We start from the raw sequence: 56,990 nt of genomic DNA, 5'->3' as shown, positions 1-56,990 counted from the left end.
CTGCAGCCCCCTCCAGTCGGGGAGGTTTACTTGAGGAAGCCGGCTTCCTTGGCCGAGGTCCGGTAAGCGGTCTCGACATCGGCCAGCGCCTGCTCGGCGCTTTCGCCGCCTTTCAGGAAGTCGGTCAGTTCCGAGCCGAGCGCTGCGTGCAGCAGGCCGATCTGCGGGATCATCGGGTAGGGACGGGCCCCGCCTTGCACGGTTCCGGCCACGCCCGCCGCTGCCGGGCCAGGCTCGAAACCGGGCAGAAGCCAGACCGCGTCGTCGTTGTTCTCCGCCACCATTTCGGGGGTCAGGCCGCTGATCAGCGCGGCGAAGGTTGCCTCGGCTTCTTCATCGGAGACATTGGAGGCAATGGAGATGCCATCCCACCACAGGGTGGCTGCCGGGATCGAGCCGCCGCCGACGGTGGGGGCCGCGGACAGGACGGTGTTAGAGGTCACTTCCTCGGTGGAGCCTTCGTCATCCAGGATCGGCGCGCCGCGCGAGCCCCACATGATGGCCAGCGCCGCCTGGCCGGATTCCCACAGGCCCTGGGTCTCGTTGGAGGCATGGGTCAGGTGGTCCGGGTGGGCGTATTCGGCCAGAGCCTTCATGGTTTCCAGCGCGGCGATGCCTTGCTCATTGTTGATCGAGGGTTCGGCAGAGCCGGGTGCGAAGAACTCGCCGCCGTGGCCGAGGTAGATCATGTTGAAGACTTCGCCCACGTTCCAGCCGGTCTGCAGGTTCATCGCGATGGGATGTTCCATGATGCCCGCGGCGCGGATCTTCTCTGCCGCTTCCAGCACCTCCTCATAGGATGCGGGTATGCTGTCGACACCGGCCTGCTCCAGGATGTCCTTGCGCGAGAACAGGTGCTGCGAGTTGGCCATGAAGGCAACCGCCATCACGTTGCCGTCGATGGTGATCAGAACATTCGGCGGGATGCTGTCCTTGTATTTTTCCACCAGGTCGTTCAGCGGCCGCACCAGCCCGTCGTTCATCAGCTGGGTCAGCGTGGCATTGGCGAGGATCACCGAGGTGTATTCCGCGGGGTTCGGCGTCAGCGCCGCGTTCATGATCTGGCGCGCCTCGGTGGTGTGGTTGGCGGTGAATTCCGCCGCGGCATCCCCGCAGTTGGCCCGGGCCGCATCGACCACCGCGTGGATTGCCGGGAAGTCGCTCGCCAGAATGCGGATCGACTGGCCCTCGGGGCCGCAGTTGGCCGCAAAAGCCGCCGAGCCCATCAGCCCGGCAAACAGCGATGCGGCAGCAAGTCTTTTCAGTAACATGTCATTCTCCCTGTTTTTTCTGGATTTGAGGCAGGCGGTTTGCGCCCGTCCTGTGGACCGCAGTGGCGGTAGCGCCGGCAGGGGGCGTTCAGCCCCCGATCCGCGCGCCGGTTTGACCGTCAAACAGGTGGCAAATGCCCTGCGGTACGGCGATCGACACCGTCTGGCCGATTTCGGCCCGGAAGGTCTTGTCGGCCTTTACCGAGACGAGAGCCCCGCCGACGCGCACCGAGATCATCGTTGCGTCACCCAGCAGTTCCATCGTGTAGATCGGCGCGTTGATCTGGCCCTCACCGGGTGCCGCGATGCTGGCGTCCTCGGCCCGGAAACCCAGCGTGAGCGGGCCGTCCGGCGCGTTCAGCCCTGAGATTTCCACATTCTTGGCGCGGAAGGTGCCGCCCTGAACCTGTCCGTCCATCAGGTTCATCGCCGGGTTTCCGATGAAGCTGGCGACAAAGGTGTTGGCGGGGCTGTCATAGATTTCGGTCGGGGAGCCGACCTGCTGCACCACGCCCTTTTTCATCACCACGACGCGGTCGGCCAGAGTCATTGCCTCGATCTGGTCATGGGTCACGTAGATTGTGGTCACCGCCAGCTCGTGGCTGAGGTTCTTGATCTGCGCGCGGGTGGAAACGCGCAGCTTGGCGTCCAGGTTCGACAGCGGCTCGTCCATCAGGAAGACATTGGGTTCGCGCACGATGGCGCGGGCCAGGGCGACGCGCTGGCGCTGGCCGCCGGACAGTTCCGCGGGCTTGCGGTGCAGGAAGTCGTCCAGTTCCACCATCGCCGAGGCGCGGCGGACTTTCTCGTCATGAGTCTTGGGGTCGATGCCGCGCACCTTCAGCGGAAAGCGGATGTTCTCGTAGACGTTCATGTTGGGGTAGAGCGCGTAGGACTGGAACACCATCGCCACGTCGCGGTCCTTGGGCTCCATGTCGTTGACGCGCTGGCCGTCGATCAGGATGTCGCCCTCGGTGGCCTCTTCCAGCCCGGCGATCATCCGCATGGTGGTTGTCTTGCCGCAGCCCGACGGCCCCAGCAGCACCAGAAACTCCTTGTCGGCGATGGTCAGGTCAAAGTTGTCGACGCCGACGAATGACCCCCAGCGCTTGCCAACATTCTGTAGTCGTATCTCGGCCATGTATTCCCCCTGACAGCTTTGGCTGGGCATTTTGCATACGATTGCAAGGAGGGTAGACTTATAGGTGACTTTTTGGCAAGACTTTTTTGCAGACGTATGCAAGGAGCAACTTCCCATGCCTGACTTTTCAGTGGAAAAGCAAATGGTCCGAAACCTTTACGCCGATCTCGACAGGTCGGATTCAGGGCAAGCAGGCGAGGTGCTTGCACGGTACTGCACCTCGAATCATATCTGGCGCGGCTACCATCCATTCAATGAGCAGCAGGGTGCGGAAGCGGTTGCCGATGTGTTCTGGAAACCCTTGCGCGCGGCGCTGAAGCACATGCAGCGGAGGCAGGACATTTTCATGGCCGGGGCCAATGAGATGGACGGCTTTAACTCTGTCTGGGTGGTGTCGATGGGGCATCTTATGGGGCTGTTCGATGCGCCGTGGCTGGGAATTGCACCGACCGGGAAGATGGCGTTCCTGCGGTATTGCGAGTTCAACAAGGTCGAAGACGGCAAGATCACCGAAACGGCGATGTACTTCGACATCCCCCATCTGATGATGCAGGCAGGCTTGCAGCCGTTCCCGCCCCAGACCGCCGCGCATCTGGTGCAGCCGGGTCCGATGACGCATGACGGGCTGATGTTCGATGCGCAGCCTGCGGACGAGGGCGAAAAGACCCTGGCTGCGATCAACGCGATGATCTCCGACCTCGGGCAGTGGAAAAGCGGGCTGAGCCTGGAGGACGAGCTGCGCCGCACCTGGGCCGAGGACATGATCTGGTGGGGTCCGGCAGGGATCGGCGCCACCTATACGATCGGACGCTATGCCAAGCAGCACTCGGGGCCGTTCCGCGCGGGCTTCACAGATCGTTCCAAGACCAAGCACATCTGCCGCCTGGCCGAGGGACATTACGGCGGCTTCTTCGGCTGGCCGAATTTCACCGCCCGCCCGACAGGCGGGTTCATGGGCATGCCCGCATCGGAAAAGGCAGGCGAGTTCCGGGTGATCGACATCTACCGCCGGGATGGCGGCAAGCTGGCCGAGAACTGGATCTTTATCGACCTTCTGCATTTCTGGAAGCAGCAGGGCGTCGATATTCTGGCCCGCATGGCAGAGGTGCCGCGCTCATGAGCGGATGGATCGATGCGCATCATCACCTGTGGGATCTGGGGGCGGTGCGGTATCCGTGGTTGATGGCGAAAGGCGAGAAGCGGTTCTTTGGTGATCCGGCCCCGATCCAGCGGGACTATTTGCTGGAGGAATTCCGCGCCGAGGCCGCAGCCGAAGGCTTTGCGGCCTCGGTGCATATACAGGTAGGGGCGGAGGACGGTCTGGCGGAGGCGCGCTGGCTGCAGTCGGTGGCGGAGCGCAATCCGGACTGGCCGATGGCGCAGGTGGTGTTCTGCGATCTGACCGCACCCGATCTGGCGCAGCAGCTCGACCAGTTCCAAAGCCTGCCGACGGTGCGCGGCGTGCGCCAGATCGTGGGCCGCGCGCCGGGCGAAGACGCGCAAACCGGCACCAATGCGCTGCTGGATGACCCGCGGTTTCTGGCCGGGCTGCAGGACGCCGGGCGGCGGGGGTTGAGCTTTGACCTGCAGCTGGTTCCGGAACTGATGGAAAAGACCGCGAGGGTTCTGGCCCTGGCACCGGACACCAGGGTTGCTCTGTGCCACGCAGGGTCGCCGCATGACCGCTCTTCCGCCGGGCTGACTGTATGGGCGGAGGAGCTGAAGCACCTCTCGGGCCTGCCCCATGTCACCTGCAAGCTGTCCGGTTTGGGCATGTTCGAGCATGACTGGACAGCGGACAGCATCCGCCCCATCGTCGAGACCTGCCTGGAGCAGTTCGGCACCGGCAGGGTGATGTTCGGGTCGAACTTTCCGGTCGACAAGCTGTATTCGGGCTACCGTACGCTGGCGGGGGCTTATCGCGGGCTGGTTCCCGCAGAGATGCAAGCTGCGGTGTTCCGCGGCAATGCTGCCAGCTTCTATGGTCTGACAGCGGCTGCGGCCTGATCGCAGGCCTAGAATTGCGAAGGCCTGCCGCGGTTGACACGGCAGGCCTTTGTTCAGGCGGAAGCTGGCGCGGGATCAGGCGCCCGCAGCGAACTCCTGGCCGGTGCCGCGCGCCCGTCCGGCCAGCACCAGCAGCACACCCGCAGCTGCCATCAGACCCGCCGCGACCGGCACCGCGCCATAACCATAGCCTGCGTGGATCACCCAGCCGCCGGCAGCGGCGCCCACGGCGTTGCCGAAGTTGAAGGCGCCGACGTTGATCGAAGAAGCCAGGCCCGGAGCCTCGGCGGCGGCGATCATCACCCGGGTCTGCACCGGGGGAACCATCGCAAAGGCGGCCGCGCCCCAGACCAGCAGCACGATGGCCGCGCCCGCATGGGTGCCGATCGCCAGCGGCATCGCAAAGCTGACCGCGGCGGCTGCGGCCAGGAACAGGATGGTTGCCCCGTCCAGCGACCAGTCCGCCAGGCGGCCGCCCAGCCAGTTGCCGATGGTAAATCCGACGCCGATCAGAACAAGCATCATCGTGACATAGGTCTCGGACGCCTGGGTCAGCTCCTGCAGGACCGGGGCGACATAGGTATAGACGCCGAACAGCGCGGCAGAGCCCATCACCGTGGTGGCCATGGCGATCAGAACCGGCGCACGGGTCAGAACGCGCAGCTCCTTCATCACCTCGGGGCGCTGGCCCGGATCCCCCTTGGGCAGGGCGCTCCAAAGCGCTGCGATGGCGATGACGCCCAGCATCGCTGTCCCGGCAAAGGCCATCCGCCAGCCGATCTGCTGGCCCAGCCAGGTGGCCGCCGGAACGCCGCCGACATTGGCGATGGTCAGGCCCATGAACATGGTGGCAACGGCGCTGGCCTTCTTGTCCCTGGGCACCACGCTGGCGGCAACAACCGCGCCCAGGCCAAAGAAGGCGCCGTGGTTCAGCGACGTGACCAGCCGGGACGCCAGCAGCGTCCAGTAATCCGGTGACAGCGCCGACAGGATGTTGCCGAAGGTAAAGATGCCCATCAGCGCCATCAGCGCCGCGCGCTTGCCGAGGCGGCTGAAGACCAGGGTCATGATGGGGGCGCCCGCCATGACGCCGATGGCATAGGCGCTGACCAGCAGGCCAGCGCTGGGGATGGAGACATCGACCCCTTCTGCGATCACGGGCAGCAGGCCCATGGGCGAGAATTCGGTGGTGCCGATGCCGAAGGCGCCGATGGCCAGCGCCAGCAGGATCCAGCCGGAGCGGGCCTCCGGTTGCGTGTTTGTCGCCGACATGACGGATATTCCTTATGCGTCCCAGACGGGAGAGAGGTTTTCGGGGCTGACGATGCGGCCGTCCGGGCGGGCAAGCCCGTGGATGGCGTCCATGTCTTCGTCAGAGAGAGTGAAGTCGAAAATCGCCGCGTTTTCAGCGGCGCGGGCGGGGTTGGCCGTCTTGGACAGTGCGATGAACCCCTGCTGGATGACCCATCGCAGCGCTGCCTGGGCAGCGGTCTTGCCGTATTGCGCGCCGATTTTCTGCAGCAGCGGGTCCTTTGGAACGGCGCCGTCGGCCATGCCGTAATAGCCGGTGATGGCCACATCCAGCTCTGCCGCGGCGGGGGCCACGGCGGACTGGTTCAGATAAGGGTGCACCTCGATCTGGTTGGTGACGATGGGGGCGGCGGAGTATTCCACCGACTCGCGCATCTGCGATGCGTTCTGGTTGCTGACGCCGATCAGCCGGGTCTTGCCTGCGGCCCGCACCTCGTTCAGCATCGCCACCTGCTCGGCCACCGGCACCTCGTCGCCCGGCCAGTGCAAAAGGAGCAGGTCGGCATTGTTCACCCGCAGTTTTTCCAGGCTTTCGCCGACCGAGGCTGCAAATTTCTCCGGCGCGTACTGGTCGGCCCAGACCTTGGTGGTCAGGAAGATTTCGTCCCGGCTGACGCCGGTTTGTTCCAGCGCCTTCCCCAGCGCGGCCTCGTTCTTGTAGATCTGGGCGCTGTCGAAATGGCGGAAGCCCGCCTCCAGCGCCGCGGGGATCACCTTGGCGATTTCCTCGTCCGACATGCGGAAGACGCCGAAGCCGAGGGCGGGGATTTCGAAACCGTTGGATTTGACAGTCTGCATCGTTTCCTCTTTGGGGATTGTCAGGCGGCCTGTGCCGCCTTGCTGTTGTCCAGCGCCGGAAGGACTTCCGACGCGAGTTCGTCCAGAACTTCCGGCAGCGGCCGGGCCGACTGCCGCAGGTTCACCGCGATATGGTCCACGCCGGCCGCAGCGTAGCGCCGGAACAGGCTGATCAGCGCCTTGCGCCCCATGCGGCCGCCGAACCGGACCGGCTCATTGGGGGCCCCGGCATCGGCCAGCAGGTCCAGATGGAAGGCCGAGATGAAGGCGCCGCGCCCCTGCGTCGCGTCGTGCCAGGCCGCGGTCTGCGCAGTCATCCGCCCGACGCCGCCGGGATAGACGAACCGGCCGTCCATGTTGGCGGCCAGCCAGCCGTCGGATTGGCGTGCCTGACCAGCTGCCACTACGGGGATCGTCCTTTGCTCAGGGCGGGGCAGCAGGTCGTATTCGCGGATCCGGCCGCCGTCAAAGGGCAGGCCGCCGGGCTGCCAGGCTGCACGCAGGTAATCCGCTGCCTTGCGGAAGTCCTCACCGCGGGCCTCGAAGTCGAGGCCCAGCAGCGGGTATTCCACAGGCCGGTCGCCCGAGGCAACGCCCAGGATCAGCCGTCCGCCTGACAAGGCGTCGATCGAGGCTGCGGCTTTGGCCGTCATCATCGGATGCCGGATCGGCAGCACCACTGCGGCGGTGCCAAGCGCCACGTTGCGGGTGATCCCGGCCAAGAACCCCAGCAGAGCGAACACGTCGTAAACCGAGCCCGCATCGCCCATGCCGACACTGTCGAACACCGGCACATCGCGCGCCCAGATGGCGGCAAAACCCAGTTCGTCCACCCGGCGCAGCAGCTCTGCCTGGGCGCTCAGATCGGGCACGCCGGACGGGCGGCCGCTGGCCTCGCGCCGGCGGATGCCCTGGGGCGACCAATCGTTGTCGAGGGGCAGTTCAATGCCCAATGTTAAGCGGTCCGGTTTGCGGATCAGATCAAGGGATGTCTTGGGTTTCATGCTCTCGCCATTGCGTTGCCCGCGTTTACGAAAGGCCAGATAATCGGCGCCCGGCACCTTGATAACGCCACGCATCTCCACATTATCTGTGAAACAGGTTCACAAGAGGCAACGCTATGGACAACCGGGCGGGGGAAATGCAGGTGTTTCTGCAGGTGGTCGACAGCGGCAGTTTTTCGGAGGCGGCACGGATGATGCGGATGACGCCGTCCACCGTCAGCAAGCTGATCGGCCGGGTCGAGGAACGGCTGGGGGTTCGGCTGCTGGAGCGCTCAACCCGGCGGTTGTCGCTGACCGACGAAGGGCGCGTCTATTACGAGCGCAGCCGGGTGCTGATTGCCGGGATGGACGAGATCGAACGTTAGGTTGCCCAAGGATCCGCCGGCCTGGCAGGACGGGTCAGGGTCAGCAGTTCGGTAGGCTTCGGGCAGCTGGGGATTGAGCCGCTTCTGGCCGGCTTCTGGGCGAAGTTTCCGCGCATCACCATCGACCTGTCGCTGTCGGACGAAATTGTCGACCTGTACCTCGACCGGACGGATGTTGCCTTCCGGGTCGGGCCGCTTCAGGATTCCGGGATGACGGCCATCCGGCTGGGCAGCGCCAAGCGGATGATCGTCGCCGCGCCGTCATATCTGGCGGAGAGGGGCACGCCTGCCGGGATTGACGATCTGGCGGATCATGCTTGCCTGGGGTTCAATTTCCGCCGGGCGAACGCGGTCTGGCCGCTGCGCGACAGCGGGCGCATCGTTGACCGGATCGTTGAGGGGCCGCTGATTGCCAACAACGGCGAAACGGTCCGGCGAATGGCCGTGGCGGGACTGGGACTGGCGCGGATTGGGGAGTTCCATGCGCGCGACGATTTGCGGGCCGGGCGGCTGATTGAGGTTCTGCCCGCCGCCACCGAAGGCGATACGGAGGACGTCCATGCCCTGTTTCTGGGCGGCGAGCGGGTTCCCAACCGGGTGCGCGCCTTTCTCGATTTTGTGACGCCTCAGCTGCGGGCCTTCCTGGCGGGCTAGCTCCCGTGTGGCTTGCCCCGCATGCGCGCGCAGAGAGCGTGACGCTCTTGTCGGCGGCTGAGCAGGCGGATTACCGTGGCTGCGGTGATTTGCAATAGCCTGACGGCCGCATTGCAGCCGGGTTAAAGGCTGTGATTGTGAATGCGAGGCGCACCGGCCGATAGAGGGTGGATGAGAAGAAGATGCCTTTTCTTTATCAGACAAAGGTCCAGCCGGACTGGATTGACTACAACGGGCATATGCAGGACGCCTATTACGGGTTTGTGTTCAGTCATGCCGTGGATGCGCTGCAGGATGCAGTCGGGTTTGACGCAGCCTACCGCAAGAGAACGGGGTGTACGATCTACCTGATCGAAGACCACAAGTTTTACTTGCGGGAGGTGCGGGAGGCAGAGCCTCTGCTGGTCACCACTCATGTTTTGGCCTCCGACAGCAAGCGTTTTCACCTCCAGATGATTATGACCTCACGCGGTGCGGAGGTTTGCATCGGGGAGTTCATGGAACTGCATGTGCAGCAACAGCCGCAGCCGCATGCCGTACCGATGCCTGATGAAATTCAAAAGCGGCTGGAAGCGGCCAGGGACGATGCCTCTCCCGCTTCCTGGCACCGGCTGCGGTCCCGTCCTTTCAAGCAATTGTAATCCGGGCGGCAGGCTGGGGTGCTGCTTGTCCGGGGGTGCAGTGACACTGACCGGGGCTTCGGCTACGGTCCGGGGGATTTCAAGCAGGGGTTTGCAAGGTGGATGACCTCAACGAATTGCGGATTTGCGTCCGGGTTGCCGAGGCAGGCAGTTTTGCTGAAGCCGCTCGGACGATGGGGCTGACCACCTCTTCCGTGTCCAAGGCGGTCCGGCGGCTGGAAGGCAAAATCGGTGCCAAGCTGTTCACCCGCACTACCCGCGCGGTGTCTCGGACCAGCGAAGGCGAGCGGTTCCTGGAAGGCGCCAAGCGCGTGCTGGAGGAAGCCGAGACGCTGAAAAGCGAGATCATGGACAGCGTCGAGGACCCGCGCGGGCGTCTGGTGATCTCCGCCTCGGATTCGGTCGGGCGCTTGTGGATGACCCAGCGGGTGCTGGCCTTCATGTGCCGCTACCGCAATGTCGACGTGGAACTGGTCTTTGATGACCGGGTGGTGGATCTGGCCGCCGAAGGCGTCGATGTCGCGGTGCGCGCGGGGAACCTGGGCAGCAGCCCGGATCTGATCGCCCGAAAGCTGTATTCCGACAATATCGTCACCTGCGCGGCACCGCGGTACCTGGAGCGCACGGGCAAACCGGAAACAGTGGCGGATCTTGCCGGCCACAGGGCGATTTATTACCGCGGCCGCAATTCAGGCCGGCTGACACCGTTCCAGTTCAGGTCCGGCGGCGAAATCATCCAGCTGCAATTCGATCCTGTCCTGGTGGTCAACAGTGTGGATGCCCTGAGCTACGCAGGGTCGGTGGGAATCGGCATCGTCCAGCTGCCGGGACAGATCGCCCGCGCTGCCATCGCCGAAGGGAAACTGGTGGAAATCCTGCCGGATTGCCAAGTCGAAGACTTCGCTTTCCGGGTGGTTTACCGCGAACGGCGCTTGATTGCGCCGCGAATCAGGGCGTTCGTCGACTTCCTCGTTGCCAACCCTCCGTCCCCGGAGGAACTGCATCTGTGAACTGGGTTACGCTCATTATGTCCTGACGGGAAATAGTGAGCGTCTTGCCAGTCCGGTACAGCCGCCGCCGCGCGGCCCTTATTTCCTTCCTCAATCGTCATGTTGCGGCCCTTGGCCTGAGGAATGGAAAATGAAAAAGACGAAATCGCTCTCTGCCGGTGCAGCTCTTGCCTTGTTGGCCGCCGGCGGGGCCTGGTACGGCGCCGGTCAGCCCGGACTGCTGCAATTTGCAACCGCGGCAGAGGCCTCTGCTCCACCGGCGGCCATGCCCGCACCCGAGGTCGGGGTTGTCCGTGCCGCAATCCGCGAGGTTTCGGAATTCGACGAATTCACCGGCCGTTTCGAGGCGGTGGACGAGGTGGCGGTACGCGCCCGGGTGTCCGGCCAGCTGACCGCCGTGCATTTCGAGCCGGGCCAGATCGTGGAAAAGGGCGATCTGCTGTTCACCATTGATCCGCGACCGTTTGAAACCGTGCTGGCCGAGGCGGAAGCGCGGCTGGCCGAGGCCCGCGCGGCCCTGAAGCTGGCCAACGTCGAACTGGAGCGGCAAAGCAAGCTGAGCGACCGTGGCCACGCCAGCCGCTCGTCGCTGGACAGCGCTCAGCAGGCCGCGGCGGCCGCCAAGGCGGCCATCACCGGAGCTGAGGCTGCGGTGGAGCGGGCGCGGCTGGATCTGGAGTTCTCTCGTATCCACGCCCCTGTCAGCGGCCGTATCTCCGATGATGCGGTGAATGCGGGCAACCTGATTTCGGCCGGCGCCGCCGGTCCCGCGCTGACCACAATTGTCTCGATCGATCCAATCCATTTCGTGTTTGATGCCACCGAGCAGCAGCTGCTGAACTATCAGCGCAGCGCTGCCGACGGGGACATCCGCGCCTTTCTGAATGCCGCGCCGGTTGCGGTCAGCCTGAACGGCGAAACGGATTTCGGCCATACGGGCAAAGTCGATTTCATCGACAACCGTATTGACAGCGCTACCGGCACCATCCGCGGCCGCGCGGTGCTGGAGAATGAGACGGGTGCGCTGGTGCCGGGCATGTTCGGGCGGCTGCGCCTGACAACCGCAAGCGGCGTGCCGCGGGTGTTCATTCCCGAACGCGCCATCGGTTCCGACCAGGCGGAGAAGTTCGTCTGGGTGGTGGACGCCGGCGGCACGGTTTCGCGCCGCGCAATTACACTGGGTGAGCGCCGCAGCGGGCTGCGCAGCGTGACCGGCATCGAGGCGGATGAACTGGTGGTGGTCGACGGGCTGCACATGGTGGGGCCCGGCGCGACGGTGACCGCCCGGGTTGCCGAGCTGGAAGAGCTGCAGGTGGCCTCGCGCTAGGCGCGGGGGCACTGCCGCCGAGGACAAGACGATGAAATTTTCGCAGTTTTTCATTGACCGGCCGATCTTTGCGATCGTGATGTCGGTCTTCATTACCATCGTGGGCGGGCTGGCCTATTTCACCCTGCCGGTTGCGCAATACCCGGAGGTGGCGCCGCCGACCGTGCAGGTGACCGCCCGCTACCCCGGGGCTTCGGCGGAAACCATCGCCGAAACAGTCGCCACCCCGCTGGAGCAGCAGATCAATGGCGTCGAGGGGATGCTTTATCTCTCCAGCCAGGCGACCGGCGACGGCAATCTGACCATTACCGCCACATTCGAAGTCGGCTCGGACCTGGATGAGGCGCAGGTGCGGGTGCAGAACCGTGTCGCCATTGCCGAACCGCGCCTGCCGGAACCGGTGCGGCGGCTGGGCGTGGTGACGCAGAAGGCTTCGCCCGACCTGCTGCTGGTGGCGCATATGTATTCGCCCGACGGCTCGCGCGATGACCTGTATATCACCGGTGCCGCGCAGCGGGTGCGCGATGAGCTGATCCGGCTGGACGGCGTGGGCACGGTGACCGTCTTTGGCGCCCGCGACTATTCCATGCGGGTCTGGCTGGATCCTGACCGCATCGCCGCAATGGGCATGACTCCGGGTGAGGTGCTGGCGGCCATGCGGTCGCAGAACGTGCAGGTCTCCTCCGGCCTGCTGAATCAGCAGCCGACAGTGGCCGAGTCCGCCTTTGAGGTTTCGGTTCAGACCACCGGCCGGCTGGACAAGCCCGAGGAATTCGCCCGTATCATCGTAAAGCGCGGCGAGGAAGGGCGCATCGTGCGTCTCGGGGATGTGGCCCGGGTGGAACTGGGCGCTGCCAACTACGGCACGCGGGCGTATCTGGACACCAGCAGTGCGGTGGCGCTCGGCATCACCCAGCGGCCGGGCAGCAATGCGCTCAACACGGCCGGCGAGGTGCTGGAGGCATTGGACCGTCTGGCCGCGGACTTCCCGGACGGGCTGGAATACGATGTGATCTACAACCCCACCGGTTTCATCCGGGAATCGATCGACGCGGTGGTCCACACCATGATTGAAGCCGTCGCGCTGGTGATTGCGGTGGTGCTGCTGTTCCTGGGCACCTGGCGGGCGGCGGTGACGCCGATCCTGGCGATCCCGGTATCGCTGGTCGGCACTTTCGCGCTGCTGTCGGCGCTTGGCTATTCGATCAACAACCTGTCCCTGTTTGGCCTGGTCCTGGCTGTGGGCATCGTGGTCGATGACGCGATCATCGTGGTCGAAGGCATTGAAAAACACATCCGCGAAGGGCTGTCCCCCAGGGATGCCGCCCGCAAAACCATGAGCGAGGTTTCAGGCGCGCTGGTAGCGGTGTCGCTGGTGCTGGCGGCGGTGTTTATCCCGACTGCGGCAGTGCCTGGCATCTCCGGCCTGTTCTACCGCCAGTTCGCGATGACCATCACCGCGGCCACGGCGATCTCTCTGCTGGTGTCGCTGACGCTGTCGCCGGCGATGGCGGCGATGCTGCTGAAGCCGCATGGGGAGTCCAAACCGGGCCTGCTGGCGCGGCCCTTTGTCTGGGCGCTTGGCAAGTTCGACCGAGGCTTTGACCGCGCGTCGGATGGCTATGGATGGATGACCAGGCGGCTGGTGCGGATGCCGCTGATGATGCTGGCGGTGTTCGGCGGGCTGCTGGTGCTGACCGATCATCAGTTCGGCAAGGTGCCGGGCGGTTTCATTCCTCAGCAGGACCAGGGCTATTACATTGCCGTGGTGCAGCTGCCGCCGGGCTCTTCGCTGGAGCGCACTGACCGGGTGGTGCGCCATGCCACGCGCCAGCTGCTGGATATTGACGGTGTCGAGCATACGGCTGTGTTCACCGGTCTGAACGGAGCCACGCTGACCACCGAAAGCAATACAGGCGTGATCTTTTTGACCACCACCGCATTCGAGAAACGCGAAGCCGAGGGGTATGACGCCCAAGCGGTTCTAGGCGAGGCGCGGCGGCGCATGGCGGCAATCAAGGAAGCCGCGATTTTTGTCATCGCGCCCCCGCCCGTGCCGGGCATCGGCACCGGCGGCGGATTCAAGATGGTGCTTCAGGACACCGGCGGCGCCGGCGCCGTGGCGCTGGCGCAGGCGGCGCAGTCGCTGGCGGCGGCGGCCAATGCCGATCCCGGCCTGGTGGCGGTCTTCTCGCAATACAATACCGGCACCCCCCGGGTCTGGGCGGAGATCGACCGCGAGCGCGCCGAGATGCTGAATGTTCCTGTCGCGCGCATCAACGAGGCGCTGGAGGTCTATCTGGGCTCGGCCTATGTCAACGACTTCAACCTGTTCGGGCGCACCTACAATGTGACCGTGCAGGCCGACGCGCCGTTCCGCGAAACAGCGGATGATGTCGCGCGCCTGAGGGTCCGCTCCGACAACGGCGAGATGGTGCCGCTGGGGGCTGTTGCCAGCTTCTCCGACACCACTGGCCCGCTGCGCCAGCCGCGTTACAACCTGTATCCTTCTGCGGCGGTTCAGGGGCAGACCATGCCCGGCGTATCCTCGGCCGAGGCGCTGGAGAGGATGGAGCAGATCGCCGCTCAGGTGCTGCCGCAGGGCATAGGTTATGAATGGACCGAGCTGAGCTATCAGGAGAAAAACACCGACGACACCGCCGCGCTGGTGTTCGCCTTTGCGGTGCTGTTCGTCATTCTGGTGCTGGCCGCTCAGTATGAGAGCTGGGCCTTGCCGGCAGCAGTGATCCTGATCGTGCCGATGGTTTTGCTGTCCGCGATCACCGGGGTGGGCCTTGCGGGGCTGGACAACAATATCCTGGTGCAGATCGGCTTTGTCGTGCTGGTTGCGCTGGCTTCCAAGAACGCGATCCTGATCGTCGAATTCGCAAAACAGGCCGAGGAAGAGGGCAAGGACCGCTGGGCGGCGGCGGTGCAGGCCGCGCGGACACGGCTGCGGCCGATAGTGATGACCTCTCTGGCCTTCATCCTGGGGGTTGTGCCCCTGATGCTGGCCACCGGCGCCGGAGCGGAGATGCGGCAGTCGCTGGGCGTGTCGGTGTTTTCAGGCATGCTCGGGGTCACAGTGTTCGGCCTGGTGTTTAGCCCGGTGTTTTATGTGATTGTCCGAGGGATCGAAACACGGCTGACCCGGAACCGCGGCCGTCCTGACGGGCAGGAGACCTGACACTTCCCTCCCATGTGCTCTGAAAGGGTCCGGCTGCCGCAGCCGGGCCCTTTGCTTTCGCGGCAGGGCCGAAACACGGGTGCCGCAGGCCGCGCTGCGGCTGCAGGCGAGTGTGACCGGCCCAGCCAGCCTGCGCGGTGTGCCCGGGGAGCGAGGTCAATCTGAGCAGCCTCAGCTTTCCCGGATCCGCCGGCGGCGCAGGCCTGTTGGCGCAGGCCCGTCAGAAACTCCCGGATGCGGACGTCTGCAGGCGCCTGGGATTTCAAGCCGGCGCATGCCGGGCTTCATTCCTTTCCTGCGCTTCAACCCGTCTGAAGAAGATCAGGTAGAAGACCGGTGCTGCGACCAGCGTCAGCACGGTGGCAAAGGCGAGGCCGCCCATGATGGTGATCGCCATCGAAACAAAAAAGGCGTCGGTCAGCAGCGGCGCCATGCCGAGGATGGTGGTCACTGCCGCCAGCATCACCGGCCTCAGACGCGACACCGACGCCTCGACGATGGCCTCGCGCAGCGGCTTGCCGGTTTCGCGCACCAGGTCGATTTCCTCGACCAGCACGATGCCGTTCTTGATCAGCATTCCCGACAGGCTGAGCAGGCCCAGAAGCGCGGTGAAGGTGAAGGGGAAGCCGGTGCCCAGAAGCCCGATCACCACGCCGTTCACCGACATCGGCACCAAGAGCCAGATGATCACCGGCTGGCGCAGAGCGTTGAACAGCAGCACCGAAATCAGCACCATGATCAGCAGCGTCACCGGCAGCTGTTTGCCTAGGGACTCGTTGGCGTCGCCTGAACTTTCGTGCTCGCCGCCCCATTCCATCATGTATCCGGCCGGGATCTTCATTGTCTCGATGGCTTCCTGTACCTCGGCAAAGACGGTGGCGGCGGTCATGTCCGGCGGAATGTCGGCGCCGACGGTCAGGGTCGGCACCCGGTCGCGGCGGTGAACGAGCGTGTTCTCCACCACCACTTCGATGCCGTCGATCATCTGCTCCAGCGGCACGAAACGGCCGGCGGAGGAGGAGAACACCACCTGGTCGTAGATGTTGTAAGCCTCTTCAGGCGCACGGCGCACCACGATGGGGATCAGGCGGTCGCGCTCGCGGAAGACGCCGACCTGCAGCCCGTCGGTGGAAAACTGCAGCGCGTCGGCAATGTTTTCGCGGGTGACACCGGCGGTCTGGGCGCGGTCGGTGGCATAGACCGGTTTCAGCGCAACCTCCTGCTCGCGCCAGTCGTGGCGCGGCATCAGGATGTTGGGCGATGCGGCTTCCAGCCGTTGGATGGCTTCCTCGCCCAGCTGGCGCAGGACGCGCGGGTCGGGGCCGGAGAAGCGCGCCTGGATCGGGTCGCCGCCGCCCGGGCCGAAGACCAGCCGCTTGGTGCGGAACTCGCCCTCGGGGAACTGCACCTGGCCGAAAGCTTCGAGGTCAGCCTGCAAGAGCGGGATCGCAGCGAGGCTTTCGGTGCGGATGATCAGGTGGCCGTAGCTGGGGTTCGGCTTTTCCGCAGAATAGGTCAGCATGAAGCGGGTGGCGCCCTGGCCGGTGAAAGAGGCCACCGAGACCACGTCGTCACGTTCGGCCAGCCAGTCCTCGAACACCTTGAGATGGTCCGATGTCGTTTGGATCGAGGTGCCCTGCGGCAGCTTGTAGTGGACGAAGAACAGAGGCGTGTTGGAGTCCGGGAAAAACTGCTGCCGGACCTGTCCGAAGCCGATGAAACACACCGCAGTGATGCCCACGAGGCCTGCAACCACCAGCCAGCGCAGCTTCAGCGACATCCGCAGGATGGTGCCGTAGGTGCGGAACAGGATGCCGTCATAGGCGTCCTTGCCGCCTTCCTTGCCCTGTTTGAAGAAATAATGGCCCAGCAGCGGCGTGGCGGTCAGCGCCAAGAGCCAGCTGAGCAGCAGCGAGATGGCGATGACGGCAAACAATGAGAACAGGAACTCGCCCGAGGCATCGGGGCTGAGACCGATGCCGGCAAAGGCCATAATGCCGATGACGGTGGCGCCCAGCAGCGGGATCTGCGTCTTCGAGGCCGCGTCATGGGCCGCTTCCCGGGAGCTGCGGCCGCGCAGCATGGCGATCTGCATCCCCTCGGCCACCACAATGGCGTTATCCACCAGCATGCCCATCGCGATGATCAGGGCGCCGAGTGAAATCCGTTCCATCTCGATCGAAAACAGGTTCATGAAGAACAGCGTGCCCACCACCGTCAGCAGGAGGGTGCTGCCCACCACCACCGCGGCGCGCCAGCCCATGAACAGCGCCAGCACCACCACCACGATGGTCACCGACATTGCCAAGTTGACCAGAAAGTCGTTGGAGGCCTGCTCTACCACCACATGCTGCTGGTAGACCGGTTCCAGGCTGACGCCATAGGGGATCCGGCTGTCCAGCGCTGCCAGTTTGGCGTCGACGCTCTTGCCCACCTCGACGATGTTTTCGGAGGCCAGCCCGGCGATGCCGAGGGTGAAGGCCTCGACCCCGTCGAAACGGATGATCAGATCCGGGTCGTCGATGCGGCCGCGGTGAACGTCCGCCATGTCGATCACGTTGACGACCTCACCCTGCGAGCCGATGGCAAGGCCCTGGATCTCGCTCACCGAGTCTGAGCCTTCCGGCGCGTTCAGCCGGGTTTCGGACGGCCCGGCATCCAGGCTGCCTGCGGACCGGACCGAGTTGGCGTTGGCAAGCGCGTTGTTGATCGCGTCGATCGGGATGTTCTGATTGACCGCAACCGCCAACTTGGGTTCGACAAAGACCGCCTCTTGCGGCAAGCCCGCGATTTCCACATCGGCAACCCCGTCCACCGTCAGCAGCTCGCGCCGCAGAAAGGTGGCAAGCTCATGTTTTTCGGCGTCGGTATAGCCTTCCGCGGTGACCGCATAGAACAGGCCGAACACATCGCCGAATCCGTCATTGACGAAGGGTTCGCTGACCCCGTCGGGCAGCATGCGGGCAGCATCGCGGATTTCAGCGCGCAGCTTGGTCCAGATTGCCGGCAGTTCGGTGCCGTCATAGGTGTCCTGCATCTCCACTTCGATCAGCGAATGGCCGGGACGGTTCACCGAGGTGATCAATTTCACCTCACCCATCTTCTGGATCGCCGATTCCAGCGGTTCAGAGACTTCCAGCGCGACCTGTGCGCTGCTGGCGCCGGGGTACTGGGTCGAAATGACAGCGGATTTGATAGTGAAGGCCGGATCTTCGAGGCGGCCCAGGTTCAAAAAGCCCCAGATCCCGCCGAGCAGCGCAGCCAGCATGATGATCCAAGTGTAGAGCGGCCGGTTGATCGACCCGCGTGAAATGTCCATCAGGGTGCCCTCAATTGCCGAAGCCGGAGAAGCGGCTGACGTGCTGGCCATCCTTCAGCGCGCCGCCGCCGGTCAGCACGATCTCCTCGCCGCCGCTGAGGCCCTGGGCGATGCGGAAATCGCCGTACTGGGTCGCTTCGGCCTGAACCGGCGTCCAGGTGACGGTGCCTGTTTCGGCGCCCGCAGGCGCAAAGACCATCACCCCGGTGCGGCCGTCAGAGGCTGCCACCAGAGCGGTGGCCGGCACCCGGATCGCGGCATCGCCGGTGTCCACCCTCACATTCACAGTGGCAGAAGCGCCGGGCAGGATCTGGCGGTCGTCGGGCGGAGTCAGGCGGAGGGTCACCCGGTAGGTCTGTCCAACGCTGCTGGCTTCGGCGTCATATTCGATGATCTCCAGCGGATAGTCGGTCTCCTGGCCGGGGAAGTTCGCGGCTATCGTCACCACATCGCTTTCATCAGCCTGCTGGAACAGGATCTCGGGCACATCCACCTTGATGTGCAGCTCGGACATGTCGTGCAGCCGCACTACCGGGGTGCCGGCGCTGATGGTTGTGAACTGCTCGACCTCGCGGCTGGAGACCAGCGCATCGAAAGGAGCATTCAGCGTTGCGTGCTCCAGTTCATATTCGGCATCGCGCAGGGCGACACGGGCAAGGCCAGCCTCGGTCTCGGCGTCATCGATTGATACCTGGCTGACAGTTCCGGTCAGTTTCTCCAGCCGTGCCACTGTGCGGTCAGCCTGTTCCTTGCGCAGCCGGGCTTGTTCCAGCTGCAGTTCGAAGGGTTCCAGATCCAGCTCGGCAATCAGCCCCCCCTGGGGAACTTCGGCACCTTCGGAAACGGGAAATTTAAGGATCTGCCCGCCGACCTGAAACGCCAAATCCACGGTCTGCTTCGCCGCCACCTGGCCAAAGAACTGGCGCTCCAGAAGCAAGGCTTCGGAGGAGGTCTGTAACAGCTTGACGGGTTTCAGCGGCTCTTGTGCCATGGCCGCAGATGACAGAAGAAACACCCCCGCGGTCAGGGCAGGAAATTCGTTCCAGCGCATATTTGTCCCTCTTTCCGGGCACCGGCAGCGGACCCGCAGAATAACTTGTTTCAGTGCAGCCGCGCCCGCGCTTGTACACAGGTCCTGGCTTCGGAAGCTGGCTGCAAGATAACTCTTTCTGCCAGGATGAAAGAAGCCTCGATGCGATCCGAGGCGCAGTGCCGGGCCTGGTCATCCAGGCCGCCGGTAATAAGAATAGCGAGAATCACTGAGCCGCGGATTTGCGGTGCATAGCCTGTGGACAGAAATTTTTTCTGTGAACAAGATCACAATTCTGAGCAGTCTCATGCGGCGTGTTCCCGGTTGGGCGCTGCTGCATCCATTTATCGTGTCAGGCAGTGGAGGCCAGGATCTCTCTGTTTCGCGGGTATAGTTTCGAGGGCCAATGAGCCGCTTGCGCCCAAGTCTGATTGCAGGCCGGTCGGGTTGCGGAGCGGCCGGGTTTTCATTTTATCCGGCAAACCTGAATCCACAGGACCGGCGCGCGCCCCTAGGTGAACGTGACATCCACGGCATGCGCGCGGGCGCCGGGCTTCATGTGAGACCGGCATTTGATGGCTGAGTTCGAGCAGAACCGGAAACACCTAGCGCTTGCTGCCGTATCCAATCGCAGAATAGTTGTGCGTTTTCCTGATCTCTGGTGGTGTCGATCAGGTAGAAATAGTCGCGCTCTATTTCCAGAAATCCATCCAGCCTGCGCAGCGAACCGTCCTCCAGATAAGGGTCAACCAGCGGATTGCCCGCCAGCGCAACGCCATGCCCGGCAATGGCAGCCTGCAGCATGTTGATGTAGGTATTCATCACCACGCCGCTGGATTCAGGCGGCGGCGCCACATTGTTGTGCCGGAACCAGTTCGGTCAGCGGGCGCCGGGGCGGTAGATTCCCGAAAGATGCAGCAGATTCTCTTTCAGCAGGTCCTCGGGGCGGGCAAGCGCTGTCCGCGCCTGGTATTTCGGGCTGGCAACGGGAAAAACACGCTCCTGCAGCAGGGGGGTGACTTTTTCCCACGGCGGCGGCGTTTTTGAGTAGCGGGTGGCGACATCCACGTCTTCGGCCTCGAGGTCAAGCTTGCGGTCGGTGACAACCAGGTTCAGCTCGATTTGCGGATGAAGGTTGCTGAAACCGACCAGCCTCGGCATCAGCCAGTAGGTGGCGAAGGCAGATGTCGTGGTGACCGTCAGCCGGGATTCGCTTGTCCGAGCAGAGACATTCTGCAGAGCGGAAGCGATCTGATGCAGTGCCGGGGACATTTCGGCTTCCAGTGCCCGCCCGGCCTGGGTCTGCGTCACCTTGCAGTGAACAGCGTGACCCCAAGCCTTTCTTCCAACTCGGCAATCTGGCGGCAGACCAGCCCGGCAAGGGCGTGTCTGTATCGCCGATAAAGGGATCGCCGGCAAATGCCTGGTTTCAGCATATGGTCGTGCAGCTTGGGCTGGAGGCTTTGGGTTACGAAGTGGAGGAAACGCTGGAAGCGGACTTTCCCGCCGTTCACCTGGCGGTTGCTTCGGGCGATGCGGACTACACGTTCAACCACTGGAAACCGCTGCATAACGATTTCTTTGACAAATCCGGCGGCGAGGCTGTGATGACCCGGGTCAATGCGGCCATCACCGGGGCCGGGCAGGGCTATTTCATCGACAGGAAGACCGCCGAGGCGCATGGCATTACCAGTATCGGTCAGCTCACCGACCCGGAATTGGCGTCGCTGTTCGACAGCGACGGTGACGGTCGGGCGAACCTGTCCGGCTGCAATCCGGGCTGGGGCTGCGAACTGACGATCGAAGACCATCTGAAGGCGTTCAAGCTCCGCGATACAGTGCAGCACGACCAGGGCAGCTATTTCGCGATCATGGCCGACACCATCACCCGCTACAATGAAGGCGGTGCAATCCTATACTACACGTGGACACCCAACTGGATCAGCGATGTGCTTGTGCCGGGTGAGGACGTGGTGCAGATCGGCGTGCCGTCTGAGGGGGAATTCGATGCGGGGTTTGCGGTGAATGACGTCTACATCGTCGCCAATAACGCGTTCCTCGAAGAAAACCGGGCAGCCGCCAGGTTTTTCGAACTGGTCGAAATCCCGATCGCGGCGGTCAATGCCGCCCAGGTGAAGCTGCGCGACGGGGAAAACGCTCTGGAAGATTTCCGGCGCCATGCCCGGGACTGGGTGTCTGCCAATCAGGCCGAGTTCGATGGATGGATCGCCGAGGCCGTCAAAGCCAACTGACCTCCTCCCTGAAGTTGGCGGGCGCAGCCCCGGCTGCGCCCATTTTTCCTGAAAGGACCGCGCCATGAGTGAAGCGCAAATCGAATGCCGCGACCTGTGGAAGATCTACGGGAGCAGATCGGACGAAGCCATGAAGGCCGTTCTGTCCGAAGGATTGAGCAAGGAGGAGGTTCGAGGAGGTTCGCGACAGGTTCAACTGTGTCCTGGGCGTGCGCAACGCCAGTTTTCCGTCCGGAAAGGCGAGATCTTCTGCATCATGGGCCTTTCGGGCTCAGGCAAATCCACACTGGTGCGCCACGTGAACCGGCTGATCGAGCCGACCGCAGGTGAAATTCGCGTGGCCGGCCAGCGCGTCGACACGATGGGCGAGACCGAGTTGCGCCAGTTGCGTGCCGAAACCATCGGCATGGTGTTTCAGCATATGGCGTTGTGGCCGCACCGCACTCTGGGCGAGAATGTGGGCTTTGGCCTGGAGGTGCGCGATATCAGGCCCTCCGAACGGCGGGCGGCAGCGGAGAAGGCGCTGGCGGCGATGGACCTGACCGGCTGGATCGACCACTACCCCGATCAGCTGCCGGGCGATATGCAGAAGCGTGTTGGCTTGGCTCGCGCCCTGGTGGCGGATCCGGAAATTCTGCTGATGGATGAGCCTTTTTTGGCGTTGGACCCGCTGATCCGGCGCCAGCTGCAAGACCAGTTCCTGAACCTGTCCGCGCATATGAAAAAGACTACCCTGTTCATCACCCATGACCTCGACGAGGCGATCCGGATGGGGGACCACATCGCCATCATGAACGACGGTGAGATCGTGCAGATCGGCACCCCGGAGGAAATCGTGACCAATCCGAAGGACGGTTATGTCGCGGAATTCGTCAAGGGTATCAGCCGCATCAGACTGGTGCGGGCGGAGACCATCATGGAGCCGCTCAACGGCAGCCAGGGGACGCCGAAACAGGTGCGCCCGGATGCCGAACTGGGGGAGATCCTGGACCATTTCATGGACGACCAGTCGCCGGTCACCGTGGTCAGCCCGGACCATGCGGCGATCGGCCGGATCACCATCAAGGCTGCTTTGACAGCGATACGCGGCTGAGGGGAGGCGGAAATGGATTTCTGGAACATCTTCGACACTGAATGGGTGCCCATCGGCGGCTGGGTGGAAGCGGCTCTGCTATGGGTCGTGGACAACTTCCGCTTTGTTTTCTAGGCGGTAAAGGTGCCGTTCGACATCGTGCTGACCGGTCTTGAGGACGCGCTGACCGGGACGCCGGACCTGCTGATGCTGGCCATCATCGCGCTGGTTGCCTAGCAGGCCGGCGGGCGCAGGCTGGGCCTGATTGCCCTGGTCTGTATGGCGGCCATCGGCCTGATGGGCGCCTGGGAGGAAAGCATGACGACGCTGTCGATCGTGCTGACCTGCGTGGTGTTCTGTTCGCTGATCGGCATTCCGCTGGGCGTGGCCGCAGCCAAGAACAACCGCTTCTGGATGGTGCTGCAGCCGGTTCTGGACCTGATGCGGACGATCCCCTCCTTCGTCTATCTGGTGCCCATCGCGATGCTGTTTTCGATCGGCAACGTCTCGGGCGTGATCGTGACCTTCATCTATGCGCTGCCGCCGGTGGTGCGCCTGACCAACCTGGGCATCCGGCAGGTCCGGCCCGATATGGTCGAAGCGGCGCGGGCCTTCGGCGCCTCCAACCGCCAGACGCTCTACAAGATCGAGCTGCCGCTGGTGATGCCGACCATCATGGCCGGCGTCAACCAGACCATTATGATGGCGCTGTCGATGGTGGTTGTCTCCTCGATGATCTCGGTTACCGGGCTGGGCCAGATGGTGCTGCGCGGCATCGGCCGCCTGGACATGGGTCTCGCCACCGTCGGCGGGCTGGGCATCGTGTTTCTGGCCATTGTCATTGACCGGGTTTCGCAAAGCTTCGGCATCTCGGCCCGCGACCGCATTCATAAGAAATGGTATGAAACCGGCCCCGTCGGGGCGGTGCGTACGCTGCTTTTGAAGGGCTAAGTCATGAGCAAGAAACCCAATATCCTGTTCATTCAGGTCGACCAGCTGACCGCTTCGGCACTGCGGGCCTATGGCGACACTCTCTGCCATTCCCCCACGCTGGACGCATTGGCCGAGGGCGGCGTGGTGTTCGAAAACGCCTACTGCAATTTCCCGCTCTGCGCGCCGTCACGGTTTTCCATGGCGACCGGGCAGCTGTGCTCGGCGGTCGGGGCTTACGACAACGCGGCGGAGTTTTCGGCCGAGATCCCGACCTATGCCCACTACCTGCGTGCCGCGGGCTATCAGACAGCGCTGTCGGGCAAGATGCACTTTATCGGGCCGGACCAGTTTCATGGCTTTGAGAAACGCCTGACCGCCGATCTCTACCCTGCGGATTTTGCCTGGGTGCCGAACTGGGGCAACGAAGGCAAGCGAAACACCAATGACCCGCGCGCGGTGCGGATCGCAGGCATTTGCGAACGGTCGGTGCAGATCGATTATGACGAGGAGATTACCTTTAAGGCGGTCCAGCACATTCTTTGACATGGCGCGCTCCGGCGATGAGCGTCCTTTCTTCCTGCAGGTGTCTTATACCCACCCGCATGAACCCTATCTGTGCCGCAAGGAATTCTGGGATCTTTATGAAGGCAAGGAAATACCCATGCCGCGGGTTGGGGCTTTGCCCGAACAAAAGCACGACCCGCACTCCGTGCGGCTGCTCAAGGATTTCGGGATGCTTGGGATTGAGTTCAGCGATGAGGACGTGCAGCGCGCCATCCGGGCCTATTACGGCTCGATCAGCTACATCGACAGCATGGTGGCGCAGGTGCTGGATGCCTTGCAGGCGACGGGTGCCGACAAGAACACGGCTATCATTTTCACCTCGGACCATGGGGAGATGCTGGGCGAGCGGGGCATGTGGTTCAAGAAGCACTTCTTCGAGAAGGCCCTGCGCGTTCCACTCATCCTGTCCGCCCCGTGGATTATGCCCCAGCGGGTCAGCGAGCTGGCGTCCCTGGTGGATCTGGTGCCGACGTTCAATGCGATTGCCAGTATCGAAAATGAAGTTGAACCGCTGGAAGGCGTGGCGCTGACGGCCTTGCTTGACCGGGGCAACCCGGCGCCTGCGCGCACCGTTTATGCCGAATATCTGGCCGAGGCGACTCCGGTGCCGATTTTCATGATCCGGCGAGGGCAGTACAAATTCCTGTCTTCCTCTCATGATGGCGACATGCTGTTCGATCTGGAGGCAGATCCAGACGAGCGTACCAACCTGGCCCTGTCCCCGGGGCACCAGGAAACCGTCGCGGCATTTCGTGATGAGGTTGCAGAAAAGTGGAACGAGGCTGCCCTGACCCGCGATATCGTTCGTAGCCAGCGGCGCAGAGCTCTGGTCCGGGAGGCGATGGCGCAGGGGCAGAAACAGCGCTGGAACCACCACGAAAGCGAGACCGACCAGGTCCTGTGGTACCGGGGCGAGCAGGGCTACAACGAATGGGCGTTCAAGTACATCTGAACGAATACCGGCGAAGCATCTGCAAGATAGGCTTCGCCGGTAAACAATCACCGATCCGCCGGATTGACAGCCGGATATGAAAGACTTGCCGGATACGCCCCAGCCCGTGACACGAGCCGGTTTGCATACCTGCCGTGAAAGGGGCAAGCAGTGTCAGATCACCTTTCGCAAAGGGTCGCCGCCAGGCTGGTCCATTGCACCCGGCTGCGGTTCCAGCAAAACGCTGAGCCACAGCAACAACGGCAGTGCCACGAAGGCGCCGACTGGCCCCCAGAGCCACAGACCGAAGACGATCACCAGAAAGATCAGCAACGGATTCATCGACATCCGCTGGCCGACCACCAAAGGTGTCACGACATTTGCCTCTGTCAGGTTGATGAGCAAAAAGGCCAGCGGTGGCAGCACTGCGTAAGCGCCGTGGAACTGCAGGATGCCTGCCAGAACCAGCCCTGCAGTGATCAGCAAGGGCCCGAGATAGAGAATATAGTTGAGCAAGCCTGCCGCTAAACCCCAAAGAAGCGCGTATTCGACGCCGAGCGCCATCATCGCCGCCGCGGTCACCGCACCCAGACCGGTATTCACCAAGGTAATCGCTGCAAAGTACCGGGAAACCACTTTGTCCGCGTGCTTCAAGCGGGGCTTCAGGGGGCCTGTCAGATCATAAAGCTCATTCCGGGTCAGGGTAAAGAAGAACAGCGTGCCGATAAAGATGAACACCTGGGATACGAAACTGGGGGCCAGCCACAACGCATCGCCCACCGAGGGAATAGCTGTTTGGGGTTCGACAGACTCGGCGCCGACGCTTTCCTCTATCTCCTGGCTGATGGTCTCTATACCGCGCAGCAGCGACGATGCCTGATCGATAAGGCGGGCCATCACAGTCTTGATGCGGGGCAGCTCCTCAATCAGAACGCCGATCAGCGGCTCAATCAGCAGCAGGATGACCGCCACGAACAGCGTGGACGCCACCAGCAGCGACAAAGCGATCGCCAGCCGCGGAACGCCATGGCGGGACAGCCTGTCAGCCAGCGGTGACACCACCACCCCAAGCACCAGAGCGAAGCTCATGGGCGCGAGTATCTGCTGCGCCAGCTGAAGCGCAGCTGTGATGCTGATGACCGTCAGGATCATCAGCATCACGCGGACCCCCCGGCCGCTGAGAACTGTCTTTAGATATCCGGGCATGTCATTCAGCTGGCGGCAGTTTGAGGAGGCGGCGCGGTTTCCGCCGGATCCAGCTTGGCGCTGGCCTTCTGATACAGTTTGTCCATCTCCTCGCGCAGGGCAGCTTCTGCTTTGGCGGCCAGCGCATCGCGGTGCGCGCCCAGCAATTCGTCCTCGCGGCGCGTCGCGGGCAGCAGTGCCCCGATCAGCGCGCCAAGGCCAAGCGCAATGGCACCGGCGGCCAGCGGATTCTCATCATAGAAGGTTCGCCCGCGTTTGGCGGCTCTTGCCGCATGGGCCTCGACTTTTTCCTGCGCCTGCAAAGCAGCAGTGCGTGCCTTCAGTACGCGTTTGCGGGCAGCATCGGGCAGGGCGTCCAGCCCCGCGTTCAAGGTCTCGCGCATCTTGCTGGCGCGGAAGCTCTCGTCACTCATCCCGGTCATCTCCTTCTTCATTGCGGCATCTGCCGCGGCGACACGTTCATCGAATCCGGCAAAGGCGGCTTCGGGCGGGACGGCGGCCGGTTGGGGCGCCGCGGGGCGCGGACGGCCGCCGGATCCAGTGAGCATCAGCGCAAGCCCGGCCCCGGTCAGGACCAGTGCCGCCGGGTTGCGTTTGGCCGCGGAAACGGCCTGCTGCCCCAGCTGCCCGCCGTAACTGTGAGCCGCCTCAGTCAGCTGTTCCGTCACCGAACGGGGGGCCAGGGTTCCAGTCAGGCCGTGCAGCGAGGCGGCCAGGCGGCGCCGGTTTTCGTCAACTTGCTGTTCCAGCCTGTCAGTACCGGGCATTTGCGGCCTCCTTGATGCTGGCAGCATCCTTTTGAACATTTCGAATGGTCCGGGACGGAAGCAGCGCCTTGCTGCTGAGCCGGGACTTGGCCGCCAGCAGCAGGCATGCTGCTCCGGCAAACAGCGCACCGCCGACGATGAGAGCGGCAAGTCCCGGGGGCAGTCCGGCCGCAGTGAGCCAAGCGACAAGCGCGGCGGAAATCACATGCAGACCCGCCAGCGCGAGGATCGCCGCGGCAGCCAGGCAGGCAAGTCCGGTTCCCGCGCGGGATGCCTTTTCTTTCAGTTCGCCCTTGGCAAGTTCTGCTTCGCTGCGCAGAAGTGCTGCGAAGTGGCGGAGAACCGCAAGGAACAGCTCAGGCGCCGCGCGTAAGTCACGATGCGCCATGGTTGTTCCCTCCGTCGGATGTCGCCAGCGCTCCCTCCTGTCCACGCAGGGCGGAAGCAGCCGGATCGCGCGCCTTCAGAAAGCGGGTGGCGGCAAACCCGGTAAGGGCGGCCGCGCTGAGAAAGAGCAGCGGATTGCGGCGGGCGAAGGCGGTGACATCCTGCATGGTCTGGTCGAATTCCAGAGAGCGCACCCGGCGGGCGGCATCTTCCAGCTGGCCTGCGACCATCTGTGCGGCCTGCGCTTGAACGGAACCGGGTGCAAAGGCATCTGCTGCGGCGCCCGCGGCGTCCGCAGTCGCCTGCACCTCTTGAGCGGCCTGCGCTTGCGCTGTTCCGGCAGCATCGCGAACGGTGTCTGCAACGGCCTCCTTGGCCTTGCGGCCCAGATCCGCAGCTTGTGCTCGGGCCTGCCTTTCCAGATCAGAAGTATCGGTCATGTCATCAGCCTTTCCGGTGTCCGGGGGTCACTGCGAAAACCCGCGTTGGCGCTGTTTCCGCTTGGAAGAAGTCCGGCCCGGCCTGTGAAAGCCGGGCCGCATCGTGGCAATGCGGATGTGTCAGATCTTTGCGGCAGAAGATCGCGGGCCTGCAATCAGCCAGATGATAAAGCCGACGACGGGCAGTATGAGGATCAGCAGAATCCAGAGGATTTTAGCCGCAGTGGAAGCACCGGAAGACAGGATCTGAATGATCGCATAGATGTCGACGGCCAGTACAAGCAGGCCAATAAGTCCATATTCCATGATATTCTCCCTTCGGTCTGTCGTTCTGGAAAGGCAACGCACGGAAAGGACAATGGTTCCCGGGGCAGGGGCTGTTACCTTGGTGCGAACGTGCAAAGTTTGGTTCAGCCCTCGATGGACATAAAAAGCCGCGCTGAAAAGCGCGGCTTTGGTCGGTAGGTTCCAACTTGGCTGGATCAGTAGCGGTTGCGCATTGCCAAACCCAGCAGCACCCCGGCTCCCAGGGCACCTGCAATCGCAAGGCCGGGGTTCTTTTTCACAAATGACCGCCCCTCTGTGGCGAGACGCTGCAATTCGCCGGAACTGTATTGCAGTCCGGCGTCGAACTGCTCCTGCGCCTGCTGCACGGTTTGTGCGGCCTGCTCCTTAACGCGCCCGGCGAGGCTGCCGGAATCGCTGTCTGCCGAGGTCTTGGTACGGCGTTTGGTCTGCTTTTGTGCGTCAGCTGTGTTGGTCATGTTTCAGTCTCCTTGTTTGGGCTGCCGTCTGTTCGTGCGGGGGCGCGGCCCCGGTCAGCTCTTGATGCGGCGGGCAGTGAGCGAGTGGACAAAGAGTGCCAGGGCAATCACTGAAACGATCGGAGCAACTCCCGCGGAAGCCACTGCCATGCCGCCGGCTGCAAAAACTGCGGCGGCAAACGCGACGATCAGTAAGGTGAGTGCCCATCCAAGCATTGCTTTCTCCTTCACTGTTTGAGCGCTGCGTTGCGCGTCATACGGAATGTCAACGGCTGGACGGCTGAATGGTTCCTCATTTCGCTGCCGTCAGCCCTTTGCTGCCTGTTCCGGTCAGGAAGAGGCGCAGCGGTCTGGCTGCGCTTCCAGGAACCCCGGCGGCAAGTCAGCCGCCGTCGCGGGCTTCTTCTTCAGGGCTTTGAATGTCGATCGTGGGAACGGTAACGGTCACTTCTTCCGTGCCGGTTTCTATGTCGCCCACGTCAGCTTTGAACTCGGGCAGCTGGCCGCCTTCGACAGAGACGTCCACATCAGGAATGCGGGTTTCCTGTGTCTGATCAATGTCGATCATGTAGATGCCAAAAACCAGCAAAACGATGCCAGCAACGGTCGCAATGATAATTGAAGGTTTCATGATGCTGTCCTTTCGGGTTGCTTTGAGCAGTCAACGTGCCCGCAGATGGAAAGGTTCCCGGAAAAGCGGGCGGGCACGCCAGAAAGCCGCGTATGCCGGGCCGGCCTCCTTTGACTTGCGTTTAGTGTGCGTGGGAATGCTGAGCGCATGCACTTCGGCTGGTCCGGTAGTGCTCTGCTAGGAAAAAATGTTTCTGCCTTTGCTTTGCCCGCTACTCATGCGGAGCCTGACCGGAGCTCGAGCGGATTGCTGTTTGATTTTATCAACGAAGCATTAGAGGAAAAAGAAACCATGAGCGCCTTGCACTCCAAGCCCAGATTGAACTGCTGCAGGTTTGCCGGAGGCTGATATCAGTTAGTTGCGGGCTCGTTCCTCAGTTTTCATAGCGCATGGAAATTAGCCTTTGCTTCTGCCGGCGGAAAATTTCCGATAGACACGGACAGGCGGCGTTTGTTGAACCAGTCAACCCATTCGAGTGTTGCGTTTTCCAACGCTTCGAAATTGCGCGATGGGGCGCGGCGGTAAGTGACCCTGGCCTTGAAGAGACCGTTGATCGTTTCGGCCAGCGCATTGCCGTAGCTGTCCCCAACCCTGCCGGCAGAGGGCGCGATACTGGCCTCGCCCAGCCGCTCTGTATATTTGATCGACATGATTGCCTGCCAGAGGGAACTGTGCTGGCCCTGGTTGTACTGCACCAGCCGCACCGTACGCTCTCAGACCTCGGTGAACTGCTCGTTTGTTGTCTTTCTCATTGCGGCTTCGTCCTGTTCAGGTGTTGAAGCCTCAGGCAAACCCAGTGCAGTTCAATTCGTCAATCTCGCAAGGGCTGAGATTTACAGGGAAAGCAGAGCCAGTCGGCGTGAGAGATGGCTATTGGGGCGGGCAACGGCGGGATTGCAGTTGATCGGTCCCGGTGAATCCATCGCAGATACAATGTTTGGAGACTTTACATGACTTCACCCAAGGTCTGCGGCCGTCAGCAAGGTTGGACTTATTCATTTTATGACTAGACATAATATTATATTTGAGTAGCTTATTGTCGAACCGGAAATACAGTGACTCGGGGGGAATCCGTGACAGGAAATTATGTTCTGACAGGTGCCAGTCTGGCCACGATGGCCAGCTCAGACACGCCTTACGGTCTGATCGGGAACGGCGCAGTGGCAGTTTCGGAAGGCCGCATCGTCTGGGCAGGCCGGAGGGAAAAATTGTCAGCTGACAATTTCCCGTGGAAGCAGGTTGATCTGGGCGGGCGGCTGGTGACGCCTGGACTGATCGACTGCCACACACATATAGTTTTTGGCGGCAACCGGGCGATGGAATTCGAGATGCGCCTGAACGGCGCGTCATACGAGGAAGTCGCAAGGGCAGGGGGCGGCATCGTCTCCACCGTTTCGGCCACCCGCGAAGCTTCTCTGGAGAAGCTCGTACGGGATGCGCTGCCTCGCTTGGATGCGCTAATTGCTGAGGGCGCCACGGTGGTAGAGGTGAAATCCGGCTACGGACTGGACCTGAAGACCGAGCTGAACATGCTGCGCGCCGCCCGCCGTCTGGGCGAATTGCGCCCGGTGACAATCAAGACAACCTTCCTTGGCGCCCATGCCACCCCGGCCGAATACAAGGGCCGCGATGACGCCTATATCGACGAGGTCTGCATCCCCGCCCTGCGCGCCGCCCATACCGAGGGGCTGGTGGATGCGGTCGACGGCTTCTGCGAAAACATCGCCTTTGCCCCCGCGCAGATTGAACGGGTGTTCAAGGTGGCACAGGAACTCGGCCTGCCGGTGAAACTGCACGCCGAGCAGCTGAGCCATCAGGGCGGCACCGCGCTGGCGGCGCAGTATGGCGCGTTGTCAGTCGATCACGTGGAATACGCCAACGAGGACGACGCCCGCGCGATGGCGGCCAGCGGCTCTGTCGCGGTGATCCTGCCGGGGGCGTTCTATACAATCCGCGAAACCCAGATGCCGCCGATCGAGCATTTCCGCAAACACGGCGTGCCGATGGCGCTGGCCACCGATTGCAACCCTGGCTCCTCGCCGCTGACGTCTTTGCTGCTGACCATGAACATGGGCTGCACCCTGTTCCGCATGACGCCGGAGGAGGCGCTGGCAGGCATCACCCGCAACGCAGCGCGCGCGCTGGGGCTGACGGACCGGGGCCAGATCGCGGCAGGCATGCGCGCGGATCTGGCGGTCTGGGATGTCGAGACCCCGGGCGAGCTGGCCTACCGCATCGGCTTCAACCCGCTTCACTCCCGTATTTATGAGGGCGAACAATGATCAACATGATCCCCGGAACGGTGACGCTTGCCACCCTGCAGGATGTCTACCGCAACCTGACCCCGGCGCGGCTGGACGACAGCGCCCGTGCGCCCGTCGAGGCCGCGGCCAAGATGGTGGCCGAAGCTGCCGCCGGTGACGCGGCGGTCTATGGTATCAACACCGGTTTCGGCAAACTGGCCTCGACCAAGATCGCGCCCAAGGACACCGCAACGCTGCAGCGCAACCTGATCCTGTCCCACTGCTGCGGGGTGGGGGAGGCGCTGCCGGAGGACAAGACCCGGCTGATGATGACGCTGAAGCTGTTGTCGATGGGCCGGGGTGCCTCGGGCGTGCGCTGGCTGGTGATCGCGCAGATCGAGCAGATGCTGGAACGCGGCGTAGTGCCGGTAATCCCGTCGCAGGGCTCGGTCGGGGCGTCGGGCGATCTGGCGCCGCTGGCGCATATGGCGGCGGCGATGATCGGGGCAGGGGAGGCCACGTTCGAAGGCACCCGGATGCCCAGCACGGAGGCGCTGAAAAAGGCCGGGATGCAGCCGATCGAGCTGGGCCCCAAGGAAGGGCTGGGGCTGATCAACGGCACCCAGTTCTCCACCGCCTGCGCGCTGGCGGGGCTGTTTGATGCCTGGCGGATGGCCGAGGCCTCGATGGCGATTGCCTCGCTGACAACGGATGCGATCATGGGCTCCACCGCGCCTTTGGTGGCCGACATCCATACCCTGCGCGGCCATGCCGGGCAGATCGACGTGGCGCAGCAGATGCGTGACATCATGGAAGGGTCGGAGATCCGTGAAAGCCACCGCGAGGGCGACAGCCGGGTGCAGGATCCCTACTGTATTCGCTGTCAACCTCAGGTTGTGGGCGCGGCGCTGGACGTGCTGCGCATGGCGGCCAAGACGCTGGAGATTGAGGCCAACGCCGTCACCGACAATCCGCTGGTTCTGGTGGATGAAGGGCGCATCGTTTCGGGCGGCAACTTCCATGCGGAATACGTGGGTTTTGCTGCGGACCAGATAGCGCTGGCTGTGGCTGAGATTGGTGCGATTGCGCAGCGCCGTGTTGCCTTGATGGTGGACCCGACGCTGAGCCACGACCTGCCGCCATTCCTTACCCCCAATCCGGGGCTGAACAGCGGCTTCATGATTGCCGAGGTGACGACGGCCGCGCTGATGAGCGAGAACAAGCATCTGGCCAATCCTTGCGTGACGGATTCCACCCCGACTTCCGCCAACCAGGAGGACCATGTGTCGATGGCCGCTCATGGCGCGCTGCGGTTGGGTAAGATGAACGCCAATCTGTCGGTGATCCTAGGCGTTGAGATGCTCTGCGCCGCGCAAGGCGTTGAGGCGCGCGCACCGCTGCAGACCTCGGCCCGGTTGCAGGACGTGCTGGGGCTGCTGCGCGCGGATATTCCGGCGCTGGGGGATGACCGCTATCTGGCGCCCGACATCGAAGCCGCCAGCGCCATGGTGCGGGCAGGCCGCGTCGCCGCCGTCGCAGGCGTGGAGGTTGCGGCATGATCGAAGTCAGCAAAGGTTCATCGCCGCTGGTGCTGGGGCTGCCCCACACGGGCACCGACGTGCCGCCCGAGGTCTGGGAATGCCTGAACGAGACCGGCCGCGCGCTTGCGGATACCGACTGGCATATTCATGACCTTTACGATGGTTTGACCGAAGACGTGACCACCGTGCGCACGCCGATCCACCGCTATGTGATTGACGTGAACCGTGATCCGGCTGGTGTCAGCCTGTATCCGGGGCAGAACACCACGACGCTGGTGCCGCTGACCGATTTCGACGGGCGGCCGATCTGGCAGGACGGGCAGGAGCCGGACGCGGCGGAGATCACCCGCCGCCGCGATGCCTATCACGCACCCTATCACGCGGCGCTGACGGAGGAGCTGGAGCGGGTGAAGGCAATCCACGGCTTTGCCATTCTGTATGACTGCCATTCGATCCGCGGCGACATTCCGTTCCTGTTCGAGGGCCGTCTGCCGGATTTCAGCATCGGCACCAATCTGGGCGCCACCTGCGATCCGGCGGTAGAAGCGATGACCGTGGCCCGCTGCGAGGCGGCTGCAGCCTATACCTCGGTTCTGAACGGCCGTTTCAAGGGTGGCTGGACCACGCGGCACTATGGTCGCCCAGCTGAGGGCCTGCATGCGATCCAGATGGAGCTGGCGCAGGCGACCTACTGCCAGGAAAGCCCGCCCTGGACCTATCTGCCGGAGCGCGCGGACAACTTGCGCGCCCATCTCACCCAAATTCTGACTGATCTCAAAAACTGGAGGCCCGCAGCATGAGCGATCCCCGCAAAAACACCCGTGATATTTTCCCGCCCACCGGCACCGAGCTGAACGCTAAGTCCTGGATGACCGAAGCGCCGCTGCGGATGATGATGAACAACCTGCACCCGGACGTGGCGGAAAACCCGCATGAGCTGGTGGTTTATGGCGGCATCGGCCGCGCCGCGCGCACCTGGAAGGATTTCGACATGATCGTCGAGAGCCTGAAGAACCTGGAAGAAGACCAGACCCTGATGGTGCAGTCGGGCAAGCCGGTCGGCGTCTTCCAGACCCACAAGGACGCACCGCGCGTGCTGATTGCCAACTCCAACCTGGTGCCGCATTGGGCCAACTGGGACCACTTCAACGAGCTCGATAAGAAGGGCCTGATGATGTACGGCCAGATGACGGCCGGCTCCTGGATCTACATTGGCACTCAGGGCATCGTGCAGGGCACCTATGAAACCTTTGCCGAGGCCGGCCGCCAGCATTACGGCGGCGACCTCAAGGGCAAGTGGATCCTGACCGGCGGCCTCGGAGGAATGGGTGGCGCGCAGCCGCTGGCGGCTGTGTTTGCCGGTGCCTGCTGCCTGGCGGTGGAGTGCAACCCAGACAGCATCGACTTCCGCCTGCGCACCAAATACCTAGACGAGAAGGCCGAGACCCTGGACGAGGCGCTGGAGATGATCGAGCGCTGGACCGCGGCGGGTGAGGCGAAATCCGTGGGTCTTTTGGGCAATGCTGCGGATGTGTTTGCCGAGCTGGTGGAGCGCGCCAAGGCGGGCGGCATCCGCCCCGATATCGTCACCGACCAGACCTCTGCCCATGATCCGGTCAACGGCTACCTGCCACAGGGCTGGACCATGGCCGAGTGGAAGGAAAAACGCGAGAGCGACAAGAAAGCGGTGGAGAAAGCCGCCCGCGCCTCGATGAAGGTGCAAGTGAAGGCGATGTGCGACTTCCACGCGATGGGCATCCCCACGGTCGATTACGGCAACAACATCCGCCAGATGGCGTTGGAGGAGGGGCTGGAGAACGCCTTTGATTTCCCCGGCTTTGTACCCGCCTACATCCGCCCGCTGTTCTGCCGCGGCATCGGCCCGTTCCGCTGGTGCGCGCTGTCGGGCGACCCGGAGGACATCCGCAAAACCGACGCCAAGATGAAGGAGCTGTTCCCCGAGAACGAAGGCCTGCACCGCTGGCTGGATATGGCGCAGGAGCGCATTGCCTTCCAGGGCCTGCCCGCGCGGATCTGCTGGATCGGCCTCGGCGACCGCCACAAGGCTGGCCTCGCGTTCAACGAGATGGTCCGCAATGGTGAGCTGTCGGCGCCGGTTGTGATTGGCCGCGACCACCTGGACTCGGGCTCCGTGGCCTCCCCGAACCGCGAGACCGAGGCGATGATGGACGGCTCCGATGCCGTATCCGACTGGCCGCTGCTGAACGCGCTGCTGAACACCGCTTCCGGCGCCACCTGGGTGTCGCTGCACCATGGCGGCGGCGTTGGTATGGGCTTCTCGCAGCATTCCGGCGTGGTGATCTGCTGCGACGGCACCGAGGACGCCGACCGCCGTATCGGCCGCGTGCTGTGGAACGACCCGGCCACCGGCGTCATGCGCCACGCGGATGCGGGGTATGACATCGCCAAGGACTGCGCGCGCGAGCACGGGCTGAACCTGCCTGGCATCCTGGGCTGACGTTCGAGCGAGAGAAAGGCAGAAATCCGGCGCGGATTTCTGCCCTGAAAGATCGATTTTTCATAGCCGTTTCCCTGTGAGGGAAACGGCTATTTTTCGTTTAGCAGCCGTTCGGCTGTCTCTTTCGCGTCGCTCAGGTGGCGATCGATGGCGGTGCGGGCGGCTTTGGCATCTCCTGACACGATGGCCTCGCAGATATCCTGCATATGGGCGGGGCCGGGTTTCTGGCGCTCCGCGGTCGACAGCGTCACCGCCCGCAATCGGCTGATGCGGCCGTTCAGACGCTGGGCGATTTCCCAGGCGACATTGTGGCCGGCGCCGTCGAAGATGATGCGGTAAAACTCCGTCGTGGCCCGCAGCATCGGTGTGGGCACGCCTGCGCCCACGGCCTCTTGCAGTTCAAGCAGCGCCGCCTTCAACTGCTCTGCCAGCTGCGGCGTGATGTTCTGTGCGCAGGCGGTGGCGGCGGCGGTCTCCAGCATCTGGCGGATGTCGTAGATCTGCCGCGCGTCGGCCCACGTAAGCTGCGCCACAATCGGCCCCTTGCCGGGCAGGATCTCCACCAGCCCCTCTGCCTCCAGGTACCGGATGGTTTCGCGCACCACGGTGCGGCTGACGCCAAGCTGGTCGCACAGGGGCCGCTCCACCAGCCGTTCTCCGGGGGCAAACTGGCCGGAAATGATCGCCTCGCGCATCCGCTCCTGCACGATATCGCGCAGGGTCTGCGGCTGGTGGTCGATTTTGCTCATGATGGGGCTGGTCATAGTTCTTCCGATAGCAACGGGGGCAGGGCGGAACAAGTCTGCATTGACATACTGTATGATGGTATACCATATTACGGCAACTGGAATCAGACAAGAAAGACCCGCCCATGCCCGCCGAAATCCGCAAGACGCTGCTGCATGTTGAAGAAACCCTGATCGAGGGCGGCAAGGCGGCGGAAACCCCGCTCAAGATGATTGCCGCGGTGGCGGTGATCAAAAACCCCTGGGCAGGGCAGGGCTTTGTCGAGGACCTGCGCCCGGCGATCCATGACTGTGCGCCCGGTCTGGGAGAGAAGCTGACCGCGATGATCCTGGAAGCCGCAGGCGGCGGCGGCAAGGTCGAGGGCTACGGAAAATCCGCCATCGTCGGCGTCAATGGCGAGGTGGAGCATGCCTCCGCCCTCATCCACACCCTGCGGTTTGGCAATCACTTCCGCGAGGCGGTGGGGGCGAAATCCTACCTGGCCTTCACCAACACCCGCGGGCCTGCCAATGCCTCGCTGCAGATCCCGCTGATGGACAAGAACGACGGCGGGCGGCGCAGCCATTATCTGACCATCCAGCTGTCCGTGGCCGATGCGCCGGGCCCGGATGAGATCGTGATTGCGCTTGGCGCCTCCATCGGCGGGCGGCCGCATCACCGGATCGGCGACCGCTATCAGGACCTGAAGGAACTGGGTCATGACGTCGACAACCCTGCAGCCGTCTGAGCCTTACGGCGCCGTCGCCTGCCTGCGGGCAGGGCGCGGCGATCCGGTGGTGCTGATCCACGGGGTCGGCATGCAATCGGCGGCCTGGGGGCCGCAGATCGAGGCGCTGAGCCTGACCCATCAGGTGATTGCGCTGGACATGCCCGGCCACGGCGGCAGCGCACCGCTGCCGGAGGGGGCAGAGCTGCCGGATTACGTGGCCTGGCTGCATGCCGCGCTGCAGGCGCTGGATCTGGGGCCGGTCAGCCTGGCGGGGCATTCCATGGGCGCGCTGATTGCAGGTGGCTATACGGTCTGCCATCCTGAGAACGTGGCCCGTGTGGCATTGCTGAACGGGGTGTTCCGCCGCTCTACCGAGGCGCGGGCTGCGGTGGAGGCGCGCGCTGCGGAAATCCGCGCGGGCAGCTTTGACCTGGAAACGCCGCTGGCGCGCTGGTTCGGGCAGAGCGAGACCGACCAGGCGGCACGGGCGCAAGTGGCCGGATGGCTGTCAGGCGTGAACCTGGCGGGTTATGCCGCCGCCTACACCGCCTTTGCCCGCGGCGACAGCACTTATGCGGACGGCTTTGCGGGCATCCGCTGCCCGCTTCTGGCGCTGACAGGCGATGGCGATCCAAACTCGACACCCGCAATGGCGCAGGCCATGGCGAATGCCGTGCAGCAGGGCAGTGCGGTTGTCATCGAAGGTCACCGGCATATGGTCAATCTGACCGCGCCTGCAGCGGTCAACGCCGCCTTGCGGGACTGGCTGAACACCGAAGGAGCGACGTAATGAGCGAGATCGATCCACGCGCCCTGCGCAACGCATTCGGCACCTTCATGACCGGCGTCACCGTGGTGACAACGCACGATCCGGACGGGAACCCCATCGGCTTTACCGCCAATTCCTTCACCTCCGTGTCGCTGGACCCGCCGCTGGTACTGGTGTGCATTGCCAACTCCTCCAGCAACTACGCGGCGTTCGAACAGGCGGGCGGCTTCGCCGTCAATGTACTGGCGGAGGACCAGAAGGATGTCTCCAACACATTTGCGCGCCCTGTAGAGGACCGCTTTGCCGCCGTCAGCTGGCAACGGGGACCGCAGGGCAGCCCGGTGTTCGAGGGTGTCTCCGCCTGGTTCGACTGCGCCATGCACAACCGGGTTGAGGCGGGCGACCACCTGATCCTGATCGGCCGGGTGGAGGCGTTTGAAACCTCACCCGCGCCGGGGCTGGGGTATGCCCGCGGCGCCTATGTGACCGCCGCTGCCGAGGCCGAAGCCCTGACCCAAGGCGCCAAGCTGATTGTCTCGGCATTGATCGAGCACGAGGGCGAGGTGCTGCTTATAGGCAACGACCAGGGCAAGCTGACGCTGCCGGAAATCCGGGTGGGTAAGGAGGGTGCCTCTGCCGCGTTGGCCAAGCTGATCGCGGACACTGGTGTCGAGGCCGAGCCGGGGTTCATCTATTCCGTTTACGAAGACAAAGCGCGCGAACATCAGCACATCTCGTTCCTTTGCCAATCGGCTGGCGGCACACCGGCCAAGGGCGTTTTCACACCGCTGACCCAATCCACGCTGATGGACATTGCCGACGCGGCGATGTGCACCATGCTGGAACGGTTCGCGAGTGAAGCCCGGATGGGCAATTTCGGGGTGTATTATGGCAATCAGACCACCGGGCAGGTCCGTCCCGTGGCGACAGGGAGCAAGGGCGCATGAAATTTTCCCTCTTTGCGCATATGGAGCGGATTTCCGTGGCAGACGATCAGAAGCAGCTTTATGACGAGTTCATCCAGCTGTGCAAAATTGCCGATGACGGCGGTATGCATGCGGTTTGGACCGGTGAGCATCACGGGATGAATTTCACCATCTCGCCAAACCCGTTTCTGAACCTCATTGACGTGGCGCGGCATACCAAGAACGTGCGGCTGGGCACCGGCACCGTGATTGCGCCGTTCTGGCATCCGATCCGGCTGGCCGGTGAGGCGGCGATGACCGATATCATCACCGAAGGCCGCCTGGACCTGGGCATCGCCCGAGGGGCGTACTCCTATGAATACGAGCGCATGATGCCGGGCATGGACGCCTGGGAGGCCGGCCAGCGGATGCGTGAGCTGATCCCGGCGGTGCAGAGCTTGTGGCAGGGCGACTATGCGCAGGAGGGGGAGTTTCATTCCTTCCCGAAAACCACGTCTTCCCCGAAACCGGTGCAAGAGAACGGCCCGCCGATCTGGGTCGCGGCGCGCGATCCCAACAGCCACGAGTTCGCCGTGGCCAATGGCTGCAATGTGCAGGTGACGCCGCTGTGGAAGGGTGATGAGGAAATCACTGACCTGATGGGCAAGTTCAACGATGCCTGTGCCAAGCACAACGGCGTGCCGCGGCCCAAGATCATGCTGCTGCAGCACACCTATGTCGCGGACAGCGCCGAGGATGTGAAACGCGGGGCAGAGGAGCTCAATCGCTTCTACTGCTACTTCGGGGCCTGGTTCATGAACAAGCGGGACGTCAGCCAGGGCCTGATTGATCCGCTGAGTGACGAGGAGATTGCCGCGCATCCGTTCTACTCGCCCGAGGCGATGGAGCGCGATCTGGTGATCGGCGAACCCGTGGCGGTGATCGAGCGGCTGAAGAAATACGAAGCCCTAGGCTATGATGAATACTCGTTCTGGATCGACAGCAGCATGAGTTTCGAGCGCAAGAAAGCCTCGCTTGAGCGGTTCATCACCGAAGTCATGCCTGCGTTTCAATAAGGGAATCTGAGAATGCAGACCTTCCAGCAGTATATCGGCGGTGCGTTTGAGGACGCGAGCGAGACCTTCGAGAGTCTCGATCCGGCCACCGGCAAACCCTGGGCGCAGATGCCTGCCGCTTCGGCGGCCGATGTAGACCGGGCGGTCAGGGCAGCGGAAGCTGCGTTTTTCTCCAGCGAATGGGCGGGTATGACCGCCACTCAGCGCGGCAAGCTGCTGATGCGGCTGGCCGATCTGGTGGCGGAAAACGCCCCGCGGCTGGCGGAGCTGGAAACCCGCGACACCGGCAAGATCATCCGCGAGACCTCGGCCCAGATCGCCTATGTGGCGGAATACTACCGCTACTATGCTGGCCTTGCCGACAAGATCGAAGGCGCGCATTTGCCGATCGACAAGCAGGACATGGAGGTCTGGCTGCGGCGCGAGCCGGTGGGGGTGGTGGCCGCCATCGTGCCGTGGAACTCGCAGCTGTTCCTGTCCGCTGTCAAAATCGGCCCGGCGCTGGCGGCGGGCTGTACGGTGGTGCTGAAGGCCTCGGAGGAAGGCCCGGCACCTATGCTGGAATTCGCCCGGATCTTTGATCAGGCCGACTTTCCGTCCGGTGTGCTGAACGTGATCACCGGCGGGCCGGAGGCTGGGGCTGCCCTGACCAGCCATTCCAAAGTGGCCCATGTGGCCTTCACCGGCGGGCCGGAGACTGCCCGCCATATCGTGCGCAATTCCGCGGAAAACCTCGCCTCCACCTCGCTGGAGCTGGGCGGTAAGTCGCCCTTCATTGTGTTTGACGACGCCGATCTGGAAAGCGCGGTGAATGCGCAGGTGTCGGGCATTTTTGCTGCGACCGGGCAAAGCTGTGTCGCAGGATCGCGGCTGGTGATCCAGAAGGGCATCAAGGACGCCTTCCTTGCGCGGCTGAAAGAGAAAGCCGAAGCGGTGGTCATTGGCGCGCCGGATGACATGGCGACCGAAGTCGGGCCGCTGTGCACTCTGAAACAGCGCGACCATGCGGTGAACCTGATCGAGGCGTCGGTGAAGGCGGGGGCCAAGCTGGTCACCGGCGGCACCGTGCCGGAAGGGGAGGGCTTCTTTTTCCCGCCGACGGTGCTGGACTGCTCTGACGCGCCGGAGGCTCCCTGCCTCAGCACCGAATTCTTCGGCCCCGTCCTGTCGGTGGTGGCGTTCGAGACCGAAGCGCAGGCGCTGGAGATCGCCAACAGCACCGCCTTCGGGCTGGCGTCCGGCGTGTTCACCCAGAACCTCACCCGCGCGCACCGGATGATCCGGGGCATCCGCGCGGGCATCGTCTGGGTCAACACCTACCGCGCGGTCAGCCCGATTGCCCCCTTCGGCGGCCACGGCCTGTCTGGCCACGGCCGCGAGGGCGGCCTGCAGGCGGCGCTGGATTACACCAAGGTCAAGGCGGTCTGGCTGCGCACCAGCGACGATCCGATCCCGGATCCGTTTGTGATGCGCTGATCCGCACCCGGTGGAAACGGAGGTGTTTCCGGCTAAAACTCAGGCAGATCCGGCCGGCTGCTGAGAGGGGTTGGACGCGGGCGTGGATCCGGTCACACTGAAGCTCTACTGCGGCCGGTGTGGCCGCGCAGTCAGGAGTGATGTGATGAGTGACGCGATTTACAAGACAGTGGATGTGGTGGGCAGCTCGCAATCCAGCATCGAGGACGCCATCAGCGGGGCGATCGTCCGCGCCTCGAAGACAATCGAGCATATCAGCTGGTTCGAGGTCGGAGAGATCCGCGGCCATGTGGAGGGCGGCAAGGTCGCCCATTACCAGGTTGGGCTCAAAATCGGGTTCCGGCTGGACTAATCCGGAATTTTCATCTGCAGGTGGCGCACCGGTCCCGCTGCACTATCTGGTGGCGCAGATCCGGATGCGGAGCGGCAGGAGATGCAGATCAGCCCTCAAAGCGTGATCGTATTGGGTGGTACGGGGTTTCTCGGCCGCCGGGTGGTGCGGCGTCTGCAGCAGCAGGGCTTCCGCGTTAGCGCAGGCACCCGCACGCCGGGAGCAGCGGCTCCGCAGGAGTGGGGGCCCGGTGCGGTGCAGGTACAGGTGGATCTGGCGGACCAGGGTGTCATGGCACGCGCGCTGAGCGGGGCCGCATGGGTGGTGAACTGCATCGGCTTTTACGCCGAGACACGGCAGCAGAGCTATCAGGACGTTCATGTGAGCGGTGCCCAAATGATTGCCCGGCTGGTGCAGGAAACCCCTGGCCAGCGGCTGATTCATATTTCCGGGATCGGCGCCAGCCTGCATTCGGCTTCGGCCTATGTGCGGGCTAGGGCGGCAGGCGAGGTCGCGGTGCGCAGCGCCTGTCCGGCTGCTGTGATCCTGCGTCCCGGCGTCATGTTCTGCCAGGGCGGCGTTTTCTTCGGGGACCTGCGGAAACTTGTAGCCCGTCTGCCGGTGATCCCGCTGTTCGGCACTGGCCGCACCCGGCTGCAGCCGGTCTGGGTCGAGGATGTGGCCGAGGCGGTTGCCCGTGTCCTTGAAGGACCGCGGGCGCAGCGCAAAATTTATGAGCTGGGCGGGCCGGATGTGTTTGCCTACAGCGACATCCTGCAGCGGTTGGCGGCCCGGAACGGCCACCGCCGCCTGCTGCTGCCGGTGCCCTTTGTGCTGTGGCGGCTTGCAGCGGCGCTGATGTCGCTGCTGCCGCACCCGCCGGTGACCCAGGCGCAGATCGCGCTGATGCAGCGGGACAATACCGTTGGGGAAGGGATTGCCGGGTTTCCCGATCTTGGGATCAGGCCGCATTCCGCCGTCGCGCTGGGGCTGATTTAGGCCGTCCGGAAGCGGTTTGTCGTCCGGGCTGGAACACGCCGACAGGGGCGGGTGTCAGGCTGGGGCCGTGCTTTTGGCCGCCAGGTAGCATTCCAGCCAGTCCCAGCAGAACGCCTGAATTCTTGCCTTGTCGACCGCCTTGGGGTTCAGGCAGCTTTCGAACCAAACCCCCTCCAGGAAAACCAGGAGGAAGGTGGCGAACGTCTCGGAATCCACAGTTATGCAGCGTTCTTCGATAAGGCTTTTAATCAAGAGCTCGAAGGCGCTCCGCTGCTCCTGAAAAGTTTCCTCGAAGGCAGATTTCAATTCCGGGTTGGTTTGCGAAAGACTCCAGAAGCCTGTGTAAGTTCCGATCACACCGCCGTTTGACCATTCGTCTGAAAAATACAGCTGAAACAGCTGCTTCAGCCTCTCCTCCGCTGACAGTCTTGTGTCGCCTGTGATTGCGCGGACTTCGGAAAGATATTGCTGAGCCATGTCGTGGTAAGCCGCGAGAAATAGACTGTCCTTGCCGTCGAAGTAGTGGGTGAGCAGGCCGGGGGAAACCCCCAGGTCCTTGCAGATCTCCCGGACGCCGGTGCCTTGGGCGCCGTACTTCGCAAGTGAAGCCCTGGCGCCCTGCAGCATCAGCCGGCGCCGGTCCTCGGGGTTGAGGCGCTGTCTCTTCTGGTTGGTCACGGCTGATCCATCCCTGCCTGTTTCCGGGTAATTGTATATTTGTACAGCAGCCGTCTGGAAGTGCAAACCGTTATCCCGCTGGTTAAAAATGCCTATTGTACATTCGTACAATTTAACTTGACGCAAACTGTACGAATGTACAATAGTTTGGAGCAGCACAGTTGAATCTGCAAACAGGAGCACGGGATGTCTGTCAAAATCGAATCTCTCCAGGTGTCCGGCACACATCTGGAAGTGTGCTGGGCCGGAAACGGGCGGGTCTCCCGCTATCCGGCGGTGTGGCTGCGCGACCACTGCCATAGTGCCCGCAGCATGAACCCGGATTCGCAGCAGCGGTCGGTCGATACGTTTGCAATCCCCGCAGACCTGGCGCCGGTTTCCGCACGGCTGGAAGCCGGGACGGTTTACGTGGCCTGGCCGCAGGAGGCTGAGGAAAGTGAATACCCGGTGTCCTTCCTGGAGGCGATGGCGGAGCCGGGCCTGTGGCAGGAGGACCGCCCGAAGCGCCTTTGGATGGCGGCGGATATGGAGGACGGTCTGCCGGAGGTGCCCTATTCAGCGGTGATGGCAGTGGACTGCAGCGGTTTGGCGGAGTGGCTGAACCTTGTCGACCGGCACGGGTTTGCGCTGGTGACCGGCGTCCCGGCGACGCCGGAGGCCACCGAGGAGCTGCTGAAGCGGGTGGGCTATATCCGCCAGACCATCTTTGGCGGATTCTGGGACTTCACCGCCAACAAGGCCTTTGCCGATACCGCCTATTCGACGGTGGAAATCGGCCCGCATACCGACGGCACCTATGCCATCGACTCCCCCGGCTACCAGGCTTTCCATTGCCTCGAGTTCGATGGCACTGGCGGCGAGAGCATCTTTGTCGATGCCTTTAAGGTGGCGGAGGTGATCCGGGAGCAGGATCCGGAAGCCTTTGAGGTGCTTTCCAGTGTGCCGGTTCCGGCGCAGTACAAGGGTGACGGGGTGCATCTGATGGCGGAAAACCCGATCATTGGTTTGGACCGCGACGGCGGCCTGCGCAAGATCACCTACAACAATTATGACCGGGCGCCGTTCCGGCTGGAGGACAGCCGTCAGGCAGCCTTCTACCGGAGCCTGGCGCTGTTTAACAGCCTGATCAACGACCGCGCTTACCAGCTGCGCTTCGGCCTGCGCCCGGGCACGGTGGTGCTGTTCGACAACTGGCGGGTGCTGCACGCGCGAGAGGCCTATGAGGGTCACCGCCGCCTGTGCGGGGCTTATCACAACAAAGAGGATTTCCTGTCCAGGCTGCGGCTTTTGCGCAAGCGGGGCTGATCCGCTCGAGCGACGGCCCGGCCAGCCGGATCAACGGGCCGGCCGGCGGCGTTGCAATCAGGCAGAAGCAAGCTGTCAGGAGGCTGGGATGGCCAGGAATAAAGTGATCAGCAACCACGACCGCGGCTGGCCGGTCCGGGTGGAGCGAGGCGGCGGGCCGGTGCAGCATGGCGCGCTGGACCATTCCGAGGCACCAGCCGGCCTGGATGAGGTGCGCCGCTACCGGCTGGGGCGGCTGCAGTCGGAAATGCAGCGTCAGCATTTGCCGGCGCTCCTGCTGCTGGACCCGATCAACACCCGATATGCCACCGACTGCACCAACATGCAGATCTGGTGCATGCATTTCGAGACCCGCTGTGTGTTCGTGCCCGCCGACGGGCCGGTGACCTTGCTGGATTATGCCGATATGCCATTCTTGGCGGAGGGCCTGCCGACAGTGGACAGTTACGGGGTGATGAAGGCGCATTACTTCTTTGCCGCGGGCAACCGGATGGCGGAATGGGCCAGTGCCTTCGGCAGCCAGATCGGCGGGCTGATGGCCCGCTACTGCCCGGGCGAGAGGCGGCTGGCCATTGACCGGCTGTCTCATCTGGGCGGCACCGCCATTCAGGATCTGGGGTTCGAGATCGTGGATGGCCAAGGCGTGGCAGAAGTAGCGCGCTCGATCAAATCTCCCGGAGAACTGGACTTGATGAAGGCGGCAATCGCGGTGGCCGACAAGGGGATGCATGCGATGCGCGATGCGCTGCGGCCCGGCATCACCGAGAACGCCCTGTGGGCCAAGCTGCATGAGGTCAATATCGCTGAAGGCGGCGAATGGATCGAAACCCGTCTGCTGGCCTCCGGCCCGCGCACTAATCCCTGGTTTCACGAAAGCTCGATGCGGGTGATCGAGGCGGGTGACATGGTGTCCTTCGACACCGACCTGGTCGGGCCTTACGGCTATTGCGCGGATATCTCCCGTGCCTGGGTCTGCGGCGATGTCTGGTCGCGGGAGCAGGCGGACCTCTACCGGCTGGCGCGCGAGCAGGTGGAGTTCAACATGGAGGTGATCAAGCCGGGCATGTCCTACCGGGAGATTGCGGAAAAGTCCTGGCCGATCCCGGACCGTTTCAAAAAGAACCGCTATGGCTGCCTGGCGCATGGGGTGGGGCTGTGCGACGAATACCCGTCGATCCCCTACCGCGAGGATCTGGAGGAATACGGCTATGACGGCGCGGTCGAACCCGGCATGGTGCTGGCGGTCGAATCCTACATCGGCGAGGAGGGCGCGATGGAAGGTGTGAAGCTGGAGCAGATGATCCACGTCACCGAAACCGGCTGGGAGCTGCTGTCCCATTACCCGTGGGAGGAGTTCGAGGCCTAGCCTGCAGGGACGCGTGGACGCCAAAAAAAGCCGCCGGGTTTGCGCCTAGCGGCTTTTTTCTGCAGTTGGGGCCTGCAGGTGACCCGCTGCCGGGTCAGGCGGAGAGGGCCGCCGGAGCGGGGGCTCTGTCTTCCAGTGCGGCAGCCGCGGTTGTCTGGACCGCCAGTCCGAATTCGGCGGCGGACATGGCCAGCCACTCCCAGAAACTGGCGGCGTGGCTGGCGGGGATCAGCAAATCGAAGCCCATGTCCGCGCGGCGGTGCAGGTGGAGCTTTGTGTGCGCCATCAGGCTGACGGCGCTGCGGCCGGGTTCAATCCGGTCCAGGTCCAGAACGCAGCCCTTGGCCATCAGTGCGCAGGCGGCGGTGCCGCTGATCTGCAGGCGCAGGAACCCGCCGCCGGCGCTGCTGACGGCGGCCAGCCCGGCAAGCGCCTGTTTCAGCTCCTGTTCCAGCGCCGGGGCAGGGCGGGGACTGATCAGGTGCCAGCAGTTGCCGGCCGCCCAGGCCAGGCGGTTTTCGCCTTCCTCGGCAAAACGCCCCATCGCGGGCAGGGTGGTGAACCCGAATGGCGCCAGCGCGGCGCCGGCGGCGGCTGCCTGGCCGTGGAAGGGCATGATCCGCAGCACGGCGGTGCCGGTGACGATCCGGGCCTCGACCCCGGCGGGGCCTGCCGCGGGGATGCCGGTCAGGTCCAGGCCTTCGAGGCAGAACGGGGAACGGGCTTCAGCTGCGCACACGGGCATTCTCCGGATCATAGAAGTGATGGGACACGATGGTGGCCGGGACGGGGTCCTCACCGTGAAGGGGGTCGATGATCTCAACCACTTCGCCGAGCCGCTCTTGGCCGCGCCGCACCAGGGCGATGGCGATATGGCTTTCCAGTGTCGGGCTCCAGGCGGAAGAGGTGATGTAGCCGTCGTCATTCTCCGGTGCGAGGGGGGCGCCCCTGGCAGTGATATGGGCGCCCTGGCGGAAGCTGTGCGAAGGGTCCAGAGGTTTCAGCCCCACCACAACCTCGCGGTCGGGGTCGGTCAGCCCCGGGCGGCTGCTGAGGGCGCGGCCGATGAAGTCTTTTTTCTTGGACATCATCATGCCAAGGCCCAGGTCGGCTGCGGTGGTGAACTTGTTCAGCTCCGAGCTGACATGCCCCTTTTCAATGCGAAGCACGTCCAGTGCCTCGACCCCATAAGGCGTGATGCCGAAGTCCGCGCCTTCGCGCTCCAGCGCCTCGGCCAGGGGACGGCCATAGGGGGACGGCACATAGATTTCATAGGCCAGCTCGCCTGAGAAGGAAATCCGGAACAGCCGCGCGGGCACCCCGTCCAGAATGGTGCATTCGCGCGCCGCCAGGAAGGGCAGGGCGGCGTTGCTCACATCCAGCTCCGGGGCGATCCGGGCCAGCACCTCGCGGGCGCGGGGACCGGCCAGGGCGGTGCCGGCCCAGTCCTCGCCCGCATCGGCGAAGGCCACGTCCAGCTCTGGCCACAGCACCTGGTGGCAGTATTCCAGGTGGCTGATAACACTCTCGGATTCTGCCGATGTGGTGGTGATGAAGTAGTGATCCTCAGCCAGCCTTGAGACGGTGCCGTCGTCCATCACGATACCGTCCTCGCGCAGCATCAGCCCGTAGCGGGACTTGCCTACCGGCAGCTTGGCAAAGCCGTTGCTGTAGACCCGGTCGAGAAATGCCGCAGCATCAGGGCCTTGCAGGTCGATCTTGCCCAGGGTGGAGACATCGCAGAAGCCCACCGCGCTGCGCACGGCCTGGACCTCGCGGCTGATGGCCTGGCTCATGGTCTCGCCCGGTTTGGGGAAATACTGGCTGCGGTGCCAGAGGCCGGATTCGATGAACACCCCGCCCTTGTCCTCGACCCAGCCATGCAGCGGGGTGCGCAGGATCGGGCGCCAGTGCTTGCCGCGGGATCGGCCTGCCAGCGCGCCGAGGCTGACCGGGCGGTAGGGCGGGCGGAAGCCGGTGGTGCCGACCTGGTCCATCGGTTTGTCCAGCGCCTTTGACATGGCGGCGATGCCGTGGATGTTGGAGGTCTTGCCCTGATCGGTGGCCATCCCGAGCGTGGTATAGCGTTTGACATGCTCGACTGAGCGATAGCCCTCGCGGGTCGCCAGCGAGACGTCTCCTGCTGTTACGTCATTCTGCAAGTCTATGAATTTCTTTGACTTCCCGGCGCTGGTCTCGAAATAGGCGAAGCTGGCGGCGCGCGCCTCATTGGCCTCCAGATAGCTGTGGTAGCTTGCCAGATCGGCGCTGTCCGGGGCGGCAAACCGCTGGGCTGCAACCTCACCCGCCATGCGGCCGTGGGCCTGGCAGTCTTCGCGGTCCTCCAGCCCGGCCAGGCTGCCGGTGCACAGGAACTCCGCACCCGCCATCTCCTGCGGCAGGAAGGCCTGCAGGCCGTCGCTCCAGCGCGGTTTCTGGCCGCGCTGTGCCAACAGCTGCACCGCCGGGTTCCAGCCGCCGGAGACGCAGACCGCATCGCAGTCCACGGTGCGGCGGCTGCCGTCCCTTTGGCGCAGGGTGACACCCGTGACTGCAGTGCGGCCGTGCACGGTTTCGATCTCATCGCCGTTGCGGGCATCGGCCACCGCGGCGACGGTCACGCCAGCCGCACCCAGCGCCTTGGCCAGGCCTGCGGTGGTGTCGTTGGTGGTGAAGATCACCGCGCGGCTGCCGGGGCGGACGCCATAGTCGCGCAAGTAGCGTTCGGCGGCGGACGCCAGCATCACGCCGGGGCGGTCGTTGTTGCCAAAGATCAGCGAGCGTTCATGGGCGCCGGTGGCCAGGATCACCTGAGGGGCCACGATCTTCCAAATCCGCTGGCGCGGCTGGTGGGCGGCGGGGACGGGCAGGTGGTCGGAGACCTGCTCAACCGCGCCGAAGGTGTTGTTGTCATACCAGCCGAACACCATGGTGCGGGGCATGATGCGGACGTTTACCAGCGCCTCCAGTTCGGCGATGTCCTGTTCCAGGCCGGTACCGTCGAAACCGCCGAGTCGGGCGTGTTCCTCTATCAGCGTCACCCGGGCGCCGCTTTGGGCCGCGGCGCGGGCGGCGCTGATGCCTGCGGCTCCGCCGCCGATCACCAGGATATCGCAGTGGTGGTGGATCTTCTCATAGGTGTCGGGGTCGATGCTGCCGGAAAGGCGGCCCATGCCTGCGGCGCGGCGGATTACCGGCTCATAGAGGCCGGTCCAGAATTTTGCGGGCCATTTGAAGGTCTTGTAGTAGAATCCCGCGGCAAAGAAGGGCGAAAACAGCTGGTTCACCGACAACAGGTCGTATCGCAGCGATGGCCAGCGGTTCTGGCTGGCGGCCTCCAGCCCGTCATAGAGCTCCACCATGGTGGCGGGGATGTTGGGTTCCTGGCGGGCGCCGCTGCGCAGCTGCACCAGGGCGCTGGGTTCATGCGGGTCGCAGGTGAAGATGCCGCGCGGGCGGTGGTACTTGAAGCTGCGCGCGACCAGCCGGACGCCATTGGCCAAGAGGGCAGAGGCGAGCGTGTCGCCCTCAAAGCCGCCGTAGCGCTTGCCGTCGAAGGTGAAGCTGATGGGCTTGCTGCGGTCCAGGCGGCGGCCTGTGCCATTCAGCCGGTGGGTCTGGCGGGTCATCGCTGCACCTCCCCGCCGGGGCGGGCCTGAATGGCCTGGGTGATCTCGTGGGTGACGGTGTTGCGGTCCACAACCAGCCAGCTGCCGCAGCCTTGGGCGTGGCGCCAGTGTTCGCGGTGGGGGCCTTTGGGGTTGTCGCGCAGGTAGACGTAGTCGACCCAGGCCTCCATAGGGGCGTCTGCGGCGGGGCGGGTGAGGGTGGCGTCGCCGCGGTAGGTGAATTCTTCCAGCGGGCGGTCGCCGCACAGCGGGCAGGGGATGCGCATGGGATGTCAGCCCTCCTCAGTGGTGGTTGGGGAAGGGGCCGCCGCCGGTGGCATCCACCGGGCGGCCTTCGGCAAAACGGTCAAGGTGGAACGGCGCGTTGTAGGTGTGCGGCGCGTCGTTCGCGACGGTATGGGCAAAGCACCAAGCGGCGCCGGGGATTGCCTTGAAGCCGGTGTAGTTCCAGCCGCCGTTCAGATAGAGACCTTCGACCGGCGTTTTGCAGATGTAGGGGGAGCCATCCATGGTCATGTCGACCACGCCGGCCCAGTGGCGCAGCAGGCGCACCCGGCCCAAGCTGGGCAGGAACATCATCATCGCCTCGGCCACGTCCTCGACAATCGGCAGGTTGCCGCGCTGCGCAAAGCTGTTGTAGCCGTCCAGCATGCCGCCGAAGACCAGGCCGCCCTTGTCGGACTGGCTGATGTAGAGGTGGCCGACACCAAAGGTGGCGACGGTGTCGACGCAGGGTTTCACCGCCTCGGAGACGAAGGCCTGCAGCTTGTGGCTTTCGACCGGCAGCCTGATTCCGGCCTTCTGCATTACTTGGCTGGTATGGCCTGCCACGGCAACCGCGACCTTGCCTGCGCCGATGCGGCCGCGGGTGGTCTCCACCCCGGTCATGCGGCCGTTGGCGTCGCGCTCGAACCCGGTGACCTCGCAGTTCTGGATGATATCGACGCCCAGCCGGTCGGCGGCGCGGGCATAGCCCCAGACCACGGCGTCGTGGCGGGCGTTGCCGGCGCGCGGCTGCAACAGGCCGCCCAGCACCGGGAACCGGCCGTTATTTTCGTCCACCAGCGGCATCATTTCCAGCACCTGTCGGCGGTCCAGCATCACCGCGTCGACGCCGTTCATGATCATCGCGTTGCCGCGGCGCACCGCCTCGTCGCGCTGTCCGTCGGTGTGGAAGATATCGAGCACGCCGCGCTGGGAGAACATCACGTTGTAGTTCAGCTCCTCGCTGAGGCCCTCCCACAGTTTCAGCGACCATTCCAGCAGGGGGATTTCGCTGTTCAACAGGTAGTTGGAGCGCACGATGGTGGTGTTGCGGCCGGTGTTGCCGCTGCCGATCCAGCCCTTTTCCAGCACGGCCACATTGGTGATCCCGTGGTTCTTGGCCAGGTAATAGGCGGTCGCCAGCCCGTGGCCGCCGCCGCCGATGATCACGACGTCATACTGCTTCCGGGGTTCCGGATGGCGGAACGCTTCGGGCCAGCCCTGATGGCCGCGCAGGGCCTGTTTCACCAAGGATGTGATCGAATACTGCATCGTCTCCGGCGCCCGTTCCGGGCCTTGTGCTGAGGGGTGTTCTCTGATGCGATGATGGCGCGGCGGGTGCTTTTGCAGACAGGGTAAAAAATTTCAGCGGTGCTTCAAAAAAATCTTCAATTGTGGAAGCGGCCGCTAAGCGGCAGATTGGATGGACCCTGAAATCCAGCGGATTGGACTATGAAAAGACGGCTTCCCCCCTTTGCTGCAGTCAAGGCTTTCGAGGCAGCTGCGCGCCATTGCAACTTTCAGCTGGCAGCGGAAGAGCTGGGCATTTCCGCTTCGGCCGTCAGCCATCAGGTCAAGGCGCTGGAGGATTTCGTGGCGATGCCGCTGTTTATCCGGCGCAACAACCGGCTGATCCTGCGCGAAGTGGGGCAGGCCTATTTCGAGCGGCTAAGCGTTGCGCTAGACGGGATCGAAATGGCGACAGATACGCTGGCGCGCTCGACTGGGCGGTCGCAGCTGACGCTGAACCTGTTCCCGTCGCTCGCTGATGTGTGGCTGATTCCGCAATTGGGGGACTTTCATCAGAAGCACTCCGATATCGCGGTGCGGCTGAGCACCTCCGAACTGGCGGGAGACGGTTTGAACCGGGAAGCGGATTTTGCCCTGGTCTATCTGCCGAAGGAGGAGGTGCCGGAGAATGCCGCGGTGCTGTTTTCCGATGATATCGTGCCGGTGGCGGCGCCGGAGTATCTGGCGGCGCACGGCCCGGTCGAAAGCCCGCAGGACCTGCTTCAGCACACCCTGATCGCCAGCCTGTCCGAGGACGAGGAGTGGAAGTCCTGGTTCGAGGCGCAGGGAATCGCGGATCACAGGAAGGCCCGCTACATGGAACTGGATATGTGTTCCAGCTGCCTGAAAGCTGCCAAGGAAGGGCTGGGAATCACCATGGGCCGCAGGCCGTATCTGGACCATGACTTGGTGGCGGGCCGTCTGGTGGCGCCATTGCCGACGGTCGTTTCCACCGGCTGGTGCCTGGCGCTGGTGACCACCCCCCGCGGCGCCGGCCTGCCGTATGGGCCGCGTTTCCGGAATTGGATGATCGCGGTGAGCGGCGAGTCCGGGAATGCTTGGGCGGCACTTGGCTGATCCGGGCAGGCGGCCGGATACTTTATTGTACATTTGAACAATAAAGATTGCGCAGGGCGACTTTCCATGCTTATCTATTGTACAGTTGAACAGTAAATAGCTCTCCGCAGGAAGGTAGCCATGACCCGAACCTCTGCACGCAGACGCGCCCGTGGCGGCGCCCGGCCGGACCGCAGCGGCGGTGCTGTGACCCAATCGGCCTGGACCCAGGTTCGCTACCGCACTGCACCCACAAACGTGTTGAGCTCCGATCAGATAGAGGCCATCCACGAGGCCTCGCTGACCATCCTGGAGGAAATCGGCGTCAAAGTGCTGGACCCGGAAGCGCGGGGCTATCTGCAGGAAGCCGGGGCCAGGGTGGACCACGGCGAGGAGATGGTCTGGCTCGACCGCGGGCTGGTGGAAGAGAAGCTGAAACTGCCGCCGTCGTCCTTTACGCTGCACGCCCGCAACCCGGCGCGCAATGTGCAGCTGGGCGATGACTGCGCGATCTTTGCCTCGGTTGGCGGCCCGGCCTTTGTCTCGGATCTCGACAGGGGGCGGCGGCAGGGCACCTATGCGGAGATGTGCGATTTCATCAAGCTGGTGCAGAGTCTGAACATCCTGCATCAGGAAGGCGGCGGCCCGTTCGAGGCGCTGGACCTGCCGCAGGAGAGCCGCCACCTGGACCTGCATTTCGCGCAGATCACCCTGACCGACAAGAACTGGCAGCCTTGGGGGCTGGGCGCCGAGCGTGCCCGTGACGGGCTGGAAATGGCGGCGATCTCCTTGGGGTGCTCGCGCGAGGATCTGATCGGCAAGCCGGTGTTCACCACCGTGATCAACACCAACTCTCCGTTGCAGATCGACGGTCCGATGGGCGAGGGGCTGATCGAGATGGCCAAGCACGGCCAGCCGGTGATCATCACGCCCTTCACGCTGGCGGGGGCGATGTCGCCGGTGACGATTGCGGGCGCGCTGACCCAGCAGAACGCCGAGGCGCTGTCCGGCATCGTGCTGGCGCAATGCGTGCGGCCCGGCACCCCGGTGATCTATGGCGGCTTCACCTCCAACGTGGACATGAAGACCGGCTCACCGGCCTTTGGCACCCCGGAATACACCCTGGCGGCGCAGGCCACCGGGCAACTGGCGCGACGCTATGGCATCCCCTTCCGCTCCAGCAATGTCACCGCCTCCAACGCGGTGGACGCGCAAGCGGCCTATGAAAGCCAGATGTCGTTGTGGGGCGCGATGAGCGGCCATGTGCATCTGCTGAACCAGGGCGCAGGCTGGCTGGGCGGCGGGCTGGTGGCCTCCTTCGAGAAGCTGATCATCGATGCCGAGATGCTGCAGATGATGGCAGCGGCGCAGCAGCCGTTTGAGGTTTCTGATGCGGCCATCGGACTGGACGCGATCCGCGAGGTCGGGCCGTGCGGTCATTTCTTTGGCACCCAGCACACGCTGGACCGTTACGAGAGCGCCTTTTACACGCCGCTGGTGTCCGATTGGGACAATTACGAGAACTGGAGCGACCGAGGCAGCAAGGACACCGCGCAGCGCGCCAACGGGATCTGGAAGCAAATGCTGGCAGCATACGAGCAGCCGCCGATTGACGCGGCAATCGAAGACCAGCTGAAAGATTACATGGCCCGCCGCAAGCAGGAGATCCACGGCAACGCCGCCTGATCCGGAACAATCTCCCAGCCTTGTGCAGCAGCGGAGCTGCACAAGGTTTTTCTGCCCGGCTCCCCATGGCCGGGCAGCTTTTTTGTGCTGTGTGCCGGCGAAATCCTGCGGCCGCTATGGGGCGCAGTCGGGACGGCGAAGGCGGACGTGTCCTGCCGGGGCCTCAATGGGTTCGCGTCGGGACTGGGAAGAACGCAAAAAAGAACCGGAGCAGTCCTGGAAGGCGCTGCTCCGGTTCACGGGGCTGGATGCGGTGAGGATAGTGCCCCAGCCCGTTCCGGTTTTGCCGGCGTGTCAGCTGCGCATCCGCAGGCCCTCGGGGTCGACCGGCGGGGCGGTCAGCAGGCGGGCCTTGCACCGTTTGCCCACGATTTCGATTTCGTATTCTGCGGCTGGGTCGATGGCATTGGGGTAGAGGTAGCCGAGCGCCAGGCTGGTGCCCGCGCAATAGCCATAGCCGCCGGAGCTGGTGTAGCCCGCCAGCTTGCCGTTGAGGAACACTGGCTCGCCGCCATAGGCGTCGGCCTTTTCCGCGTCGACGGCGAATTGCACGAAGCATTCCCGCGGCCCGGCCTCTTTGGCGGCCAGGGCGGCCTCACGGCCGATGAAGTCCCCCTTGCCGTAGCGGACAAAGCGCGCCAGCGCGGTTTCATGGGCGTAGTAGTCGGAGGTGAGTTCCATGTTCCAGCCGGCAAAGCCCTTTTCCAGCCGCAGCGCCATCAGCGCGTGGCCGCCTGCGAGGGTCAGGCCATGGGGGTCGCCCGCTGCCAGGATCTCCTCGAACAGCGTGCGCTGGTATTCCATCGGCATGTAGATCTCGTAACCGCATTCGCCGGTGTAGGAGACCCGGATGACAAAGGCGCGGGGGCAGGGGCCGAGCTCCATCTCGCGGCCCGACAGGAAGGGGAAGTCGGCGCTGCCAAAGCTGACGCCCGGGGCCACCGCGGCCATGATCGCCTTGGCGTTGGGGCCGGCCACATGCAGGCCCGCATAGCGGTTGGTGAGGTTCTCATAAGCGACCCCGGATTCGGGCAGGGTCTCCAGGAACCAGCGTTCGTGAATCTTCTCCATCGACCCGGAGCCCAGCACCAGGCAGCTGTCCGCGCTGAGGCGGGTGACGGTGAAATCGCCGATGACCTTGCCCTGATGGCTGAGCATCGGGCAGAGCGCGGTTTTGCCCACGGCCGGGATCTTGTTGGCCATGATGCGGTCCAGATAGGCCGCCGCACCGGCGCCGCTGAAGCGGTATTTGCCATAGCTGGTCAGCTCGAACAGGCCCGCGGTTTCCCGCACGGCGCGGGATTCGCGGGCGACGGCCTGGAACCAGGCGGGGCGTTCGTAGGAATAGCTCTCCTGCCGCTCGGCGTCGTTGGCCGCGTACCAGTAGGCATCTTCCCAGCCGCAGGTCTCGCCGAACACTGCGCCTGCGGCTTTCAGCCGGTCGTAGATGGGCGAGGTTTTCATCGGGCGGGCTGCCGGGAAGGTCTGGTATGGGTAGATGCGGCTGGAGCGGTTTTCGTACCAGTATTTGGTCATCTGCTTGGCATAGCGGCTGCCGGCATAATCGCCGTAGCGGGCCACGTCCCAGAAGCTGACGTCCAGCGAGGGCTCGCCGTCGATGATCCATTCCGCCAGTACCTTGCCGATGCCGCCGCCTTGGTTGAAGCCGGTCATCACGCCGTTGGCGCAGAAATAGCCCGGTTTGCCGGGGTAGGGGCCGATCAGCGGGCCGAGGTCGGGGGAGAAGATCATCGGGCCGTTGATGACGCTCTTGATGCCGGCATCGGCGAGGCTGGGGATCAGCTCGACCGCCTGCAGGAATTCCTCCTCCATGCGGCTGAGGTCGTCGGGCAGCAATTCGTGGCCGAAGTCCAGCGGGGTGCCGTCTTCGGCCCAGTGAATGCATTTGCTCTCATAGGCGCCGATCAGCAGGCCCTTGCCCTCGGGGCGCATGTAGAGGTTGGCATCGGCGTAGGAGAGCAGCGCGTGATCGCTGCCGATTTCGGCCATTTCGGGGATTTCTTCGGTCACCAGATAGTGGTGCTCGACCGGCATCAGGGGCAGCGTGATGCCCGCCAGTGCCGCCACCTCGCGGCCCCAGAGGCCGGCGGCGTTGACCACGCAGTCGGCGGTGATGGTGCCGTTTTCGGTCACCACGTCCCACTTGCCGTCGTGGCGCTGGTTGGTTTCCAGCACCGGGGTGTGGCGGTGGATGGTGGCGCCGTAGTTGCGCGCGGCCTTGGCAAAGGCATGGGTGACGCTGGCCGGATCGCAGTAGCCGGCGGTCTTTTCGTGCAGGATTGCGGTCAGGTCATCGGTTTTGAGGGTCGGAGCAAGCTCCTTGGCACGTTCCGGGGAAATGAACTCGGATTCAATGCCGTAGCGTTTGCCGAAGGCATGGGCGATGGCAAGCGTCTTGATCTCTTCCTCATCCTTCGCGACCAGCAGTTCGCCGTTGTAGTGCAGGCCGCAGTCCTGTCCGCTTTCGCGCTCCAGCACCGGGTAGAGGTCGATTGTGTATTTTTGCAGAACCGCGGCATTCCCCGGGGCGGTCAGGGTGAACAGGTTGCCGGCCGCATGCCAGGAGGAGCCTGCGGTCAGCTCCTGCCGTTCCAGCAGCACCACGTCCTTCCAGCCCCGTTTGGCCAGGTGATAGAGAATGCTGCAGCCGACGACCCCGCCGCCGATAATGACCACTCTTGCTTTTGTTTCCATTAGGCTCGCCCTGCTGTCGCTGAGGTTTCATTCGAAAAACTGTCGAGCAGGGGTCCGGGGAACTCAAACGAATTAAATTGCGGGGTCCTCAAATTTGATTCCACAGCAAATTCTGCCGTTATAATTTTCTGGGTGACGATCAAAATTTATTTGGTTGAGATGAATCCATTGCTGCCGGATCGTTAAGTGACCACGATCCGACGGCCGGGCTGGAAACGGCACCACGGCAGCTCGCAAAACAAGGCCGTTCCGGGTGCCGGGGCGGCAGCCGGGCCACTGGGGTGCTCAGTGCCGGCGCCGGAATGGCCATGCCGTTCAGTCCTGCGTGCTGAGGTTTTCTTCAGGGCGCGCGGAAGGAACTTCAGCGCTTTCCCGGACAGTTATTGGCGCCAATGCCAGGGAGGAATGACAATTGCACGTCCAGAGTGAAGCAGGCAAAGGTTATTCGCTCAGTGCTCCTGCGTCGCTTTATGTTGGCGTATTGGTTGCTGCGCCGCTGGGGATACTGGTGGCCTACAGCTTCTGGACGCAGACCTATGTCGAGATTGACCGGACGCTGACCTGGGCGAACTACCTTGAGGCGGCGACCGATCCGCTGGTGCGGCATCTGATGCTGCGCTCGATCGCGATTGCCGGCGCGGTGACCATGGCGACGGTGGCGCTGGCCTATCCGATTGCCTATTTCATCGCCTTCCGCACCCGCAAGAAAACCCT

50 protein-coding genes and 3 pseudogenes are annotated in these 56,990 nt (G+C 63.7%); 29 read left to right on the top strand and 24 right to left on the bottom strand.

Features of this window, described 5'->3' with window-relative positions; all coding sequences use genetic code 11:
- Positions 1-26 precede the first annotated feature (26 nt).
- Positions 27-1,271: an ABC transporter substrate-binding protein gene (locus tag KUV26_RS18905; RefSeq protein ID WP_222509549.1), complete on the bottom strand. Its 1,245-nt coding sequence runs from the start codon at positions 1,269-1,271 to the stop codon at positions 27-29.
- 88 nt (positions 1,272-1,359) lie between these two features.
- Positions 1,360-2,412 (bottom strand): ABC transporter ATP-binding protein, encoded by a 1,053-nt coding sequence (locus tag KUV26_RS18900; RefSeq protein ID WP_222505176.1) that lies wholly within the window; start codon positions 2,410-2,412, stop codon positions 1,360-1,362.
- A 115-nt stretch (positions 2,413-2,527) separates the two neighbouring features.
- Between KUV26_RS18900 and KUV26_RS18895 the strand changes: the two genes are divergently transcribed.
- The gene (locus KUV26_RS18895; protein WP_222509548.1) at positions 2,528-3,532 is read left to right on the top strand and encodes an ester cyclase; all 1,005 of its coding nucleotides are present in this window, start codon (positions 2,528-2,530) and stop codon (positions 3,530-3,532) included.
- Entirely contained in the window at positions 3,529-4,419 is an 891-nt protein-coding gene (locus KUV26_RS18890) for an amidohydrolase family protein (RefSeq protein WP_222509547.1), read from the top strand. The genes KUV26_RS18895 and KUV26_RS18890 overlap by 4 nt, the downstream gene beginning before the upstream one ends.
- A gap of 75 nt (positions 4,420-4,494) precedes the next feature.
- On the opposite strand, the gene KUV26_RS18885 is transcribed toward KUV26_RS18890, so the two are convergent.
- Genes KUV26_RS18885 through KUV26_RS18875 form a run of 3 tightly spaced genes read right to left on the bottom strand, consistent with a single transcriptional unit; the run spans position 4,495 to position 7,607 of the window.
- Positions 4,495-5,691, bottom strand: coding sequence for an MFS transporter (locus KUV26_RS18885; RefSeq protein ID WP_222509546.1), 1,197 nt, complete (start codon positions 5,689-5,691; stop codon positions 4,495-4,497).
- A 12-nt stretch (positions 5,692-5,703) separates the two neighbouring features.
- Complete coding sequence (locus tag KUV26_RS18880) at positions 5,704-6,528, bottom strand: aldo/keto reductase (protein ID WP_222509545.1); 825 nt, start codon at positions 6,526-6,528, stop codon at positions 5,704-5,706.
- A gap of 20 nt (positions 6,529-6,548) precedes the next feature.
- A complete protein-coding gene (locus KUV26_RS18875; protein ID WP_261399985.1) occupies positions 6,549-7,607 on the bottom strand; it encodes a TIGR03571 family LLM class oxidoreductase in 1,059 nt (352 codons plus the stop codon).
- A 41-nt stretch (positions 7,608-7,648) separates the two neighbouring features.
- On the opposite strand from KUV26_RS18875, the gene KUV26_RS18870 reads away from it, so the two are divergent.
- From KUV26_RS18870 to KUV26_RS18845, 6 genes are all read left to right on the top strand, one after another.
- A complete protein-coding gene (locus KUV26_RS18870) occupies positions 7,649-7,897 on the top strand; it encodes a LysR family transcriptional regulator (protein ID WP_222509544.1) in 249 nt (82 codons plus the stop codon).
- Positions 7,898-7,918: 21 nt separating this feature from the next.
- Positions 7,919-8,551: a LysR substrate-binding domain-containing protein gene (locus KUV26_RS18865; RefSeq protein ID WP_222509601.1), complete on the top strand. Its 633-nt coding sequence runs from the start codon at positions 7,919-7,921 to the stop codon at positions 8,549-8,551.
- A gap of 167 nt (positions 8,552-8,718) precedes the next feature.
- Positions 8,719-9,192 carry a thioesterase family protein gene (locus KUV26_RS18860; RefSeq protein ID WP_222509543.1) on the top strand — a complete coding sequence of 158 codons (474 nt, stop codon included), beginning with the start codon at positions 8,719-8,721 and terminating at the stop codon, positions 9,190-9,192.
- Positions 9,193-9,290: 98 nt separating this feature from the next.
- A complete protein-coding gene (locus tag KUV26_RS18855; protein WP_222509542.1) occupies positions 9,291-10,202 on the top strand; it encodes a LysR family transcriptional regulator in 912 nt (303 codons plus the stop codon).
- A 130-nt stretch (positions 10,203-10,332) separates the two neighbouring features.
- Positions 10,333-11,529 (top strand): efflux RND transporter periplasmic adaptor subunit, encoded by a 1,197-nt coding sequence (locus KUV26_RS18850; RefSeq protein ID WP_222509541.1) that lies wholly within the window; start codon positions 10,333-10,335, stop codon positions 11,527-11,529.
- A gap of 31 nt (positions 11,530-11,560) precedes the next feature.
- Positions 11,561-14,716, top strand: coding sequence for an efflux RND transporter permease subunit (locus KUV26_RS18845; protein ID WP_222509540.1), 3,156 nt, complete (start codon positions 11,561-11,563; stop codon positions 14,714-14,716).
- A gap of 262 nt (positions 14,717-14,978) precedes the next feature.
- On the opposite strand, the gene KUV26_RS18840 is transcribed toward KUV26_RS18845, so the two are convergent.
- From KUV26_RS18840 to KUV26_RS23740, 3 genes and pseudogenes are all read right to left on the bottom strand, one after another.
- Positions 14,979-18,035, bottom strand: a complete 3,057-nt coding sequence (locus tag KUV26_RS18840; protein ID WP_222509539.1) for an efflux RND transporter permease subunit — start codon at positions 18,033-18,035, stop codon at positions 14,979-14,981.
- Positions 18,036-18,045: 10 nt separating this feature from the next.
- Complete coding sequence (locus tag KUV26_RS18835; protein WP_222509538.1) at positions 18,046-19,086, bottom strand: efflux RND transporter periplasmic adaptor subunit; 1,041 nt, start codon at positions 19,084-19,086, stop codon at positions 18,046-18,048.
- A gap of 534 nt (positions 19,087-19,620) precedes the next feature.
- Positions 19,621-20,337 (bottom strand): annotated as a pseudogene (locus KUV26_RS23740) (LysR substrate-binding domain-containing protein).
- 86 nt (positions 20,338-20,423) lie between these two features.
- Between KUV26_RS23740 and proX the strand changes: the two are divergent.
- The 5 genes from proX (at position 20,424) to KUV26_RS18800 (ending at position 24,838) form a co-directional block, all read left to right on the top strand.
- Complete coding sequence (proX, locus tag KUV26_RS18820) at positions 20,424-21,317, top strand: glycine betaine/L-proline ABC transporter substrate-binding protein ProX (RefSeq protein WP_222509600.1); 894 nt, start codon at positions 20,424-20,426, stop codon at positions 21,315-21,317.
- 64 nt (positions 21,318-21,381) lie between these two features.
- Positions 21,382-22,410 carry an ATP-binding cassette domain-containing protein gene (locus KUV26_RS18815; protein ID WP_222509535.1) on the top strand — a complete coding sequence of 343 codons (1,029 nt, stop codon included), beginning with the start codon at positions 21,382-21,384 and terminating at the stop codon, positions 22,408-22,410.
- Positions 22,411-22,668: 258 nt separating this feature from the next.
- The gene (locus KUV26_RS18810; protein WP_222509534.1) at positions 22,669-23,340 is read left to right on the top strand and encodes an ABC transporter permease; all 672 of its coding nucleotides are present in this window, start codon (positions 22,669-22,671) and stop codon (positions 23,338-23,340) included.
- A 3-nt stretch (positions 23,341-23,343) separates the two neighbouring features.
- Positions 23,344-23,865, top strand: coding sequence for a sulfatase-like hydrolase/transferase (locus tag KUV26_RS18805; RefSeq protein ID WP_222509533.1), 522 nt, complete (start codon positions 23,344-23,346; stop codon positions 23,863-23,865).
- Position 23,866: 1 nt separating this feature from the next.
- Positions 23,867-24,838 carry a sulfatase-like hydrolase/transferase gene (locus KUV26_RS18800; protein WP_222509532.1) on the top strand — a complete coding sequence of 324 codons (972 nt, stop codon included), beginning with the start codon at positions 23,867-23,869 and terminating at the stop codon, positions 24,836-24,838.
- Positions 24,839-24,991: 153 nt separating this feature from the next.
- Here KUV26_RS18800 and KUV26_RS18795 read toward each other — a convergent pair whose 3' ends face one another.
- From KUV26_RS18795 to KUV26_RS18755, 9 genes and pseudogenes are all read right to left on the bottom strand, one after another.
- Positions 24,992-26,023 carry an AI-2E family transporter gene (locus KUV26_RS18795; RefSeq protein WP_222509531.1) on the bottom strand — a complete coding sequence of 344 codons (1,032 nt, stop codon included), beginning with the start codon at positions 26,021-26,023 and terminating at the stop codon, positions 24,992-24,994.
- 5 nt (positions 26,024-26,028) lie between these two features.
- A complete protein-coding gene (locus KUV26_RS18790; RefSeq protein ID WP_222509530.1) occupies positions 26,029-26,790 on the bottom strand; it encodes a hypothetical protein in 762 nt (253 codons plus the stop codon).
- The gene (locus KUV26_RS18785) at positions 26,777-27,178 is read right to left on the bottom strand and encodes a phage holin family protein (RefSeq protein ID WP_222509529.1); all 402 of its coding nucleotides are present in this window, start codon (positions 27,176-27,178) and stop codon (positions 26,777-26,779) included. The genes KUV26_RS18790 and KUV26_RS18785 overlap by 14 nt, the downstream gene beginning before the upstream one ends.
- A complete protein-coding gene (locus tag KUV26_RS18780) occupies positions 27,165-27,617 on the bottom strand; it encodes a hypothetical protein (RefSeq protein ID WP_222509528.1) in 453 nt (150 codons plus the stop codon). The genes KUV26_RS18785 and KUV26_RS18780 overlap by 14 nt, the downstream gene beginning before the upstream one ends.
- A 120-nt stretch (positions 27,618-27,737) precedes the next feature.
- On the bottom strand, positions 27,738-27,923 hold the full coding sequence (locus KUV26_RS18775) for a PLDc N-terminal domain-containing protein (RefSeq protein ID WP_222505195.1): 186 nt from the start codon (positions 27,921-27,923) through the stop codon (positions 27,738-27,740).
- Between the two features lie 176 nt (positions 27,924-28,099).
- Positions 28,100-28,381, bottom strand: a complete 282-nt coding sequence (locus KUV26_RS18770; protein WP_222509527.1) for a hypothetical protein — start codon at positions 28,379-28,381, stop codon at positions 28,100-28,102.
- Positions 28,382-28,435: 54 nt separating this feature from the next.
- Positions 28,436-28,597: a DUF1328 domain-containing protein gene (locus KUV26_RS18765; protein WP_222509526.1), complete on the bottom strand. Its 162-nt coding sequence runs from the start codon at positions 28,595-28,597 to the stop codon at positions 28,436-28,438.
- A gap of 166 nt (positions 28,598-28,763) precedes the next feature.
- Positions 28,764-29,012, bottom strand: coding sequence for a hypothetical protein (locus KUV26_RS18760; protein WP_222505198.1), 249 nt, complete (start codon positions 29,010-29,012; stop codon positions 28,764-28,766).
- Positions 29,013-29,392: 380 nt separating this feature from the next.
- Positions 29,393-29,659: pseudogene (locus tag KUV26_RS18755) on the bottom strand (integrase core domain-containing protein); the annotation flags it as partial.
- 426 nt (positions 29,660-30,085) lie between these two features.
- On the opposite strand from KUV26_RS18755, the gene hutI reads away from it, so the two are divergent.
- The 4 genes from hutI to hutU are packed head-to-tail and all read left to right on the top strand — an operon-like array spanning position 30,086 to position 35,275.
- Positions 30,086-31,294, top strand: coding sequence for an imidazolonepropionase (gene hutI / locus KUV26_RS18750; RefSeq protein WP_222509525.1), 1,209 nt, complete (start codon positions 30,086-30,088; stop codon positions 31,292-31,294).
- Positions 31,291-32,814, top strand: coding sequence for a histidine ammonia-lyase (hutH, locus tag KUV26_RS18745; protein ID WP_222509524.1), 1,524 nt, complete (start codon positions 31,291-31,293; stop codon positions 32,812-32,814). The genes hutI and hutH overlap by 4 nt, the downstream gene beginning before the upstream one ends.
- Positions 32,811-33,596: an N-formylglutamate deformylase gene (gene hutG / locus KUV26_RS18740; RefSeq protein WP_222509523.1), complete on the top strand. Its 786-nt coding sequence runs from the start codon at positions 32,811-32,813 to the stop codon at positions 33,594-33,596. The genes hutH and hutG overlap by 4 nt, the downstream gene beginning before the upstream one ends.
- Positions 33,593-35,275, top strand: coding sequence for a urocanate hydratase (gene hutU / locus KUV26_RS18735; RefSeq protein ID WP_222509522.1), 1,683 nt, complete (start codon positions 33,593-33,595; stop codon positions 35,273-35,275). Before hutG ends, hutU begins: the two co-directional genes overlap by 4 nt.
- Before the next feature lie 89 nt (positions 35,276-35,364).
- Here hutU and KUV26_RS18730 read toward each other — a convergent pair whose 3' ends face one another.
- On the bottom strand, positions 35,365-36,039 hold the full coding sequence (locus KUV26_RS18730; protein ID WP_222509521.1) for a GntR family transcriptional regulator: 675 nt from the start codon (positions 36,037-36,039) through the stop codon (positions 35,365-35,367).
- Positions 36,040-36,146: 107 nt separating this feature from the next.
- On the opposite strand from KUV26_RS18730, the gene KUV26_RS18725 reads away from it, so the two are divergent.
- The 7 genes from KUV26_RS18725 to KUV26_RS18695 all read left to right on the top strand — a co-directional run bounded on the left by KUV26_RS18725 (position 36,147) and on the right by KUV26_RS18695 (position 42,287).
- Positions 36,147-36,749: an amino acid synthesis family protein gene (locus KUV26_RS18725; RefSeq protein ID WP_222509520.1), complete on the top strand. Its 603-nt coding sequence runs from the start codon at positions 36,147-36,149 to the stop codon at positions 36,747-36,749.
- Positions 36,721-37,521, top strand: a complete 801-nt coding sequence (locus KUV26_RS18720; RefSeq protein ID WP_222509519.1) for an alpha/beta fold hydrolase — start codon at positions 36,721-36,723, stop codon at positions 37,519-37,521. The genes KUV26_RS18725 and KUV26_RS18720 overlap by 29 nt, the downstream gene beginning before the upstream one ends.
- Positions 37,521-38,447, top strand: coding sequence for a flavin reductase (locus KUV26_RS18715; protein ID WP_222509518.1), 927 nt, complete (start codon positions 37,521-37,523; stop codon positions 38,445-38,447). Before KUV26_RS18720 ends, KUV26_RS18715 begins: the two co-directional genes overlap by 1 nt.
- The gene (locus KUV26_RS18710) at positions 38,444-39,481 is read left to right on the top strand and encodes an LLM class flavin-dependent oxidoreductase (RefSeq protein ID WP_222509517.1); all 1,038 of its coding nucleotides are present in this window, start codon (positions 38,444-38,446) and stop codon (positions 39,479-39,481) included. The genes KUV26_RS18715 and KUV26_RS18710 overlap by 4 nt, the downstream gene beginning before the upstream one ends.
- Positions 39,482-39,493: 12 nt before the next feature.
- Positions 39,494-40,957 carry an aldehyde dehydrogenase gene (locus tag KUV26_RS18705; RefSeq protein ID WP_222509516.1) on the top strand — a complete coding sequence of 488 codons (1,464 nt, stop codon included), beginning with the start codon at positions 39,494-39,496 and terminating at the stop codon, positions 40,955-40,957.
- Positions 40,958-41,102: 145 nt separating this feature from the next.
- On the top strand, positions 41,103-41,309 hold the full coding sequence (locus tag KUV26_RS18700; RefSeq protein ID WP_222509515.1) for a dodecin: 207 nt from the start codon (positions 41,103-41,105) through the stop codon (positions 41,307-41,309).
- An 81-nt stretch (positions 41,310-41,390) separates the two neighbouring features.
- Positions 41,391-42,287, top strand: a complete 897-nt coding sequence (locus tag KUV26_RS18695; RefSeq protein WP_222509514.1) for a complex I NDUFA9 subunit family protein — start codon at positions 41,391-41,393, stop codon at positions 42,285-42,287.
- Positions 42,288-42,341: 54 nt separating this feature from the next.
- Here KUV26_RS18695 and KUV26_RS18690 read toward each other — a convergent pair whose 3' ends face one another.
- Positions 42,342-43,148, bottom strand: a complete 807-nt coding sequence (locus tag KUV26_RS18690) for a TetR/AcrR family transcriptional regulator (RefSeq protein WP_222509513.1) — start codon at positions 43,146-43,148, stop codon at positions 42,342-42,344.
- Positions 43,149-43,151: 3 nt separating this feature from the next.
- Here KUV26_RS18690 and KUV26_RS18685 point away from each other — a divergent pair, with 3 nt between their 5' ends.
- Positions 43,152-44,270, top strand: a complete 1,119-nt coding sequence (locus KUV26_RS18685) for a trimethyllysine dioxygenase (RefSeq protein WP_222509512.1) — start codon at positions 43,152-43,154, stop codon at positions 44,268-44,270.
- 88 nt (positions 44,271-44,358) lie between these two features.
- Complete coding sequence (locus KUV26_RS18680; protein ID WP_222509511.1) at positions 44,359-45,636, top strand: M24 family metallopeptidase; 1,278 nt, start codon at positions 44,359-44,361, stop codon at positions 45,634-45,636.
- 94 nt (positions 45,637-45,730) lie between these two features.
- Here the strand turns inward: KUV26_RS18680 and KUV26_RS18675 are convergent, their stop codons facing one another.
- The 4 genes from KUV26_RS18675 to KUV26_RS18660 are packed head-to-tail and all read right to left on the bottom strand — an operon-like array spanning position 45,731 to position 50,801.
- The gene (locus KUV26_RS18675; RefSeq protein ID WP_222509510.1) at positions 45,731-46,375 is read right to left on the bottom strand and encodes a sarcosine oxidase subunit gamma; all 645 of its coding nucleotides are present in this window, start codon (positions 46,373-46,375) and stop codon (positions 45,731-45,733) included.
- A complete protein-coding gene (locus KUV26_RS18670) occupies positions 46,362-49,265 on the bottom strand; it encodes a sarcosine oxidase subunit alpha family protein (RefSeq protein WP_222509509.1) in 2,904 nt (967 codons plus the stop codon). Before KUV26_RS18670 ends, KUV26_RS18675 begins: the two co-directional genes overlap by 14 nt.
- Entirely contained in the window at positions 49,262-49,531 is a 270-nt protein-coding gene (locus tag KUV26_RS18665; RefSeq protein WP_222505217.1) for a sarcosine oxidase subunit delta, read from the bottom strand. Before KUV26_RS18665 ends, KUV26_RS18670 begins: the two co-directional genes overlap by 4 nt.
- 16 nt (positions 49,532-49,547) lie before the next feature.
- Positions 49,548-50,801 (bottom strand): sarcosine oxidase subunit beta family protein, encoded by a 1,254-nt coding sequence (locus KUV26_RS18660; RefSeq protein ID WP_222509508.1) that lies wholly within the window; start codon positions 50,799-50,801, stop codon positions 49,548-49,550.
- 180 nt (positions 50,802-50,981) lie between these two features.
- On the opposite strand from KUV26_RS18660, the gene KUV26_RS18655 reads away from it, so the two are divergent.
- Positions 50,982-51,896: a LysR substrate-binding domain-containing protein gene (locus KUV26_RS18655; protein WP_222509507.1), complete on the top strand. Its 915-nt coding sequence runs from the start codon at positions 50,982-50,984 to the stop codon at positions 51,894-51,896.
- A 120-nt stretch (positions 51,897-52,016) separates the two neighbouring features.
- Positions 52,017-53,561: a trimethylamine methyltransferase family protein gene (locus KUV26_RS18650; RefSeq protein WP_222509506.1), complete on the top strand. Its 1,545-nt coding sequence runs from the start codon at positions 52,017-52,019 to the stop codon at positions 53,559-53,561.
- A gap of 294 nt (positions 53,562-53,855) precedes the next feature.
- Here KUV26_RS18650 and KUV26_RS18645 read toward each other — a convergent pair whose 3' ends face one another.
- On the bottom strand, positions 53,856-56,276 hold the full coding sequence (locus KUV26_RS18645; protein ID WP_222509505.1) for an FAD-dependent oxidoreductase: 2,421 nt from the start codon (positions 56,274-56,276) through the stop codon (positions 53,856-53,858).
- A 412-nt stretch (positions 56,277-56,688) separates the two neighbouring features.
- Between KUV26_RS18645 and KUV26_RS18640 the strand changes: the two are divergent.
- A pseudogene (locus KUV26_RS18640) lies at positions 56,689-56,990 on the top strand (ABC transporter permease); the annotation flags it as partial.

Origin of the sequence: Leisingera daeponensis, assembly GCF_019801465.1 — a bacterium.
Classification (GTDB): Bacteria; Pseudomonadota; Alphaproteobacteria; order Rhodobacterales; family Rhodobacteraceae; genus Leisingera; species Leisingera daeponensis_A.
Note: the sequence above shows the minus strand (reverse complement) of the source record. Positions and strands in the feature narration are given on the sequence as shown.

Bases quoted from the DNA above. Each gene is read 5' to 3' on its own strand.
- KUV26_RS18905 (WP_222509549.1), bottom strand. From the start codon at position 1,271: ATGTTACTGAAAAGACTTGCTGCCGCATCGCTGTTTGCCGGGCTGATG.
- KUV26_RS18900 (WP_222505176.1), bottom strand. From the start codon at position 2,412: ATGGCCGAGATACGACTACAGAATGTTGGCAAGCGCTGGGGGTCATTC.
- KUV26_RS18895 (WP_222509548.1), top strand. From the start codon at position 2,528: ATGCCTGACTTTTCAGTGGAAAAGCAAATGGTCCGAAACCTTTACGCC.
- KUV26_RS18890 (WP_222509547.1), top strand. From the start codon at position 3,529: ATGAGCGGATGGATCGATGCGCATCATCACCTGTGGGATCTGGGGGCG.
- KUV26_RS18885 (WP_222509546.1), bottom strand. From the start codon at position 5,691: ATGTCGGCGACAAACACGCAACCGGAGGCCCGCTCCGGCTGGATCCTG.
- KUV26_RS18880 (WP_222509545.1), bottom strand. From the start codon at position 6,528: ATGCAGACTGTCAAATCCAACGGTTTCGAAATCCCCGCCCTCGGCTTC.
- KUV26_RS18875 (WP_261399985.1), bottom strand. From the start codon at position 7,607: ATGCGTGGCGTTATCAAGGTGCCGGGCGCCGATTATCTGGCCTTTCGT.
- KUV26_RS18870 (WP_222509544.1), top strand. From the start codon at position 7,649: ATGGACAACCGGGCGGGGGAAATGCAGGTGTTTCTGCAGGTGGTCGAC.
- KUV26_RS18850 (WP_222509541.1), top strand. From the start codon at position 10,333: ATGAAAAAGACGAAATCGCTCTCTGCCGGTGCAGCTCTTGCCTTGTTG.
- KUV26_RS18845 (WP_222509540.1), top strand. From the start codon at position 11,561: ATGAAATTTTCGCAGTTTTTCATTGACCGGCCGATCTTTGCGATCGTG.
- KUV26_RS18840 (WP_222509539.1), bottom strand. From the start codon at position 18,035: ATGGACATTTCACGCGGGTCGATCAACCGGCCGCTCTACACTTGGATC.
- KUV26_RS18835 (WP_222509538.1), bottom strand. From the start codon at position 19,086: ATGCGCTGGAACGAATTTCCTGCCCTGACCGCGGGGGTGTTTCTTCTG.
- KUV26_RS18815 (WP_222509535.1), top strand. From the start codon at position 21,382: ATGAGTGAAGCGCAAATCGAATGCCGCGACCTGTGGAAGATCTACGGG.
- KUV26_RS18810 (WP_222509534.1), top strand. From the start codon at position 22,669: ATGGCGGCCATCGGCCTGATGGGCGCCTGGGAGGAAAGCATGACGACG.
- KUV26_RS18805 (WP_222509533.1), top strand. From the start codon at position 23,344: ATGAGCAAGAAACCCAATATCCTGTTCATTCAGGTCGACCAGCTGACC.
- KUV26_RS18800 (WP_222509532.1), top strand. From the start codon at position 23,867: ATGGCGCGCTCCGGCGATGAGCGTCCTTTCTTCCTGCAGGTGTCTTAT.
- KUV26_RS18795 (WP_222509531.1), bottom strand. From the start codon at position 26,023: ATGCCCGGATATCTAAAGACAGTTCTCAGCGGCCGGGGGGTCCGCGTG.
- KUV26_RS18790 (WP_222509530.1), bottom strand. From the start codon at position 26,790: ATGCCCGGTACTGACAGGCTGGAACAGCAAGTTGACGAAAACCGGCGC.
- KUV26_RS18785 (WP_222509529.1), bottom strand. From the start codon at position 27,178: ATGGCGCATCGTGACTTACGCGCGGCGCCTGAGCTGTTCCTTGCGGTT.
- KUV26_RS18780 (WP_222509528.1), bottom strand. From the start codon at position 27,617: ATGACCGATACTTCTGATCTGGAAAGGCAGGCCCGAGCACAAGCTGCG.
- KUV26_RS18775 (WP_222505195.1), bottom strand. From the start codon at position 27,923: ATGGAATATGGACTTATTGGCCTGCTTGTACTGGCCGTCGACATCTAT.
- KUV26_RS18770 (WP_222509527.1), bottom strand. From the start codon at position 28,381: ATGACCAACACAGCTGACGCACAAAAGCAGACCAAACGCCGTACCAAG.
- KUV26_RS18765 (WP_222509526.1), bottom strand. From the start codon at position 28,597: ATGCTTGGATGGGCACTCACCTTACTGATCGTCGCGTTTGCCGCCGCA.
- KUV26_RS18760 (WP_222505198.1), bottom strand. From the start codon at position 29,012: ATGAAACCTTCAATTATCATTGCGACCGTTGCTGGCATCGTTTTGCTG.
- hutH (WP_222509524.1), top strand. From the start codon at position 31,291: ATGATCAACATGATCCCCGGAACGGTGACGCTTGCCACCCTGCAGGAT.
- hutG (WP_222509523.1), top strand. From the start codon at position 32,811: ATGATCGAAGTCAGCAAAGGTTCATCGCCGCTGGTGCTGGGGCTGCCC.
- hutU (WP_222509522.1), top strand. From the start codon at position 33,593: ATGAGCGATCCCCGCAAAAACACCCGTGATATTTTCCCGCCCACCGGC.
- KUV26_RS18730 (WP_222509521.1), bottom strand. From the start codon at position 36,039: ATGACCAGCCCCATCATGAGCAAAATCGACCACCAGCCGCAGACCCTG.
- KUV26_RS18725 (WP_222509520.1), top strand. From the start codon at position 36,147: ATGCCCGCCGAAATCCGCAAGACGCTGCTGCATGTTGAAGAAACCCTG.
- KUV26_RS18720 (WP_222509519.1), top strand. From the start codon at position 36,721: ATGACGTCGACAACCCTGCAGCCGTCTGAGCCTTACGGCGCCGTCGCC.
- KUV26_RS18715 (WP_222509518.1), top strand. From the start codon at position 37,521: ATGAGCGAGATCGATCCACGCGCCCTGCGCAACGCATTCGGCACCTTC.
- KUV26_RS18710 (WP_222509517.1), top strand. From the start codon at position 38,444: ATGAAATTTTCCCTCTTTGCGCATATGGAGCGGATTTCCGTGGCAGAC.
- KUV26_RS18705 (WP_222509516.1), top strand. From the start codon at position 39,494: ATGCAGACCTTCCAGCAGTATATCGGCGGTGCGTTTGAGGACGCGAGC.
- KUV26_RS18700 (WP_222509515.1), top strand. From the start codon at position 41,103: ATGAGTGACGCGATTTACAAGACAGTGGATGTGGTGGGCAGCTCGCAA.
- KUV26_RS18695 (WP_222509514.1), top strand. From the start codon at position 41,391: ATGCAGATCAGCCCTCAAAGCGTGATCGTATTGGGTGGTACGGGGTTT.
- KUV26_RS18685 (WP_222509512.1), top strand. From the start codon at position 43,152: ATGTCTGTCAAAATCGAATCTCTCCAGGTGTCCGGCACACATCTGGAA.
- KUV26_RS18680 (WP_222509511.1), top strand. From the start codon at position 44,359: ATGGCCAGGAATAAAGTGATCAGCAACCACGACCGCGGCTGGCCGGTC.
- KUV26_RS18670 (WP_222509509.1), bottom strand. From the start codon at position 49,265: ATGACCCGCCAGACCCACCGGCTGAATGGCACAGGCCGCCGCCTGGAC.
- KUV26_RS18665 (WP_222505217.1), bottom strand. From the start codon at position 49,531: ATGCGCATCCCCTGCCCGCTGTGCGGCGACCGCCCGCTGGAAGAATTC.
- KUV26_RS18660 (WP_222509508.1), bottom strand. From the start codon at position 50,801: ATGCAGTATTCGATCACATCCTTGGTGAAACAGGCCCTGCGCGGCCAT.
- KUV26_RS18655 (WP_222509507.1), top strand. From the start codon at position 50,982: ATGAAAAGACGGCTTCCCCCCTTTGCTGCAGTCAAGGCTTTCGAGGCA.
- KUV26_RS18650 (WP_222509506.1), top strand. From the start codon at position 52,017: ATGACCCGAACCTCTGCACGCAGACGCGCCCGTGGCGGCGCCCGGCCG.
- KUV26_RS18645 (WP_222509505.1), bottom strand. From the start codon at position 56,276: ATGGAAACAAAAGCAAGAGTGGTCATTATCGGCGGCGGGGTCGTCGGC.